The organism is Helicobacter vulpis (assembly GCF_003660395.1).
Lineage (GTDB): Bacteria > Campylobacterota > Campylobacteria > Campylobacterales > Helicobacteraceae > Helicobacter > Helicobacter vulpis.
The window spans coordinates 1-56,803 of the sequence record NZ_QXQT01000008.1 but is presented as its reverse complement, the minus strand read 5'-3'; the positions used below and the strand labels follow the sequence as shown (position 1 = coordinate 56,803).

Here is a 56,803-nt window from a genome sequence, read left to right as displayed (position 1 = left end):
TAATGGAAAACTCTTTGGCTCAGACGTTTATAACTTCATTGGGGGTTGGCATGGCTACTTCTTCAACAAGTATTTTGGCCCCGATTATGAAGGGCCTAGTAAATCCGGGGCCTACAACGCGCGCCCCTATGTGCTAGACACAGCTTATCTGCATTACGAGTATAAAAACATCTTTGGGGTGAAGTTGGGGCGTTACGAGGCTAATATTGACTTGATGAGTGGGTCTAATCAGGGGTGGGAACTCTACTATCGACCCATCAGAAACCTCAAATTATGGTGGTGGAGCTCCTTTGGGCGGGGCTTGGCATTTAACTCTTGGATTTATCAATTCTACGCTGTCGTACCCTATTTGAAAAAAAATGGGGAATATATCAACTATGGCTGGCATGGGGTGAGCGCTACCTACGATTACGAAGGCTTGAGCGCGCAATTTTACTACTACTTTGCCCCCAAAACCTATAACGCCCCGGGGATCAAGCTCGTTTACGACACCAATAAGAATTTTCATCAGGTGGGTTTTCGTTCCCAAACTTTACTAATGGTTACCGTTCCTATTTACTATTCTGGCTGGTATAACCCTAAAACCGGTCTGTATAGCATTTGGGATGAAGCCCAGCACGGGTCTCCCATTGGCAAGTATGGGGTGAGTCTGAATATCCGCCAAATTTTCCGCTGGAACAAGTTTACCTACATCTTTGGAATTTACAACACTTTTGGCAATGCTAACGCGCTCATTGGCAGCCACACCATGCCCATGGGGAACAACACCTCCTATGTCAATAACATTTATGGCATGGTGGGCTATGATTTTTGGGATAATATCGGTTATGATGGCCTAGCAGACGCGCTTACCAATGCCAACACTACGACCGTTTATGGCTCCGTGGGGAGTGTGTATAAGAAATTCGCCTGGCATATCTTTGGGCGGGTGAGTAATGCCAACAAAGATGCTCAAGGGCATCGGGGGCGTAGCAATGAATACTCCGCAGCCTTGAGTTTGGATTATGCTTTCACCCCTGCGGTGTTTCTACACTTTAAAATTGAATATTACGGCGTGCAAATGCATCAAGGCTATCGCGTGGCTTACTTTGGCCTGCCCCAATTCAACAACCCCGCCTACCAAGCCAATTACCAAGATAGAAGCCACATCATGACCAATATCACTTTAAAGTTCTAGGCGTAGCAGTATGAGCAGAAAAATCAAAATAATACCCTTAACCGATGGGAAAAAGACAGAAACTAGGGTTTTTTTAAGAAAAAAAACATTAAAATGCACGCACAAGAGCGCGTGCTCTAGGAAGGTCTCTAAACAAGGCAATTTTTTATCCTAAGCTATCTGAAAGGGAGTGTAGTATGGAAAAAACAACAACGATCAAACAAACGGAGCACCACAAGAGCGGGTGGCTCCTAGGTAGGGTGGTTCCCGCCCTCTTGGCTTCTTCGTCTTTAGGAGTGTGTGGCTTAGACGCTCTGAGCTATGAAGTACATGGCGATCTCATCAACTTCTCTAAGGTGGGTTTTAACACTTCTCCTATCAACCCCATCAAGGGGATCTACCCCACGGGTACTTTCGTGGAACTCACCGGCAAGCTAGAGAGCACCTTGCACTTGGGCAAGGGTTGGAGTGTTACAGTGGGCGGGGCATTGGGGGGGATGCCCTATGATGGCACGCGTTACGATCGCTATGCGACAGACGTGAAATCTTCTAACCCCGCGCTATGGAAAGAATGGGAAAAATATGCTAACCAATGTAGCACTGCTGGTGGCCAATTCTGTTCGTCCATTGTTACAGGCGGCCCTTATGCTAACCAATACCAGCCCGGGGGCATTGCCGACCCTAGGGGGATTGGGTATATGTTTATGGGGGAGTGGAATGGCTTGTTTCCTAACTACTATCCGGCCAGCGCTTATACCCCGGGGCAGTCGCGCCGCTATGAAATCTACAAGGCCAATGTGCAATATAAGAGCGATAGAGTATGGATGATCTTAGGACGTTATGACACCACTCAGATCAAAATGGTCGACTGGTTTTACCAGTTGACACAGGGGTTCTATGGGATGTTTAACCTGACTGACAAGCTGACTTTTCAAGTGTTCAGCTCCTGGGGCCGTGGTATCGCTGATGGCCAATGGATGTTCCCCATCTATCGCGAAAAGCCATGGGGCCAGCATAAGATCGGGTTTATCTACCAGGTGAACAAGCATTTCTATGTCCACCCCCATGTGTGGTTCTCCCCGCAGGTCTTTACCGCTCCTGAGGTTAAAATCTACTACGATACCAATCCGGATTTTGATGGGCGTGGGTTTAGGTCGCAGACTACTTTCTATGGCATGTATGTCTACCAGTGGGATAACGCTAACTTTGGGCGTTATGCCCCCGCGCGTTATAACACTTGGGACCCTTTCTTAGATCAAGGCCAGTGGCGCGGGTTGCAAGGGCCCGGGGGGGCAGTCCTGCTCTTCAAACAACGCTTTGACTTCAATAACCACAACGCTTCCTTTGGTATCTATTACGCCCTAGGCAACCCCAACCCAAATATTGGGACCTATGGTAACCCCGTGGCCATCGATGGTGTGGAACAATGGACGGGTGGTATCTACTCGCTAGGGTTTGCCAGCATCAACAATATCACCGCCGCAGATGCCTTAACTCTATACGCAAAAGCCGGTGGTATTTATGGAAAATTTGACTGGGAATTGGCCGAACGTTATACGACCTCTCCGCGCGCTGATGGCCAAGCCTTAGCCTTGTACATGAACTACCAATTTGGCAAGCACATCAAGGCTGGGATCAAGCTAGAATGGTTCTTACAAGTGATCCGTGCGGGTTATAACCCCGGGGTGGGCTACTTGAGCAAATACGGCCAGCCCCTAGATATCAACACCGGGCTTTTTTCTTCTAGTGCTTTTGCACAAGGGCCTGCCAATGTGGGGTATATCAGAAACACCGTCGCTCAAGATCGCAGCCACTTGATGACCCACATCAGCTACAGCTTCTAAAAACACCCACCTCGCTTTTGGAGCGGGGCGGAATTTGCTATAATCGCCTTTTGATCGCAAAAACAGCTTAAGGGTGGATCATTGTGCATAAAACACTCTTTTTTTTGGGGGTTTTACTCGCATTTTTAGGGCGCGTGTCGGCTTTTGACATGAGTTTAACGGGCAAGTTGAGCACCTATACTAAGTTTGGCTTCAATAACCAAAAATACAATCCCGCACGCCTCATTTACCCCACCGGGAGTTACACCTCGCTGTTAGCTGAAATGAATTTGAGTTTGGACCTTTACAAGGGTTTGCGCGCCGAAGTAGGGGGTATGATCTCAGCATTGCCCTATGACTCTACGGCCTATCAGGGCAATAATATTCCCCCAGGCCAGCCTGGGGGCCCAGGGCAGTATTACCAGCACGATGGAGGGATCTTTTGGGAATACATCGGTTGGTTTGCTGGGCATAGCGGTTTGCATGTACAAAAGCCCCGTTATGCAATGGTGCACAACGCCTACTTGAGCTATGATTATAAAGGCATCTTTGGTATCAAGGGGGGGCGTTATGAACTCTCTGATTACGATTGGTTTACCTCCTTTAGTCAGGGCGTGGAAGGCTATGTTAAATACAAGGACACCAAATTACGCGTACTCTACTCGGATGCGCGCGCCTCTGCCTCTAGCGACTGGTTTTGGCCTTTTGGGCGCTACTACACCAGTGGCAAACCTCTGATGATCGCAGAAGTGCGCTACCAAAAAAAAGGCTGGAAAGTCAACCCTTATTTTTACTCCATCTTTGGGCGCATGAACGCCCCTGGGATCAACATCACCTACGACACGAATCCTAACTTTAAAGACAAGGGTTTTAGGTGGGTGGGCACTTTTGTGGGCTTCTTCCCCTTCTTCCCCCCTTCAGGGCGCGGACCAGATATCATTCTCTTCCAACAAGAGAGCATGGGCAAGGACGGGCAGACCCTCTTTTTTCGCTCTCGCTTCTATTACAACAAATGGAGTTTTGGGGGGAGTATTTACAAGAACATCGGTAACGCCAATGGCGACATCGGCATTTATGGCGACCCGCTAGGTTACAATATCTGGACCAACAGTATTTACGATGCAGAGATCAACAACATTGTCGGTAAAGACGCGCTCAATGGCTTTTTATACTTTGGTTCGCGCTACCGGGGATTCACATGGAAAGTGCTAGGGCGGCTGACTGGCTCCCCGCGCGCCAACGAGCAGAGCATCGCCTTATTTTTAAACTACTTTTGGAGCAAATATAACCTAGAATTTGACCTCAAGCTAGAGTATTACAACAATGTTACCAAAAAGGGGTATTGCATTGGGTATTGTAGCTCGTGGGGGGCTTTCCCCCTGCCCCATAATGTGGACTCCGATCGCAGTCATCTGATGTTCACGCTCACCTATGGGTTTCAAATCTTATAAGGTGAAGCACCACGCTTTTATCAGAGAGTAGATTCACTGCCCGCAATCCGCCCGAATTGTCCGCTTTCTAGATCGTAGATAGCCTGTTGGATTTCCTCTTGCGTGTTCATCACAAAGGGGCCATAGCCGACCACACTTTCCTTTAAGGGTACGCCGCTCAAGAAAAGCAATTTGGCTACACTTCTAGCCCTAATCTCCACATCCGCACCCCCCTCTTGAAAACTCACCAAATGCCCTGCTGTAATGGTACGCTCCCCTATGCATACGTTCCCCTCTAGCACTAAGATCACCAAATTATGGCTTTCAGGTACACCAAAGACGTAATTCTTATCTGCATGCATGCGCACATCCCACATGTTGATGGGGCTAAAAGTGTGCGCGACCCCGGCCACCCCCTCTAACTGCCCAGCAATCACGCGTACCACTCCGCTATCTGCTTTGAGTTCCACCACTGGAATATCCTTAGCCTGAATCGCTTGGTACTTGGGGGGCATCATCTTATGTGCCTTGGGCAAATTCACCCACAGCTGCACAGCCTCAAATACCCCGCCCCTCTTGGCAAAAGTCTCTGAGTGGAATTCTTGATGCATCACCCCAGAGCCCGCGCTCATCCATTGCACATCACCCGCCCCAATCACACCCCCACCTCCATGCGAATCTCGATGCGCCACTTCCCCCTGATAAACAATGGTTACTGTTTCAAAGCCCCTATGGGGGTGTTCGCCCACCCCGCGCGCCCTGCCCGCTTCAAAATGGTAGGGTTCGTTGTAATCTAAAAGCAAAAATGGGTCAAACAACGCATGTTGGTGGTTGTAACTAATCATGGTGCTGACATAAAACCCATTGCCCACCCAATGCTTGCGCGAGGCATCGCGCACTCCAGCGATTTGTTTCATAGCAATCCTTTCTTCGCATTATAAAACGCGATGGCTAACTAATATCAAAGGGCTTTAACCTGAATTTTGCTATACTGCGCCCATCTCTCTTAAATCAAATCCCCACACCTTAAGGACGTAAATGGAAAAAATCTTAGACATTGTAGAGCTGATTGCCTATGAAAAGGGCTTGAGTTTAGAAATGGTGAAAGAAGTCGTGAAAAATAGCATTTTGAAAGTGGCTAAAAACACCCTAGACGCGCAAGCAAATTTTATGATTGATGATAGCAATAAGGACTTTACCCTATTGCATGTGGTGGAGGTGTGCGCCGATGACGATCCCAAATTAAAGCAAGACCCTACCAACACGCTCCCCTTGAGCAAAGCCTTGCAAGATGACCCCTCTTTAAAGCCCAATGACTTAGTACATTATGAGATCAGTTTGAAAGACATGAAACGGGGCGCGGTGAACGCGCTCTTTAAGGATTTGGAATACAATATTCAAAGGAGCCTAGAAGATCAGTACTTCCAAAAGTACAAGGGCATGCTCAACACCATTGTACGGGGGGTGGTTTTAGATGTGGACAAGAGCCAAAATACCTTTGTGGAGATCGAGGGTGTACAAGCCGTGTTAGCCCTGCGCAACCGCATCAAGGGCGAGAGTTTCAAAGTGGGCGACACGCTACGCGCGATTTTAAAAAATGTGCGCTTTAGCAAACAGGGCTTGATTTTAGAGCTCTCTAGAACCACGCCCAAATTTTTAGAAGCCTTGTTGCATTTAGAAGTCCCTGAGATCGCTGATAAAGAGATTGAGATCATGGGGATTGCGCGCATTCCAGGCGATCGCGCCAAATTGGCCCTGCGTTCCCACAATGCCCAAATTGACCCCATCGGCGCGACTGTGGGAGTTAGGGGGACGCGTATCAACGCCATCAGTAAAGAGCTCTGTAATGAAAGCATTGACTGCGTGCATTACCACGAAGTCCCAGAAATTTACATTGCCAACGCCCTATCCCCCGCCCAAATCATCAAGATCGAATTGAGTCAAACCCCTTTAGAAGACAAGGTACAAAAAAACGCTTTGGTTACCCTGCATGGGGATCAAAAGAGTAAAGCCATTGGCAAAAGCGGGGTGAATGTGCGCTTGGCGTGCATGCTTACTGGATATGATATTGATTTTGATGTCTTGGCCCCCCAAACTCCCAAGGATACCCCAGTCAAAAGCGGGTTAAGCATGCTCGAATCCCTCTTCAAACCCACGCCCAAATCTCCCTTAAATGAGTAAGGGCGCTAGCCCAAAACCCAACCCCACAGATAAACTCACTACGCATAAACCGGGCAAAAAGAAAGGATGATCAAAGATGTATTTGCCAATACGCGTACTCCCCGTGTCATCCATTTGCACCGCCCCTAGCAAGGTGGGATAAGTGGGCAGCACAAAGAGCGCAGAGACCGCTGCAAAAGAAGCCACCACGATATACACATGTTGGGTGTGTTCAGGGGTGATCCCTAAGGCGATGATCACGCTAGGAATCAGGGCTTTGGTGGTGGCAGCTTGAGAATAAAGCAACATGCTGGTAAAAAATAGCCCCACGGCGAGCAAAAAAGGGTAATGGGTGAGCCAAGTGGATGCGATGGTTTTAATGGGCTCAATATAGCCCTTAACAAAGGTATCTCCCAGCCACGCCACGCCCAGCACACACACGCACGCGCTTAAGCCCGCTTTAAAGGTGCTGGTTTGCACCAATTGGTTGGCGTTGAGTTTGCATGCCATCACGATGAACGCCGCAATGGCGAGCATGAAGCTAATGATCGCCCCATCACGAGGCAAGATCACCGGTTTGATCCAAGCCACATTTTTAGAAATGGCTGTCGCATAAAACACCACCGCCACAATGCCCAACACAAAGATCAACACGGAGAGTTTCGCGTTTTGGCCGATCTCTTCAGAGGTGTGTGGAGTGGGCACGCTTTGCGTTGGGGTGGGGGTTTCTAGTTGGTTGGGTAAGAATGCGCTCACTAAAAAGGCCGTGATCAAGCACGCGCACAGCGTGGTGGGGATGCAGATAGCTAGCAAGGTGGGGTAAGAAACCCCCAAAGGTTCTAAAAACCCACTCATGGCGATCACAGCGGCTGAAACCGGACTAGCTGTAATGGCCACTTGGGAAGCCACCGCAGCTAGAGATAGGGGGCGGGAAGGACGGATATTTTGCCCCTTAGCCACTTCCACAATCACGGGGAAAACAGAAAAGGCAGTGTGTCCTGTGCCCGCTAACAGGGTTAGGGCATAGGTTACTAAGGGGGCTAAATAATTGATATGCTTGGGATTGCGCCGTAAAATCCTCTCAGCGATATGTACCAAATAGTCCAGCCCGCCGGCTAATTGCATGCTTGAAATCGCCCCAATCACGGCCATGATGATGAGAATCACATCCCAAGGGATATTACCCGGGCGCATGCCTAAAAACAGGCTCAACACCACCACCCCTAGCCCGCCTGCAAAGCCAATCCCCATGCCCCCTAAGCGCACGCCTAAGTAAATTGCCCCTAGTAAGGTGATAACTTGTAGAGTGAATAGCATCGCGTCCCTTTCAGTTGAGAAGTTTTTTGCGCCAATCATTGGGGTGAGCGCGCATGAGCGCTTCCAAATGCTGGGCGTGAGTGGCGTTAGAACTAAAGATTTGCAAGTAAGGCCCTAGTGCTTTGAGACTAATATCCACGATATTAGAACTCCCATCACCCATGTTCTTGATAAGCACTTGGTGGGCATTGGTGGGGGTGTTTTCTAAAAAATGGGCTTCCATGTGGCTTAGTTGGATGCCTAACTGGGTACGCAACGCCGCGCTGTCCATGTGCTTTTGGGGGTAGAAAATCAAGGTGCCCATATTATTGATAAAACTCTTAGCGTGTTTTAAGTCGTAGAGTTGGTGGATGTCTTGCAATGCCAACACCACCACTCCATTAGCCTTTCGCCCCTGGGTGATGAGTGTGTTAATGTGATCGTTCAGAGCACTATTTTGGGCGTAACTCTTAAATTCATCCACAAAGAGTAAAAAGCCTTGCTTGGTTTTGAGCGCACGGCGCAACATTTTGTAAAAGAGATAATAAGCTAGTAGCCCCAAATCCTTCGCATTGAGCGTGATCGCGTCCATGTTGATAGTCGTCCATGGGGTCTTAAACTCTAAGCTATCTTGCATGGCGTTAAAAAGAGGGTGTTTACAATAGGGTTCTAAAGCTAGAGAGAGTTTGGGGTTATGTATGAGCGCGTCTTTAAAATCTTGCAAACAAAAGGCTTTGGGGTAGAGGGTAGCATACAAGCTATCTAGGGCTTTGTGGATCGCGTGGCACTCCTGTGTGTCTTGCACGCCCACCCCCAGCATGGCAGTGTAAAAAGAGTGCAAAAAATCGTGATTTTCTTGACTGTGCTCTAAAGAGAGGGGGTTGATCTGGAAGTGCGCTCCGCTATTATACACCCCCCCAAAGTAATGCGTACAAGAGAAAAGCCCGTAGGCGCGATCTAAAGCTAAGATATTGAGATGATCGTATTTGAGCGCGCTCATCATTAAAAAACCCATAAGGGTAGTCTTACCCGCCCCAGTAGCCCCGATGATCATGGTGTGCCCGTTGACTTTAGCAATGCTATGGGCTGCCACCCCCTTATGGCGTACTTCTTGATTATGAAAATTGAACAGATAGGGGGAGTGATCCAAATTTTTAAACACACTCAAGGGCATATCCCCCCAAGAATTGCTCTTAAACCCCCGATTGGCTCGCTCAAAGACGACCAAACACGCTAACGCCTGCGCGCTTTGGCAGCGCAAGCGGGGGTTGAGCTGGATTCGCCCCGGGAAAAGCGAAAAATACGCGGGTTTGAGTCCTAGAGTTTCTACCACCCCTACTAAGTGTTCATTGGCTAACAGGCTCAACACCTCTTGGGTGTGTTGGTTGAGGGTGTCTAAACTGGGGCTTTTAAGAATGATATTGAGGGCGCATTGTTGCAAACAAAGCCGTTTGGATTTGAGGAGTTCGTGGTAGTGTTCTAGCTGGGTACGCACCAGTCTAGTCAGACTCAAGCGAATCTTTTCTTGGATAAAGGCTAGGGCTTCTTGGAGACTTAAGGGTTTGATGGAAAAGACAATGTCTAATTCTTTAGGTTGGTGGAGTAGGGAGGAGAGGGCTACAGAAGTGATCTGTTTGCTCTCATAGGCCTTGATTCCTAGAATGCGCTTATAAATGCGCATGCCATGGCGTTCTTGCAGAAAATAATCCCTATGAAAGAATACATTCGTGGCGATGTAGCTATCGCTTAAGAAACCCAAATGGGGTTGCAAGGGTAATTCTATGCCATTGATGAGAGCGGCGTAAAATTCTAACACTTCGTGCGCGCTTAAGATTTTGGGTTGGAAGTCTTGCAGGGCATGGGTGATTTGGGCAATGGCGTTGTTGAGCGAAGAGATCTTGTGCGCGTAGGGGTCTTTGGAATCTGAAGCGATCAGCGCGCGTTTCTTAGTCTCAAAAAAGCCCTTGAGGGGGGGAGTGCTGGTTTCTAAGATGAGGTAATAGCTGTTCTCATAAATAGATTTGCTCTCAAAACTATGGATAATTTCTTGTGCATGCGGGTTTTGCACAGCGGGGTTTTGCTTGAGCATGATTTCTTGACGTTTGGTATAGATGCGCAAGACAATCTCAGAGAGTTGGCTTAAAGCGTTGTACTTGCATTCGAAGTAATTTTCTAAATCTTTTTGGGACAGGGCACTCAAACTCAGGCCTTCAATTTGCACGGCCCCCACGAGTTGTTCTTGCTTGGTGAGCAAAAAACGCGCGTCATAAAGCCCCAAGATATTATTTTCTTCCACCATAGAATAGACTTTAGGACTCACACCCACGAGCAAATCCCAAGCCTTAGTGCGCAAAAAACTCCCAAATCTCGCCCACATTGGGCTATTATAGTGGCCTTTGCGTTAAGTTAGGATTAACTATAATGGGAGAGATGGATAAAGACCCCTTGCAAGAAGCCTTGTTTTTGGAATTGCTAGAACGCCTCACACGCCAGCAAAAAGCCTTTGAGGCAGAAATGCGCCATCAGATGGAGAGTTTGGCAAGCCAGAAGCTGGACTTGAACAGTGTCTTTAGGCTGGAACGCCAGCGCGTGGCCATTGCCTATAAACTTGTGGGGGTGTTGAGTGTGGTGAGTCTTTCTTTGGCCATCGCTTTGGTGGTGCTTTTGCCCCTAAAACGCACAGAGCACCACTTTATAGACTTTGCCAACCAAGACAAACATTATGCCATTATCCAACGCGCTGATGAGAGCATTTCTAGCAATGAAGCCTTGGTACGATCGCTCATTGGTACTTACATCCTCAATCGCGAAACCATCAACCACATCGACGATCAAGAACGCTATGAAGTGGTACGCCTGCAAAGCGATCACAAGGTTTGGGCAGTGTTTGAAAGTTTGGTTGCCTCCAAAAATAGCATTTACACCGACACACACATGGAACGCGATATTAAGGTCATCAATGTCGCCATTTTGCAACGGGCCAAGGGGGCTAATCTTGCCAATGCCCAAATCAGCGCGAAGTTATTTCGTGCAGGTAAGCTGGTTTATGAAAAACGCTACAACGTAACCCTAAGCTACGCCTTCCTGCCCCCACCCCAGTTTGACTACGCCCCCATGCCCAAAAACCCTACCGGGTTTCAGGTTACGCGTTATAGCATTACGGAAATGTCGCATTTCAAATGATTAGCTGACAAATTCATTGAGCTTTTCTAAGACCACTTCGGGCACGGCGTTTTGGTGGATTTCTGTAAAAAAGACGCGATTCACGCACGCCCCCCCCGCGCACGCCCCCCCTTGACTTTGATCGATCCAAAAATCGCAATCCAAAACGGGGATGGAATCTTTTTCGCCCAAGAAATGCAGGGCTTGTTCCTGTCTAAAGCCCACCAGCCACGCATAACTTTGCGCGGTGTTGACAATGGGTTGATACAGGCTTTCAGAGAGCGCGTGTGTACGCGCATCAAATAATAACCCGCGTACTTTGGAATCCTTATAAGAGCGCAACCAATCAGCGTAGTAAACCCCAGCATTTTCTATGTGTTCTTCTTCAAAGTCTTGACTAGCCCCCACGGCCTTAGCAGTCATTTCTAAGAGCGCTAAGGGGGAGGGGAGCTGTGTTAAGATGTGTACATGCAGAATTTGGGTAGCGGTATTGACAAGCGAAGTAGTGATCGCGCGCAACTCTTCATCGGCTAAAAACACCTTTAGGGCATACCCACTGCGGCGTTTTTCTCCCATTTTAGCCACAAGCGCGGCGTTATTTTGCAATTCCTCTTCCAAGAGTTTGTCAAAGCGCAATACCAGCGCATCGGCTTTCAATAGAGAAGCAACTTGTTTCATGTAATTGCTATACAAGGTGGGGTCATGCCAAGGGTAGGGCTTGTGTTGCATCAACACTTTATGCGCGTAAGCGCGCGCGTCTAGGATCAAACGCTTTTGGGAGTCGTGTAAGATCGCCTGCAGAGGATTCATCACTGGCCTTTCATGGAATTTGAAAAACGATTATACTTTACGATCGCATTAATTTAGGCTTTATTCACCAAATTAGCTCAAGTAGATGGGCTAGGTTTGTGCGTAGGCCAAAATGGCTTGCTTGTAAAGGGGGGCGATTGTTAACTGGAGTTCTAGCACGCTCAAGGGTAAGGGGCAGGCTGAGAGTTTCACCGCATCCTTTGTGGTAACTAGTAAAGAGGTGGCTTGGTGGGCTTGGTAGGCCTGTTCTAAGGTGCGTATGTCAAAACGGGCATGATCTCTAAAATAGAGTTTGTGCACCACCTGCTTGGGCAAGAAGGGGTCTAGACGGCGGGGGTTGGCAATTGCGGTAACTAGGATCATTCTAGGTGTAGGGCTACGCACCCACACTTGGCGCGTGTAATCGCGTCCTTCTTGCAAGAGCATGTCCGCTTGGGAATAATGACAAGGAAATTCTCGGAATGCCCCACTGGGCAAGACGAAATTAAAATAGGGGGGGTGTTCTGGTTGCAACACGATATTGAGTTTCTTAAAATTAAAGCGGAAACCGTCATCGAGCAACACCACCTGCGCTCCTAATTGTTTAGCTTTCAACACCCCCGCTTTGCGATTCGCACTCACCACCACGCTTGCATTGAGATTTAGCGCGTAGAGATAGGCTTCATCACCCGCGTACTCCTGAGACACGCGCAATTGAGCGCGCTCACTCACCACCACCAAACCCTTAGAAGCGCGCTTGTAACCTCGACTCACCACCCCCACATGCAAAGGCTCTAGAGCCTTTGCAATCTCTAAGATAAAGGGCGTTTTGCCACTCCCTCCCACTACCAAATTCCCCACGCTAATAATGGGCACGCCCAAATCTTCATAGGGGGTTAGGGCGCGCTTGAGCGTGGCCACACCCCCATAAACAAGGCTAAAGGGGTAAAGCGCATGGGCTAAAATTTTCTGAGAGAGGCTGGGCGCGTAAAAATAACGCTCGATCCAAGTCATCGCGCTTCCATGATTGAAGTTGACAAGGCAGGGATTCTAACATGTTTTGTGCGTTTAACTTGCATGCCGATGTAGTGGCTATGAGATACCAGAAGATATTTGAAAAGCCGGGCGTGTTCGTGTCCTTTGTGATGTTGGGTGATCCTTCTTATGAGGCTAGTTTTGCGATCGTCAAGACCTTGATCGATGCGGGGGTAGATGCGCTAGAATTGGGGTTTGCCTTCTCAGACCCAATAGCCGATGGGGCGGTGATTCAGGCTAGCCATGTACGCGCGCTTGGTGCCGGGGCAACAATGCATGCCAATTTTGCATGGCTTGCTAAAATCCGCGCCTACAATGCCCACATTCCCATCGGTTTACTGGTGTATGCCAATCTCGTGCATCGCTTTGGGATCGATTGTTTTTATAGGGCCTGTGGTGAGAGTGGGGTAGATAGCGTACTGGTGGCTGATGTACCCCTATTTGAGAGCGCGCCCTTTGTGCAGAGCGCACATAAACACCACATCGCCCCCATTTTCATCGCCGCCCCCCACACCACAGCCACCCATTTAAGACAGATCGCCCAGTACAGCCATGCCTACATTTACGTACTTGCGCGCGCAGGGGTTACAGGGGCTAAAGAAAACTTGCAAAAGGGGGCTAAAGAAGTCCTCACCCAGCTCCAAACCCACACGCGCACCCCCTGCTTGCTAGGTTTTGGCATTTCTAAACCAGAACATGTTCAGGAAGCCTTGCAAATGGGCGCGCAGGGCGTGATCGTGGGCTCGGCACTGGTGCAGATTCTAGAAACGCATTTGGACAATTTGCCAAGCATGTTGGCGTGTTTGCGTGCCTTTGTGCAAGATATGCGCGCGGGCTTATGCTATAATTAGGCTTTAACGCGCAAAGGGGCTGGAGTGCAAAAAAGTGTTTTGAGGGCTATGAGTAAGGGTGTGCGCTTGAGTCTAGGGCTATGTCTGATTGCCTTGTTTTTGAGCGGATGCTTTTTGGTGCGCTTTTTTAGCAAGGATTTCGCCTACAACTCCTACCGCATTGTGCGCGTGGTGATGGATGGGCAGAGTTTCAATACCGATGATTTGGTCTTAGAAGCCATTAATCCCCAACCCAGCACCCCCCCCCCACCTTCTCCCCCCACCTTCTACTGCCACAACCCCTCAAACCCCTACAACCCCTCAAACCCCCGCTCCGCCAAAAGACAAACTCGATTTGCTCAAAGCCGAGCTGGAGACCAAGATCAAAAATCTCAACGCGCAGGGCGTGCCCCCCGATGCTTCCTTGATTAAAAGCGACATCCAACGCTTGCAAGAAGACATCGCACGTAACCGTCAAAACGCCCAAAACCTCCAATATGCTAGCGCGATTGCCAGTAGCCCCATCGGGCGCGTGGAGTTCGATCAAAAACAATTGCGCGCCTATGGAACAGCCTATTGCAACAAGTATTTTATTAGCTATGCCTTTCGCGATGACGATCATCTCCACATTGAGGACAAGGGCATTTCACGCCGCGTGTGTAAGAATGAGAAATTAATGGCGTTTGAATTGGCCTTTTATGGGCATCTACAGGGGCTTTTCACCATCACGCGGGATAAAAAAACCCTAGTGTTAGACAACCAAAAAATGCAAATCTACTTGCAACACTAATGCCATGCACGCTGTGAGCGCCCTTTTACAGTCCCAACACCGCGTGAAAGGCTCGCTTTTTTTGGGTTTTCTCATGCCCAGCGCGGATTTTGAGACCACTTTGGCCACAATCCAACAAGAACACCACAAGGCGCGCCACATTCTCTATGCCTATCGGCGCATGCAAGCCGGGTGCTTAGAAGAAGCTTTGCACGAAGCCAAAGAGCCCAAGAACAGCGCGCGCGCCTTGCTAGAAATCCTACGCCAACAAGAGCTATGCCAGAGCGCGGTGGTGGTGGTGCGCTATTTTGGCGGGGTACTCTTGGGCATGGGGGGGTTGATGCGGGCTTATGCCACCAGTGTGCAACTCTGTATCCAAGAAATGCACGCCACAAACGCCCTAGAAGTCTTTGAAGAACCCTTGTTGCGTTTTATACCCTATATACAACTAGATAGCTTGCGCGCGCGCGCTAAAAAATATGCCGTCATTCTAGAAAAGCAGGCGGTAGAACCTCATGGGGTGTGGGTATGCCTCAAGGGCGCGCAGGCGCATCTCATTTTAGGAGAAAAATAGATGGAAGATTGGTATATTTGGCTTAAAATCGTACATGTGATTGGGATCATTTCGTGGATGGCGGCGTTGTTCTACCTGCCCCGTTTATTGGTCTATCATCGTGAAAACATAGACAAGCAAGAATTTGTCGCCATTGTGCAGGTGCAAGAACAAAAGCTCTATGGCTACATCGCCATGCCCGCGATGATCCTCTCAGTCTTGAGCGGTTTGGCTTTGCTTTACATGCTGGGCGTAGAAGTCTTTCACCATGGATGGTTGCATCTCAAATTGCTCTGTGTGCTCATCTTATTGCATTACCACTTCATGTGTAAAAAGTTCATGCGCGAACTGCAACGCGATCCCCACTACAAAAGCCCCGCATTTTTTAGGTGGATCAACGAAGTACCCACAATTTGCATGGTGGTGATCGTCTTTTGCGTGGTGGGGAAATTCTTTTGAAATCTGGGCGCGATTTCGATCAAAAAAAGATCATTGGCATGTTTGATGCGATCGCGCCCACTTACGACACTACAAACCGCCTCTTGAGCTTTAAACAAGATGAGAAATGGCGTAAAGACGCGATCACGCGCGCGTTGCACTGGGTCTATGCCTTTAAGGGAGATTTGCAAAATCTGCGTATCGCCGATGTGGCCTGTGGCACGGCAGATATGCTCTTGCACCTTGTACGCCATTTAGCGCAAAAGGGAAGTTTGGAGCGCATCTATGGGATCGACCCCTCCTTAGAAATGCTGCGTTTAGCCCAAGAGAAAATCGCTAGGCGCGCCCAAGAACATGCCACCAAAATCTCTTTAGAATGCCTAGAAGCTAGAGAGCTCAAGCCCATTGAAAGCCAGAGTTTGGATCTCATCACCATCGCCTATGGCCTGCGCAATGTACTCGATCGGCGCGCTGCTTTGGGCGAATTTAGCCGCACTCTCAAAAAAGGGGGGGTGTTGGTGGTTTTAGAGTTCATGCGCTGCGATCAACGCGGCATTTTGGGCACTTTGGCGCATTGCTATACTTCTAAAATTCTGCCCATTTTTGGCATGTTGCTCAGCCGTAATTACAAGGCTTATGCCTATTTGCCTGCCTCCATTGAAGGGTTTATCAGTGTAGAAGAATTAGAAGACGAATTGAGCGCGGTGGGCTTAGAGGTCGTAGAAAAAAGGCATTATCTGTACAAAAGCGCTTCTTGTATCCTAGCGGTTAAGAACACACAAGGGCGATCATGCACCTAGCGATTTTCCAGATGGCGCGCTTTGATTTGGACTTTATTAAGCAGAATTTAGCCCAGATCCCTAAGGGCGCGCTCTGTCTCTTCCCAGAATATGTCCTAAGCCCCTTTTTTTTAGAGTTGCTCCATAGCGATCCCCAACATAGCGCTAGCCAAGCCCACACTCGCCAAACCCAGCTAGAATCTCTAGCGCGCCAAAGGGGCGTGCATGTACTGGTGCCCACTTTGGCTTTTTGCGATCACAAACTCTATAAACAAATGGCATGGATTAGCCCCCAGCACACCCATTACTACCTCCAACAACGCCTCATCGCCTTTGATCACTGGGATGAACAAGCCTTTTTTGCCAACCCCAAAGAGGGCTTTCAAACCCCTTTAAACTTCGTGTTGGAGGGCATTAAAATCGCCCCTCTTTTTGGCTTTGAGGTGCATTTTGACGCGCTTTGGCTCAAATTGCAAGAAATCGGGGTGGACATGGTACTCTTGAGCAGCGCGAGCGCCTTTGAATCCTTTGATCGCTGGCGTGCGGTGTGCAGCGCGCGCGCCTTTTGCAACTCCATGTTAGTGCGCGGGCTAATCGCATCGGGATGGTGCGCCAAGAGTATTATCAGGGTGTCAAACACAATTTGCCCTGGCGTTTCTATGGGGATAGTTTCATCGCCCTGCCCAATGGGCAGATTAGCGACAGCTTGCAGGGGCAAGAGGGGGTGTTGCATTTAGAGGTACACAAAGAATATCTAGACGCATGGGCGCGCGAGTGGGGCTTTAGAGAACCTAAGATTCATGCAGGAGAGAGTCATGATTGATAAAAAATTGTTATTGAAGGATTTTGAGGGGGTGGTGGCCAATTTGCAAAAGCGTTTTGTAGACCCCCAAATCTTGCTAGATTTAAAGGCGCTTTTATTAGAGTTTAAAGCCCAACAACTCCAGCTTGAGGAGGCCCAAGCCTTCCAAAATAGGATTTCTAAGGATTTTTTTCAAGCCCAACGCCAAAACGATCCTAACGCGTCTGCCATCAAGACCTCTTTAGAAGAGAACAAGGCCAAAATCGCCCATTTGCAAGCCCAAGCCAACACTCTAGAAGAAAAGCTTGACACCCTTTTAGCCGGGCTTCCTAATTTGCTAGATTCAACCACCCCCTTTGGCAAGGACGAAAACGACAATGTAGAGATCAAGCGCGTTTTAACCCCTAAGGACTTTGATTTCCCCCCCCAAGAACACCACCAACTCGCCCAAAAAAATGGCTGGATCGAATTTGAAAGAGCGGTGAAGATCTCCAAGAGTCGTTTTAATGTCTTGCGCGCGCAAGGGGCGTTAGTACACAGAGCCCTAGCAAATTTTATGCTCGACTCCAATGCCGCGCGCGGGTTTGAGATCGTCAGCCCGCCCGTGATTGTGAACGCGGCTAGTCTCTTTGGTACGGGGCAACTCCCCAAATTCCAAGAAGATCTCTTCAAGATTGAGGGCGAATCCTTGTTTTTGATCCCCACTTCTGAGGTGAGTTTGACCAATTTGTACGCCGATGAAATTTTACGCGCACAGGACCTGCCCATTATGATGACCGCCTACACCCCCTGTTTTCGCAAAGAATCGGGCAGCGCGTCTAAGGACACGCATGGCATTATCCGCCAACACCAATTTGACAAGGTAGAATTGGTCGCAATCACCCACCCAGATGAGAGCGCGCGCATGCAAGAAAAGATGTTAGAGGCGGCCAGCGCGATTTTATGCGCCCTAGAGCTCCCCCATCGCTTTGTGCAACTCTGTAGCGGGGATCTAGGTTTTAGCGCGAGCAACACGGTGGATATTGAAGTGTGGTTGCCCGGGCAGGGGTGTTATCGCGAGATTAGCTCGGTGTCCAACACGCGCGATTTTCAAGCCCGCCGGGCTAAAATCCGCTACAAAGAGGGCAAGAAAAACGCGCTAGTACATACCCTCAATGGCTCATCCTTGGCTGTGGGGCGCACTTTGGTGGCCTTGATGGAAAACCACCAACAACACAATGGGGAGATTGACATCCCCAAGGTCTTAGAACCCTATTTGAAAGCGTGGGTGTGAAATGGTTGACGATCCTCAAAATAACGAAAAAAATTCCAAGAACAAAGCCGGGCTGGCCTCTTCTTTCCAAGCACTAAGATCGGTCTTTAGCCACACCACTTTTGAAAGAATCACCAACACCTTATCGGTGATAAAACAGCACTATAAATTAATTATCGCTGTGGGTGGGGGGTTGCTAGCCCTGATTTTATTGATCGTAGGTACTTCTGTGGCGATCCATTACAAGCACCGTAACGAACGCAAGGAGCTCTTAGAAACTGAAGGGCAACTCCAAAAAGAGCGCGAAAAAAGCAACGCTAATCAGGATGAGGATTTTGCCTACTTGCCCACCTTACAGGAGGGTAATGCGATTCGCTTGAGTAATGAAGAAGCGATCAACGCATTGATCGCCAAAGCCGACATTCTTTACCAACAAGGGCAGCGCCAAGAAGCTTTAAATATTTTTAACGACATTTCGCGCCTCTCTTCTAGTATCGCTAACCACAATTTAGGTGTGATCAAGATGCGCGAACACGACTACACCGGCGCGCTCTCTGCCTTTAACAATGCCATCGAATCGGGGCAAAATACCAGCGTGAACGCGATCAACGCGATGGTGGCTTCTTTTTATCTCAATAACATGGACCTCTACACCCGTTATTTGAAACTCACCATGCAACATCTCCCTGAAATCGCCAACCAACCTGTTTATGCCTACACGTATTCCCTAGGGCTCTACTATGGGGGGCATTACTTTGAAACTCTCTCCACTTTAAACCACTCCGATTCGACCATGTTTAAAAGCGCGCGCCAACGCCTAGCGAGCAAAATATACCTCCTCTTTGGAGACGCACAAAACGCCTTAGATAATTTGGACGCAGTCGCCACGCCCAAAGATCAAAAAGCCCTAGGTTTGCTTGCCGCGCGCTTGGGGCGTTATGATGAAGCCCTAGAACATCTCAAGCACTATAGCGAACAATTCCCAGAAGACATGAGTACTTTCATGGCCATGGAGATCATCTATTTAAAAATGGGGAATCTCATTGAAGCGAGCCGTGTACTGGGCTTCTTGGGCCAACAGAGCGCTAATAATGCCCACAAACTCAAAATTTTAAGCGACACCTACCCCATCGCCCCGGTACTCAACGCGCGTTTTTTTGACATCAACACCGTGCGGCGCGATTTTTGGACCAATAATTTTAAAGGGAGTATCGGGCTGCCTATTTATCGTATTTTCTTTTATTACGCGCCCTTCAATCTCATAGATGTCAAGAGGGGGCTAGCCGTGGTACAAGCAGGGGTTTCGTTTGTGGACACCAATGGAGACAAGGATTTAGAGAGCGCGTTGCAGGTCTTAAACACGGGTAAGGATATGAGCACTTCAGATCAATACACCTTGCGCGCCCTTAAGGATGTGGGCCAATCCCATCTAAGAAGCGCGTTGCGCCAACTCAAGCTAGCCTTGCAGGCCAATCCTAATAATGCAGTGAGTCATTACAATGCCGCACTCATTTATGCCCAACTAGAGGACTTCAACCATGCGAGTTTCCATTTTAAGAAGTCCTATTATCTAGACAGCCGCAACATCTTAGCGGGTATCTTTGCGGTGCTAGCGGGGCGGCTCAATTACGAGGACACAGACATGTTTTTAAAGAAGCTCACCACAGACTTTCAAAACATGAATTTTAACAATAAAGTCCAGCGCGCCTTTTTGCATTCCTTTATCGCCTACCTCAATGACGCGAGCAATGACGATTTGAGCTGGTTAAGCCATGTACACAAACCCCTAAAAATTTACTACGCGCTCAATGTCGCCTACGCGCATAAAGCCCATGACAAGCAACGCCTCGTGAATAGCTTTAAAGCCCTGCAGACCATGCAACCCAATAACATGCTCACCAATCTCTTTTATGAGATGATGCTCAAATACCGCGCGGACATCAAGCAGATGTTAGGGGCTTACGCCTTTTTAACTAATAAAAATATGAACGTAGAAGAGCTCATCCACGGCCCCCTTCTAGCGCGCAAGATGTACATCTATTTGGGCTTTATCACCGGGCTCTTAAACCAACAAGAGCGAGAACTCACCCTACGCCTGAGCGCGACCCAAGACCCAGATTTGAGCACGGATTTAATGCGCATGCTAGGCTTGATCAGTATTTTTCAAAAAAAATATGAAAAGGCCATTAGTTTGTTTAATTTTCTCATTGACGAACGCAAAGAAGTGGATGCAGAACCCTTGATGCTAGGGGCTTTAGCCAATATTGCCATGAAACGCTACAGCGATGCGGCGTTGATCTTAGAATTTGCTAAAACCAAATTGCCCGGGAATTATGATGTACGCTATGGTTTGGGGTTATTGTACCAGCGCAACGGGAATTTAGAAGCCAGCCTGAACCACTTTGGCGTGATCAAGGATAATAAGTTCCAATCCAATTATTTAGATTTTGTGATCAAAGCCCCCACCAATAGGGAAGATTTCCGATGAAAGACAAACTCCTAGCCGGTCTAAGCGCGCCTCAAGTGCGCGCGTGTACGCATGTGCAAGGTCCCCTGCTCATCTTGGCTGGGGCAGGCAGTGGCAAAACTAAAACCCTCACCACCCGTTTAGCCTATTTGTTGGGTTGCGCGCAGGTGCGCCCTGAGCAGACCCTTACGCTCACCTTCACCAACAAGGCTGCGCGCGAGATGAAAGCGCGCGCCGATGCGCTCTTGCGCGCCTGTGGTTACACGCGCGCCACAAGCCCCCTGCTGACCACTTTTCACAAATTTGGGCTCTTTTTTCTCAAGCAGTACGCCCATCTGCTAGATCGCCACAATTTCAAATTGCTCTCCCCCCAAGAGGCCAAGACTCTTAGCAAAGAAGCGATCTTAAAATGCAAACCCCCCCACATGGAGGAGCGCGCCTATTTGGGCAGTGTCCTTAAACAAATCTCCATGATCAAAAACCAGCAAATCCTTTTGCAGGATTGCTACCCCGATGTCCAAAAAAGCTATCAAATCTATCAAGAACTCCTCTTAACGCACAATTTGATCGATCTAGACGACTTATTAGCCCTCCCCTATGCCTTGCTAGAAACCTATCAAGACCTAGCCATTGAGACCAGCCAACGCTACCAATTCATCATGGTAGATGAATACCAAGACACCAACCCCCTCCAATTCAAGCTCTTGCAAAAGCTCTGTACCACGCATCAAAATCTCTGTGTGGTGGGCGATGACGATCAGAGTATCTATGGCTTTAGGGGCGCAGACATTAGCAATATCCTAGATTTTGACGATCAATTCCCCCAGGCCAAGGTGATCAAGTTGGAGCAAAACTATCGATCCTCTCAAGACATTGTCCAATGCGCCAACACCCTCATCCAGCACAACACCCGCCGCCACCCTAAAATCCTCTTTAGCCATAACCCTATCCATGCCAACCAACACCTCGTTTTTAAGCATTCCACCACCCCCCAAGAAGAAAACGCCTTCCTCATTTCCACGATCTTAGAATGCGCCAAACGGGGCGTGCCCTATGGGCAGATGGCCATTTTATACCGCTTTAACACGCTGTGTAAGGGCGTTGAAGAGGGGTTACGCGGGGCTAAAATCCCCTATAGGGTGGTGGGGGGGACGGGTTTTTTTGAGCGCGCCATTATCAAGGACTTGCTCGCTTATTTGAGGGTCATTGTCAATCCTAATGACGACACCCATTTGTACAGAATTATCAACACCCCCCCTAGGGGGGTTGGTGCAAGCAGTTTAAAAAAACTCCAAGAACTCTGTAAAGCGCGCGCGCTCTCAATTTACCAGCTCCACCAACAAGGCCTTTTAAAAGGGGTGTTGTCCAAACGGATAGGCAAAGCCTTAGAGCAGTTCTACGCGCTCTTACAATCCCTAGCCTCCTATAAAAATGCCGCAGTGTTGGGCGCGCTTTTGCAGGCTGTGCCCTTAGAGGCGCGTTGTTCTGAAGAAGAATTAGAGTGCATACAAGCCCTCTATAGCATGCTAGAAGAACATTTTGAGGACCCAGAGGCTAGCCTAGTAGAGTTTTTAGAACAGAGTGTGTTAGAAGAACCTAACCCCCGCAACGATCAAGCCCTCTCTTGCATGAGTGTACACGCGGCTAAGGGGCTAGAATTTCGGGTGGTTTTCGTGGTGGGGTTTGAAGAAGATTTCTTCCCCTACTATAAAGCAGACCTAGAAGAAGAACGCCGCCTGTGCTATGTGGCCATCACGCGCGCCAAAGAAGAACTCTATTTGTGCAGCGCGCAGGAGCGGGTGTATTTCAACACCTTGCAGAAGGGTTTATCCCCCTCTAGCTTCTTGCAAGAGGCCAAATTATTTCTCAAAGGCCACTAATGCGCGCGCTTTTTTTGGGATTGTTGTGTTGGCAATGGTTGCTAGGCGATCCCCTAGCGCGCATCGCCTTGCAAATTCAAGAGGCCTACCAACACTTTTACCACGCCTACCGCTTTGACATCGCCTCCGTGCAAGCCCAAATAATCAGCGGCGATCCAGCGCGTTTAGAAGCCTTTTTGGCCAAACCCCACCCCCCCCTCAACCTACGCTCCCAGCAATTCTTAAAAAAAGAGGGCTTGGTGCGTGTGGGAGAGGCGTTAGTCAAATACCAAGTGATCGCCCAAATTGAGGTTTTTAAAACTAAGAACATGCTCAAAAAAGATGTCAATTTGGACTCTAGCAACACCTACGCCCAAAGCGTGCCCTTTGAGCAATTCAACACCATGCCCCTAGATCGCTCCTATATCAACAATAGCAGTACCAAGAGTTTTTTAGGGGCAAACACCCTTTTAAGCATAGACAAAGTCGCGCCCAAGATTTTAGTTTACAAGAATGAAATCTTTAGCGCCACCTTAGTCAGCGGATCGATCTCCTTAGAAACTTCTTTGCAGGCCTTGCAAAATGGGAGTTTGAATCAGATCATTGAAGCCTTGAATGTGGAGAGTAAAAAGCGCGTACAGGTGAGAATCACCGGGTTGCTCAAAGGAGAGGTGTTATGAAATTAGTCGTGGGCATTAGCGGGGCGAGTGGTACACAGCTCGCGCTTAGATTCTTAGAACATGTACCCCAAGAGTACGCACTCTTTGTGGTGATGAGCCAGAGTGCTAAACGCGTGGCGCGCACAGAAGCTAGGCTTGATCTCAAAAGCACGCTTAAAGCGTGGCCTCGCCCCCTAGAACTCTTTGAAGAATCCCAAATTGACGCGCCCATCGCCTCAGGGAGTTTTGGCATAGACGCGATGGCCATCATCCCAGCTAGTTTGAACATCATCGCCAAGATCGCCCATGGGATCTGCGATGAATTGATGAGCCGCTGCGCGGCCGTAATCCTCAAAGAGCAAAAAAAACTCCTCATCGCCCCTAGGGAGTTGCCTCTGCACAGCATCGCCCTAGAAAACCTGCTCACCCTTGCGCGCGCCCAAGCGCTCATCGCCCCGCCCATGCTCACCTATTACACCAACCCTCAGAATTTGGAGAGTATGGAGCTCTTTTTGGTGGGCAAATGGCTGGACGCTTTGGGGATTGTGAATAATCTTTACGCGCGTTGGGGGCAACCATGTTAGAGCATTGCGCCATTTATCCGGGCACTTTTGATCCCATCACAAACGGGCATTTGGACATTATCCAACGCGCTAGCGCGCTTTTTGGGGGGCTGGTGGTGGCGATCGCGCGCTCTAAGGCCAAATCGCCCATGTTTAGCCTAGAAGAACGCCTAGAGATGATGCGCTTGAGTGTTGGCTCTTTGGGGCGCGTGGAGTGCGTGGGCTTTGAGGGGCTATTGGTGGATTTGGCTAAAGAGCGCGGGGCGCGTTATATCATTAGAGGGCTTAGGGCGGTGAGCGATTTTGAATTTGAGTTTCAGATGGGCTATGCCAACAAGTCTTTAAACCCGCAATTAGAAACAATCTATTTCATGCCCGCCTTGCAAAACGCCTTTATTAGCGCCTCTGTGGTGCGCAGCATTCTAGCCCACAAGGGGCAAATCACCCACCTAGTGCCTGAAAGCGTGGTGGATTTTATTGAGCGGAGATGGCATGTGGATCGCGCTTGAGGGGGTGGACACCAGTGGCAAGAGTACCCAAATTAATTTGCTCAAGCCCCTCTTTACAGAGGCAATTTTCACTTGTGAGCCCGGGGGCACGCCCTTAGGGGTACAGCTGCGCCATGCCGCCCTGCACTCCGCCCTTTGTGCGCAAACCCAATTTCTCTTATTTTTAGCCGATCGCGCCCTGCATTTAGAAGAGGTGATCAAACCCAACGCCCACAAGCTGATTTTTAGCGATCGTTCTCTGATTTCCGGTTTGGCTTATGCGCCTTATTCTCTAAAGCAAGCATGGGAGTTACACCGCAACACCGGCATAGATTGTTTGCCCGACATGGTCTTGTTGTTAAGCTTGGATTTGCACACGCTAAAAGCGCGCTTGCATGCCAAAAACCCCGATGGCATTGAGCTTAAGGGGGTGGATTTTCTCATGCAGGTGCAAACACGCCTTGAGCAAGCCACCACTCTACTAGGGGTACCCACCCACACCATAGACGCCTCCAAAAGCGTAGAACAAGTACATAAAATGGTGTTAGAGAAAGTCCACGCGCATGCGCTGTGTGCTGTGTGAGAGGTGGATACGCCCCCTTGCTTTGGTGTGCGCGCGCTGTGATCCCCTCCTAGAACCCCAAATTTTAACGCGTGAAGTGGAGGGGGTTGTTATCTATGGGTTTTATCTCTATGAAGAAATGGAGATGCTCTTGAAGAGCAAGTATTATGACATCGGGAGTCGCCTCTTAGCCCTCTTAGCCCACAAGGCGTATTTAGCCTTTTTAGCCCAAGTATACCCCACTCTTCATTTGCCTAAGCCTCTTTATGGGATCGCCTTAGACGATCGCCTCAAGCGCGCCTACGCGCCTACTGCGGTCATCTTAAGGCAATTTTGCCAAGAGAGGGTGTTTTACCCCCTTTATAACACCCTGCATGCCAGCAACCAGGTCACCTATGCCGGACAAAGCCTAGCCTTTCGCCAAAGCCATAGTAAGGGCTTTGTGTACAAGGGGCAAAGCGGGTTGGAGGGCTTTATGGTTGATGACATTCTCACCACAGGGACCACCATGTGCCAAGCCTTGCAGGCTGTAAGACGCGCTAAGGTGCGCGTGCACTTTGGGGTGGTGCTAGCGCATGTTTTTAAATATTAGAGCGGCGGGGCAGATTGTAGCGGCGGCGCTTCTCCCATAGAGATTTGCGGCTAATGCCTAGATGTTTTGCCAATTGGGTGTCTGTGTAAAAGGGGCCAAATTGTACGATGGCGTGTTTTTCATAGTCCTGGATGGAAAGTAATTCTAGGGGAGCGCCTTGGGGTTGCTTGGTGTCTAAAGCGATCACCCTTTCAAATTCTACAGGCCCCGCGCCCACAAAGGACATAATGGCCTCTTGTTTGCTGAGGGCTTTGAGGCACTTGTCGCGCTCTGCGCTTTTGAGAGTCTCTAAATGGGTGGCATAGAACATGCCACGCATGGATTCTAGGGGGGCATCTTGGAGTGAGAAAAATTCTAAATCTAGGTGGTTGGCGCGCGCGTAGTGCAGGACAAAAAGATCCGCATGGCTTTGGGTGTGGCTGCGTACGATGAAGGGGGGGTCTTGATCTAGATAGGGTTTGAAGTCATGGGGGGCGTGCATGAAATCTAAATACTTATCATAGAGCCGCGCGCGCTGCATGGTTTCTTGATAGGATTTGTGGTAGGTGATCTTGCGGATCAAATCGTCCATCTTGAAAGGCTTGAGAATATAGTCGCGCGCGCCTGCCTGAATGGGGCGATTCACGCTATCTTCACTGATGAAAGAAGCCATCATGATGGTGATCGCCTTAGAGTTTTTGCGCACAAAATGCTCGCAACGATCCACGCAAACCTTAGAAGAAACCAAGACCACATCGTAATCTTCTTTAAAATTGTGGAAAATACTAGACACGCTCTGGCATCGATAGCCCAAACTGGCTAAGGCGTTGGAGATACTTTGGGCTAAATGTACTTCATCTTCAATAATCAAGACTTTCTCAACTTTTTTCATGCGGGTTTTAGGGGGCAGGTTTTGGTTTGCACAAGCGCCTGCGCGCCCATTCCTTCCTTTCTTCCAATAAATCCTAAATGTTCTGTGGTGCTGGCTTTGAGATTGACATGATGGGTGGGGATGTGCAATAAACGCGCGATATTCTCACAAATGCGCGCTCTATAGGGCGCGATCTTGGGGATTTGGGCTAATAAGTTCAAGTCCACATCCACGATCGCATGCCCCATGTTTTGGGCTAGAGTGCGGATTTCTTGCACGATGATAGCAGAATCCAAGCCGGCCAATGTGCTGTCTTGATCGCTAAAATACATCCCAATGTCTCCCCCCTTGATCGCCCCCAAGAGCGCATCGCTTAAGGCGTGCAAGAGCACATCTCCATCGCTGTGGGCCTTAAGCCCTAAATGCGCGCAATCGGCTGGCTCAATGGCGACCCCCCCTAGCTTTAAAGGCTTGTTGGGTTCAAAGGCATGCACATCAAAGCCCATGCCCACATGCTGGCTAGGAGGGTCCAGCAGCCCAGAGAGCATGGCCAAATCCGCTGCCGTGGTGAGTTTGTGCAGATGGGGGCTACCCTGAATGAATTCCACGCGCCCGCCCGCGTGTAAAAGCGCGCTGCTCTCATCGCTAAAATTGCCCAATGCGTAGGCTTTCTTGAGCGCGCTGGTCAAACAAACTTGAGGGGTTTGCACGCAAAGGGCGCGATCCCTCTCTAGCGCGCGGTGTTCGTATACAAAGGTGTCTGTGGGAGGCAATGCAGGGGCCATGCCCTCTAACTGATGGGTACGCATGCCCTCTAAGAGCTCAGAGAGCACGCGCAAATCCAGCCCAAAACGCGCCACATCGCTCACCACCACAAAGCGGCTTTGTACATGCTCTAGGGCGTTTTGTACGCTCTCTTGGCGGGTATTGCCCCCCAGCACCACGCACGCGCTAGGGAGGCGGTGTTGCACAAACACCTGCTCAACTTGGCTACCCACCACCAACACAATGCGCTCAAAACACCCCAAGCGTTCGAATTGCTCATAAACCCTTTGCCATAGAGGCATCCCACGCACCAGCAACCATTGTTTTTTAAGTTCTATGGGACTTTGCAAACCCTCTAAAAAGCGCGTGCCCTTTCCCGCTGCAGCCAAGACAAGCGTAAGACCCATGGGCTTAAACACCTGAAAATTCACATCCAAAACAAGGCCCCTTCTTAAGATTTGCGCAGAAAAGAAAACTTTTGATTCTAGCGTTTTTAAACTTAATAAGAATTAAGATAAGAGTTTTTATGTTAAGATTTCTAAATTAATGCCACTAAAAGGAAAGTTTATGGCCTTACCCCTTGTGATCTTGGGTATCCCTGCCGCCTTGAATTTAGCCGAGTCTTTTGTGGATAATGTGTTCTATGACAAAGTTATCCCAAAATTAGGTAGCATTTTGTATTGTCGCTTGTATGGGCCCACCACCCATACTGGCATTTATGTAGGAGAAAACCAAATCGTGGAGTTGTTGGGTTCAGGAGAGGTGCGCCTTTCAACGCCCAAGCAATTTATTAGCGGGACTTTGGCGGTGAGTATTTACGTCTCTTGTAAGGGGACGCAGGCGGTGGGCTTCCCTGAAGCAGCCCAACGCGCGCGCGCAATGGTGGGAGAAACACTGCACTACAGCGGCATCCCCACAGAGAGCTATGAACGCAATTGCCACGCTTTTGTCTACGAGTGTTTGACCGGCACTCATGACAGTGATAAATGGACATTGCTAGATATTGAAAGCAAATTTCGGGGCGCGTTTTTTGACAATTGGCGGGTGTGGGACTTGGATAGCAGCACGCTTTTTTAAGGGGTTGTCTCATGGCTTGTTTCTTATATTAAACTTCCATCCCCTGGGCTACGCGATCGCTAGCGGCCTTGATTTGCTCCATTAAAACCTTTGTTTCACAGGAGAGCGCGACTGTCTTTTCTGATTCTGCGGCGCAGGCGGTGATATTGACCACTGCTTGCGCGGTGATTTCTCGAATGGAGGCGATGATGGCGGCAATTTCTGCGACCGATTTGCCCGTTCTCTCGGCTAGTTTGCGCACTTCATCGGCCACCACTGCAAAGCCCCGTCCATGTTCGCCCGCGCGCGCGGCCTCTATAGCGGCGTTTAAGGCTAATAAATTGGTTTGATCGGCGATGTCTTTAATGGTCTGGGTGATGCTAGAGATGGAATCAGATTGCGCGCTGAGGGTATTGACCACCGTCGTGTTGTCTTTCATGACATCGGCAACATTTTGCATATTGGACGTGGTTTTTTCGATCATGTTGCTCCCATTGCTTGTGAGCTGCTGGTTTTCCTTGATCAATTCTAAAGTCATGCGGATTTTCCCCTCCTTATTAGTAACATCTAGGGCGAACTTGATGATTTTGTAAATCCTGCCATCGCTATCAAAGACGGGGTTGTAACTGGCTTCTAAATACACCTCTTTACCCGACTTGGTGAATCGCTTAAAAGTCCCCCTAGTGAATTGCCCGGATCTAAGATGATCCCAAAAGGCAGTGTACTCAGCAGTCTTAACAAATGTAGCATCGCAAAAGATGGAATGGTGCTTGCCCTTGATCTCCTCTAAAGAGTAGCCCATGCACTTGAGAAAATTTTCATTTGCCGTAATTACTTTGCCCTCTGTGTCAAATTCGATCAAGGCCATAGAAGCTAGGGCGGCTTCATAGATGGCGCGTAGCTCGTTGAGCTCTAGAGTCTTGGCAGTAACATCTGTGGCAAATTTGATAATTTGCACTACCTTGCCTTGTGTGTCTAGCACGGGGTTGTAGGTGGCTTCTAAAAAGACCTCTTGCCCGGTTTTGCTGATGCGCTTAAAAGTGCCTTGCTTAAACTGCCCAGATTTGAGATGATCCCAAAAGGTAACATATTGAGGAGTCCTAACAAACACGGCATCGCAAAAGATGGAATGGTGCTTGCCCTTGATCTCCTCTAAAGAGTAGCCCATGCACCTTAGGAAGTTCTCGTTCGCGTTTATCACTCTACCTTCTATGTCAAATGTGATCAACGCCATAGAGCGGTTGATGGCGTTGTAAATCGCCTCGAGTTCGTTATTTTTTTGGGTGAGATCAGTGATAATCTGGGCATATTGAGACTCAAGCTTGTTGCTTCTTTTGGTGGCGGTGGCAAAAAATGTCATGAAAACCTCCTATATTTAGGAATGGGCACCGTAGCCACCAAAGAGACTAAAGCAATCTCCCCCCCCCCCCCCCCAGTTTCAAGCACCTGCGCATGTCTAACCTTTCTTATTTTTATGATTAGATAATCATAATACAAAAGACCCAATAGATCAAGATGAAGAGCCTTTTTTAAGAGAGGGCATATAAAAGTGTGCTAGTCTTAGAAACTTTACTAATAAAGGAGTCCTATGAGCCGTGAGTACTGCGCCAAGCGCGCCAACGACCCCATTAAAACCCAGTTGCACTACGCCAAAAAGGGCGTGATCACAGAGGAGATGGCTTATATCGCCAATGTAGAAGAGGTGAGCCCTGAGCTTGTGCGCTCTGAAGTGGCGCGGGGGCGTTTGATCATCCCAGCCAATATCCAGCACCAAAATTTAGAACCCATGGGCATTGGGATCGCGCTCAAAACTAAGATCAACGCCAATATCGGTAGCTCTGCCATCATCCACTCTGTAGAAGAAGAGGTAGAAAAATTGCGGGTTGCTATGAAATACGGAGCGGACACGGTGATGGATCTCTCCACTGGGGGGGATTTGGACGCGATTCGCCAAGAGATTATTAACGCCTCTAGTGTACCCATTGGCACCGTGCCGATGTATCAAATTTTGCACGATGTCAATAACGATGTGATGCAACTAGACATTGAGACGATGCTAGGGGTGTTAGAAAAACAAGCTAAACAGGGGGTGAGTTATTTTACGATTCACTGCGGGTTTTTGCTCGAACACATGCCCTATGTGAGCCAACGCAAAATGGGCATTGTGAGTCGGGGGGGGAGTTTGATGGCAGCTTGGATGATGCATTACCACAAGCAAAACCCTTTTTATAGCGCTTTTGATGAGATTCTAGCCATCTGCCAACAATACGATGTGAGCTTGAGTTTGGGCGATTCTTTGCGCCCGGGATGTCTAGCCGATGCGAGCGACACCGCCCAATTTGCCGAATTGAAAGTGCTAGGCGAGTTAGCCCAAAGAGCGTATGAAAAAGATGTGCAGGTGATGATTGAGGGCCCCGGGCATGTGCCCTTGAATCAAATTGAGCGCAATGTCAAACTCCAACAAGAGTTTTGTAACCAAGCCCCCTTTTATGTGCTAGGACCTTTGGTAACCGATATTGCGGCCGGATACGATCACATCGCTAGCGCGATTGGGGCGTGTGTAGCCGCCTGGAAGGGAGTGGCGATGCTTTGCTATGTAACCCCTAAAGAACATCTAGGCTTGCCCAATGCTAAAGATGTCAGAGAGGGGATTTTAGCCTACAAGATCGCCGCCCATGCCGCTGACATCGCACGCGGTCGGGTGAATGCACGGGTACGCGATGACTTGATGAGCGATGCTAGGTATGCCTTTGAGTGGAACAAACAATTTGAGCTCGCCTTGGATCCCGATCGCGCTAGAGAGTATCACGATGAGGCTTTACCCCAAGAAGTCTTCAAAGAGGCGGAGTTTTGCTCCATGTGCGGCCCCAAGTTTTGCAGTTACAAGGTGAGTCAAGAGGTGTTTAAGCGTTATAACAACGCGCAAGGGGCCTAGTTTTTACGCGTGGAGGTGATGTAGTAATAGATCGCCTTGATCTCATCGGGGGTTAGGTTGTATTTGGGCATGATGGATCGCCCCCGCTCTAGAGCGTTTTTAAAACGCTCAAAGCTCAAGTTATAAATGGGGGGGGCACTAAAAACGCGTTCTTTATTATGCTGGGTGTAGCGGGTGATCACTTTAGCTTCTCCTAGCAGGCCATGGCATTTCACACAGCTAATGTCTCTAGGGTTTTTATACAGTTCCTTGCCATATTCTAAGATGGTGATGAAGCTATTGTCTTTGTTCTTAGGCGCGTTCTGTGCGCCCAAGCCAAGCCCGCCCAAACACAGCCACGCAACGATCGCTTTGCGCATCCTAGCCCTTTTCAAAGAATTTTCACTATAATAGCGCAAAAAGTTCTTAGGATGGATATGGTCTTATTGGACGGGCAGGCCTTAGCCAAGCACAAAGAGAGCATCTTGCAAGAAGAAGTGGCGCGCTTAGATGTCGTGCCCGTTTTAGCGGTGATCTTGGTGGGCGATAACCCGGCTAGTCGGGTGTATGTTAACATGAAAGCCAAAGCCTGCGCGCGCGTGGGGATCACCTGCCAACTACAGCATTTAGAAGATTCAACCCCACAAAGCAAACTTTTAGAAATTTTACACGCGCTCAATGCCAATTCAAGCGTGCACGGGATTTTAGTCCAACTCCCCCTGCCCGCACACATGGACACGCGCGAGATTTTAGAAGCCATCGCCCCCCATAAAGATGTGGATGGTTTTCACCCGCTCAATGTGGGACGGGTTTATTCTAATAGCTTGCTCAAGGGGTTTTTGCCCGCCACAGCCATGGGGGTGATGCAACTTTTAGAGCATTACAAAATTGCAGTGAAAGGTAAAGATGTGGTCATTGTGGGGGCGAGTAATATTATTGGCAAGCCCTTAGCCTCCTTAATGCTCAATGCGGGGGCGAGTGTGAGTCTGTGCCATATTCTCACCAAAGATTTACAGGCTTATAGCACGCACGCAGATATTTTATGCGTGGGAGTTGGCAAGGTAGGGCTTATTGGTCCGAATTTGATTAAAGAGGGGGCAGTGGTGGTAGACATTGGAATTAACAAACAAGGAAATAAGGTCGTGGGCGATGTGGATTTTGAGGCGGTGCGCCACAAGGTGAGCTATATCACCCCTGTACCCGGGGGAGTGGGGCCTATGACCATTAGCGCGCTCTTGCAAAACACGCTTTTGGCCACCCAAACTGCTTTATTGGAGCATTCATGTTAAAAGCTTTATCGCGTTTTGTCTCTAGCTGGGTGGGCACGATTGTTTTAGTGCTCTTGGCGATCTTTTTTGTCGCCCAAACCTTCATTATCCCCACGCGCTCGATGGTGGGTACGCTCTATGAGGGGGATATGCTCTTTGTAAAAAAGTTTGTCTATGGTATTCCCATCCCCAGACTCCCCTGGATAGATTTGCCCCTATTGCCAGACTTTAGGGGCAATGGGCATTTGATTGAAGGGAAACGCCCTAATCGGGGTGAGGTGGTGGTGTTTATCCCGCTTACCAATAAAGGTTACTTTGTCAAACGGCTCTTTGCGGTGGGGGGAGATGAGGTGATCTTCAATGCCACGGGTTTTTACCTACGCCCTTTTGAAGCCCAAAGCGATCCGGGCTATATTGCCAAACACTTCCCCAAGCACAAGATCAAGCGTTTTATGGGGAAGGATTTTGTCTTTGCCCCCTATGAATCTAACCACAAGGGCATCTTTTATGCCCACCACAACCAGACTTTTGAGGTCATGCGCGCAATCTACCACCACCAATTCCCAATTAAAGATCTCAAGGTGAGCATGCAAGAAGTAGACATGGGTGATGAGGTGGTATTTTATACTAAAGTTGATCCCGATCATTTTTTTATGATTGGGGATAATCGGGACGATAGTAGCGATTCGCGCTTTTGGGGGAGTGTGTCTTATAGCCACATTGTGGGTACACCGTGGTTTACATACTTCAGTCTTAACCTGACTAATAGCGAGGGAGTACGCAATTCTAGAGATATTTTTAAAGTCCGTTGGAAGCGTATGTTTAAGAGCTTGCAAGGTTTAGAAACATTAGCAGCTGAGGGAAAATGATGGAAGTTGTGCTAGGTTGCGATCATGCCGGGCTGGATTTGGCTGCGTTTTTAGAGGGGTGTTTGAGAGAACAGGGGGTTGCTTTGCGAGTCTACAAGCCTTCAAGAGGGCAGAGGGTGGATTATCCAGACATGGCTAAACAAGTAACTCAAGAAATCAAAGAGGGGGTTAGGGGGGTACTGGTGTGTGGGAGTGGGATTGGCATGAGCATGGCATGCAATAGAGTGCCCCATGTGCGTGGGGCGTTGTGCACGGACACTTACATGGCGCAAATGGCGCGCTTGCACAATGACGCTAATGTGCTCTGCTTGGGGCAGAATGTGGTCGGCTTTGGGGTGGCTCGAAGCATTTTACAGGCCTTTTTACATACGGAGTTTGAGGGGGGGCGGCATGTACGCCGCATTGCCAAGTTAGAGGACATGCCATGTTAGCCCAATGGATGATCATCACCCTCATCGTGCTCTTTGTGGTTTATATGGCAATTCGAGCGTTCTTTTATCGTTCAGTGGCTAAAAGGCAGGAAAAGTACGCTGCGTCCATGAAACTTACCTTGCAAGAGGCAGAAGTGTTGATCCAAAAACACCAATTACAATTGCAACGATCCTTAGGCAATATTGATATTCTTACCCACGAGATGAATATGCTCAAGGATGAAGTAAAAGTCTTAAAACAGCGCAACGCCCAATACCGCTTAGAAACCGATCAGTACAAGGCGCGCATTCGCGAGCTAGAACAAAAGATCGAAGCGTTGTTATAAGGAAATCTATGTTCAGCCAAAAACTCAAAACCCAACTTCGTGAAGCCATTAGAGAAGTTCCAGATTACCCCAAATCTGGAATCCTATTTAAAGACATCACCCCGCTTGTCAACCACCCCACTTTATTCTCTAGATTGATCGACACCCTCAAATTGCGCTACCAACACCATAGTCTTGATTTTGTGGTGGGCATTGAAGCGCGCGGGTTTATTTTAGGGGCGGCTTTGGCTTACGCTCTAGGGGCGGGCTTTGTACCCGTGCGCAAAAAAGGCAAATTGCCCTTTAGGACGATCAGCGCGTCCTACCAACTAGAATACGGCGCAGATAGTGTGGAGATACACACGGACGCGCTAAGAGAGATCAAAGACGCGCATGTCTTGCTCGTAGACGATCTAATCGCCACGGGGGGCACAGCCTTAGCCAGTTTGGAGCTCTTGGATAGATTACAGGCCAAGTGTTTGGAGGCCTGTTTTTTGATCAGTTTGGCAGAATTGGGGGGGCTAGAGAAGGTGGGCGAAAAAGTCAACACCTTCAGTGTTTTGGAGTATCCATGTTAAACCCCAAAAGCAGGTGTGGATGGAAGCCTACATTATAGGGCTATGGGATCAATACGCCGCCAATTGGGGCTATCTTATTTTATTTTTTTGGAGCATTTTAGAGGGCGAAATTGGATTAATTCTAGCGGGCATGGCATGCTATGCTGGACACATGCACTTGTTATGGGCAATCGTGGTGGCCGCCTTGGGGGGCTTTAGCGGGGATCAAATCTACTTTTACATCGGGCGTACTAGCAAGAGTTACATCAATAAAAAGTTGGAGAAACAACGGCGTAAACTTGCCCTAGCGCATTTGCTTTTGCAAAAATACGGCTGGTTTGTGATCTTTATCCAACGCTACATGTATGGCATGCGCACCATCATTCCCATTAGTATCGGCCTGACGCGCTATAACGCGCTTAAATTTGCCATCATTAACTTGTTGAGTGCCTTTGTGTGGGCTTCTATCACGATCATTTTGGCGTGGTTTTTTGGGGAGCAAATCTTCAAGGTGCTGGGTATGCTTAAGCATTATCCTTATCTTGTTATACTACTATTGGTCTGTGTGTTGGGGCTTGTGTTTTGGTATTTCCAAACCCACACAAAAAAGATTGACAAAAAAATCCAAAAAGTCCAAAAGGACTTAAAACTCAAGAAAGGATAGTGATGTTGCAAATCCGATTAGATCATGCGCCTTTTGAAGAGGCTCAAGCCGATGTGTCCATTGTCTTTGTGGTAGAAAAGGACCTCAACCACCCATGGGTGCACCATAAGGAGGTCTTAGAAACCTTCCACTACGAGGGCGAGGGGGTTTTCTTAGATCAGGCGCACAAGAGATTATATGTCGGGGTGGCGCATAATGATGTACACCTCTTTAGAGAAGCGGCGTGTTTGGCGGTGAAAACCCTCAAAAAATGCCATTTTAAGCGCGCCAAAGTCGGGCTTTATGCGGCTAAACACACTGATGAGGGCGAATGCCCCTTAGGCCAAACCATGCTAGCTATTTTGACAGGTCTGCAATTTGGACTCTATAGCTATGAGGTCTATAAGAGCAAAAAAGAGCCCGTACGCCTGCAAGAAGTGGTGATCGCCTTGGGCGAGGCAAAGGATTTTAACCATGAGGTTAAAACCCTAGAGCGCAACCTAGAAAAGTTTGCTCACAAAGCCCATGTTATCGTTGAACATGTCAACTTGGCTCGTGATTTGGTCAACACCCCTCCGGATGTCGCGAGTGCCCCCTATGTTGCTAAAAAGGCTCAAGATTTGGCCGAGAAGAATGGGCTAGAGTGTTTTGTACATGGGGAGGACTACCTCAAAGAAAAGGGCATGAACGCGTATCTAGCGGTGAATCGCGCTTCAGCTAACCCCCCCCAACTCGTGCATGTGGTCTACAAACCCAAGAACGCTAAGAAAAAAATTGTCCTAGTGGGCAAGGGTTTAACTTATGATTGCGGGGGGCTTAGCATTAAAACGGCTGAATACATGATTACCATGAAGGCAGATAAGGGCGGGGCATGTGCGGTTTTGGCCACGGTGAACGCGCTCGCACATCTGAAGGCAGAGGCCGAAGTGCACGCCGTGCTAGGCTTGGCAGAGAACATGATTGCTGGGGACGCTTACCGCCCCGATGATATTCTCATCTCCAAAGAGGGTAAGACTATCGAGGTGCGCAACACCGATGCAGAGGGGCGTTTGGTGCTAGCAGATTGTTTAAGTTTTGCGCAGGATTTAGAGCCAGATATTTTGGTGGATTTTGCCACCTTAACGGGGGCATGCGTGGTGGGCTTAGGGCAGTATACCAGCGGGATCATGGGCAATAATGAAACACTCAAAAACGCGTTTGAACACGCCGCACTTAAAAGCGGGGAATTGGTCGCTAAATTGCCCTTTAACCGCCATCTGCGCAAACTTCTAGACTCTAACATGGCAGATATTGCCAATATCACCCCTGTGCGTTACGGAGGCGCGGTAACCGCTGGGCTCTTCTTAAACGAGTTTATCCGCGAAGAATACAAGGACAAATGGTTACACATTGACATCGCCGGGCCCGCTTATGTGGAAAAGGATTGGGATGTGAACACGCCCGGAGCCAGCGGGGCGGGCGTGCGCGCGTGCGTAGAATTTGTGCTAGAAAGTCTTAAATAGTGGGGCTCTCTATTGGGATTGTGGGCTTGCCCAATGTGGGTAAGTCCAGTACCTTTAACGCGCTCACGCGCAGTGCTTCAGCCCAAAGCGCTAACTACCCCTTTTGTACCATCGATCCTAATAAAGCCTTAGTGAATGTACCCGATGCCCGCCTAGAAGCTTTGGCTAAAATTGTCAAACCTGAAAAAATTCAATACTCTAGCGTGGAGTTTATTGACATCGCTGGGCTCATCAAGGGGGCTTCTGCTGGCGAGGGCTTGGGCAATCAATTCTTAGCCCATATTCGCGAGTGTGCGGTCATCTTGCATGTCGTGCGCTGTTTTGAAGATAGCAATGTCGTGCATGTCAACTCTGCGATCAACCCTTTGGCTGACATTGAAACCATTGAATTAGAACTCATCTTAGCCGATGTGCAAAGTCTGCAAAAACGCCTAGAACGCCTAGAAAAACTCGCCAAAAGCCAAAAGGACGCGCAAGTACAACTCCAACTCGCGCGCGCCCTTTTAGCGCATTTAGAAGAGATGCAACCGGTGAGCACCTTTGCGCACAAAGATCACCCCTATTTTGAGACCTTAAATCACGAATTGCGTTTTTTAAGCGCTAAAAAAGTGATCTATGCGGCCAATGTGGATGAGGAACATGTCCGCGTTTTAAATGATTATGCTCTGCAGGTGCAGGCCTTAGCCAAAGAACGCGGGGCGCGTTTTGTGAGCCTGTGCGCCAAATTGGAGGAGGAGATGGTAGACATGTCCGCTCAAGAGGCTCAAGAGTTTTTAGAGAGTTTGGGGGTCGCACAGAGTGGCTTAGAACAGATTATCCAATTAGGCTTTCAAGAACTAGGCTTGATTAGCTATTTTACCGCAGGGGTGAAAGAAGTGCGCGCGTGGACCATTGCCAAGGGTTCTAGCGCGCCTGTGGCCGCCGGGGTGATTCATAAGGATTTTGAAAAGGGCTTTATCCGCGCAGAGACCATTGCCTATGGGGATTTTATCGCCTATGGGGGCGAGCAGGGGGCTAAGGAAAAGGGGGCGTTGCGCATTGAGGGCAAGGATTACATCGTACAAGATGGCGATGTGATGCATTTTAGGTTCAATGTCTAGTGTGCTATAATAGGCTTTTATCTTACCCTTAAGGAAAGCGCATGGCCAATAATCTTGCCCACATTGATCAGGTTACCAACCTACACCGCAATAACGAATTACAACTCTTGTGTTTTAGATTAGGCAAGAACAAAGACCTTTATGCCGTGAATGTCTTCAAAATCCGCGAAGTGGTGAAGTATGATGGGACTCTCACCATGATTAGCCATGAACCCAACTCCTTAGTGGAGGGACTCATCATCATTCGCGAACTCACCATTCCGCTCATTGACATGAAAAAGTGGTTTTACTACGACAGCAATAACAAGCAAAAGGATCTGCGCCCCTTTAGGATTGAAAAAGAACCCAATGAGGACGACATCATTATGATTTGCGAGTTTTCGCGTTGGACCATTGGGGTGCGCATTTATGAGGCTGATCGCATTTTAAACAAGAAATGGACGGAAATCGAGCAGAGCGCGGGCGTGGGGGGTAATACGGGCAATTCTAAATTAGTGAGCCGCACGCGCTATTTTGATGGGCGGCTGGTGCAGGTGGTGGACATTGAAAAAATGCTCACTGATGTCTTCCCTTGGATTGAAGAGGAGAGCCATGAGGAATTGAGCCGACTCTCCAAGCTCTATAGCGATAAGATCGTCTTGTTTGCCGATGATTCGCCTAGCGTGCTCAAAACCATGCAGGTGATCTTGGACAAATTGGGCATCAAACATCTAGATTTTATCAATGGACAACAACTCTTGAATTATCTCTTTGATAAGGAGACCGTTGTGGAGGACATCGGGCTCATCATCACGGACCTAGAAATGCCGGAGGCTAGCGGGTTTGAGGTGATCAAGCGCGTGAAATTAGATGCAATCACCTCCAAGATTCCCATCGTGGTCAATTCATCTATGAGTGGGAGCAGCAATGAGGAGATGGCGCGATCTTTGCATGCCGATGATTTTATCTCTAAATCCAACCCTCTAGATGTGGAGCGTATCATCAAGCAGTTCTTACCCGTCAAAAGTGCCTGATGTTAGACTACCGCGCCATCCCTTCGCCCTGCTATGTGTTGGAGCTCTCTAAATTACAACACAATCTTGCCATTTTGGAGAGAGCGCAAAAAGAAGCCGGGGTTAAGATCGTGCTCGCGCTCAAGGGGTTTGCCTTTTGGCGCAGTTTTGAATGGGTGCGTGCGAGTTTGCATGGCTGTTGTGCAAGCGGGGTGCATGAGGCTTTGTTGGCCTATGAAGAATTTGGCTCTCGAGAGAGCGGTAAGGAAATCTGCGTCTTTAGCCCGGCTTTTAAACCCAGCGACATCGCCCAAATTTTGCCCATCGCCACGCATATTATCTTCAATTCTTTTGCCCAATACCATACCTATAGAGACAGGGTGTTTGAGAAGAATCAAAAATTGCGCAAATTGGGGCTTTCGCCCATTAAGATCGGCTTGCGTGTCAACCCCCTTTATAGCCAAGTGCAACCCCTAATTTACAACCCCTGCGCCCCGCATAGCCGTTTGGGTATCACGCCTCAAGCCTTTAAAGAGGGCGTGGCGCGCTATGGTTTGGAGGGGGTGAGTGGCTTGCATTTTCATACCCATTGCGAGCAGGACGCGCCCGCGCTCCAAGAAACCCTAGCGCATGTCAGCGCGCATTTTGGGAGCACTCTAGCCCAAATGGAATGGCTGAACATGGGCGGGGGGCAGCATATCAGCAAGGAGGGTTACGCCTTGAATATTTTAGTGGAGGCAGTGCAGGGCTTGAGAAAGACCTATCCGGATCTACAAGACATCTTTTGTGAGCCCGGAGAGGCAGTGGGTTGGCAAGCCGGGTTCTTGCTTTCTAGTGTGGTGGACATTGTAGAAAATGAGGGGCAAATTGCCATCTTAGATGTGAGTATCACCAACCACATGCCCGATTGTTTGGAAATGCCCTATAAGCCGGAAATTTTTAAAGTGGCTGGGGATGGGAATGTCTTTGAGGGCAAGCAGACGGGGGAATTTAGCTATTTTCTAGGGGGGGCGAGCTGTTTGGCTGGGGATTTTATCGGGCCCTATTGCTTTGATACCCCCTTGCAAGTGGGCGATCAAATTGTCTTCAAAGACATGCTACATTACACAATCGTCAAAAACAATACCTTCAATGGCATCGCTCTGCCCGCTTTGGGTATGCTAGCCCATGACAAATTCACTTTGCTCAAAAGCTTTGACTACACACATTACAAGGGACGCAATTAATTTCTAAGGGTGGCCACAAAGCCGCGGTCTAATTTGGCGTAATCGGTGTAGAACACTCCTCGATACCCCCTTAATTCCAAATGCTCACTTAAAGAAGCCCTTTGGTCTGCGCCCATTTCGCAGATGAGGTATTTTACGCGTTTTTCAGAAGCCTCATCAATCAAAACCTTGATGATCTCATCGCCCTGCTCACCCCCATAGAGCGCGATTTCAGGCTCATAGCGCACCGAGTCCTCAAGGGGATAATCTAGGGGGATATAAGGAGGGTTGCTCACCACCAAAGTGCGCGCAGGAATATCCACGCCCTGTATGAGTGAGGTGTGCATCAAAGAGACGCGCGATTGCAGGCTAAAAGTGGTGATGTTGATACTAGCCACTTCTAGAGCGTCCATAGAAATATCCGTCCCCATAACGTGAATCTTAGGGTGTTGCAAGGCTAAACTCACCCCCACGACCCCGCTTCCTATCCCTACATCAATCACATTTCTAATTCCATATTCTTGAATGATTTCAGAAGCTTGGTGTACTAGGAGTTCGGTCTCTGGCCTGGGGATCAACACCCGTTCGTCCACGAAAAATAGACGGCTGTAAAAACTCACTTCGCGAGTGATGTATTCAATGGGTTTGCCCTTAGCGCGCGCCTTAACCATGCGCATGAAACGATCCACAGCAAAATCATCTAATTCTTCTTGGGCATGCATGTGCAGGTACACGCGATCCACACCCAGCAAATGGGCTAAGAGTACTTCAGATTCAAGCGCAGTGCGCACGCCCTTATCTTTGAGAAATTTCTTTGCTTCATAAAGTGCTTTGGAGATATTGGTTTGCATTTCATAACTTAAAATGGAGTTTGCAAAGGGGCATTCTATCCTAAAAAACCTTTAAAATGCTAGCGCGCTTGCAGGCAATCTTAACAGGGTTTTGGCTATAATGCGCGCATTGTTTTAAGTAGGTAAAAGGATGAGAGTGGTCTATGGGGTCTTATTTGGGGGACAGAGCTACGAACATGAAATCAGTATTGTGAGCGCCATCGCCCTCAAGGAAGTCTTGGGCACACAGATCGGGCATTTTATCTTCTTAGATGGGGCGCGCCATTTTTATCTCATTCCCACAAAGGACATGCGCTCTAATTTCTTTGCCAATAACCAGTACAAGAAGTGTCCTAAACTTATTTTAAAGCCCCGCGGTTTTTACACACAAGGGCTCCTAGGGGGGGGCAAGCAGGTGGCCTTTTCCACGCTTATCAATCTCGTGCATGGAGGCGATGGAGAGGATGGTTTATTAGCGTCCCTACTGGACTTCTTTGAAGTGCCCTTTATTGGCCCTAGGGTGGAGGCATGTGTGTTGAGTTATAGCAAGTATCTCACTAAGGCCTTTGCCCAAGAGAGGGGGATTCAAGTCTTGCCCTATGTGTTTTTAGACAGGCATGAGAGTGCCCCACTTGGCGCGCTAGACTTTCCTCTCATCGCTAAACCCAACCGTTTGGGGAGTTCTATTGGCATTAGGATCGTCAAAGAGACTAAGGATGTGGATTACGCCCTAGATGAAACCTTTGAATTCGATAGCCAAGTGATCGTGGAGCCCTTCAAAGCAGGGGTTAAGGAGTATAATCTAGCAGGTTGCATGGTCGAGAATGGGGATTATCTCTTTTCCATTGTAGAAGAACCCAAGAAAAAAGAACTCTTGGGTTTTGAAGAGAAGTATTTAGATTTTGGGCGCACGCAAAAGGTCGCCAGGGCACAAATTAGCGCGGTGTTAGAAGAACAAATGCGCGCGCTTTTCAAGCGGATATACGCGCCCTTTTTCATTGGGGCGATTATCCGTTGTGATTTCTTTGTACTCGAAGACACAATCTTTTTAAATGAAATCAACCCCATCCCCGGGAGCCTAGCGCATTATCTCTTTGAGGATTTTACAAATGTACTTGAGAATATCCTCCTGCCCAAGCGCGCGCCCATCCCCATCACCTACCACTACATTAACCAAATCCAAAAACATAAGTGATGGCTAGACGTAGAGTGGTGTATCAAGGGCGCGCATTTGAGATTGCCTACGATCGACTCCATGCTGGTGCGCCCAAAAGCGTGGCGTTTTTGCATGGTTGGGGGAGTTGCAAAGAGTTGATGCAACAGGCCTTCAAGGCGTGTTTTACGCACTACCAACACTTCTATCTAGACTTGCCTGGTTTTGGTAAGAGTCCCAATGAAACCTTTTTAACCCCCCAAGATTATGCCCAAGTCGTAGACGCGTTTTTCCACTCCCTAGAGATCATTCCTGATTTAGTGATTGGGCATAGTTTTGGAGGTAAGGTCGCCACTTTAGCCAAAAGCCCCAATTTGGTGCTGTTGAGCAGCGCGGGGATTGTCCTACCCAAGTCTTTTAAAACGCGTTTGAAAATCCAAATTGCTAAGGGTTTAAGGGCACTGGGGGTGAGCAATCGCGCGCTCAGGAGTGCGGACGCGCAGGGTTTAAACCCGGCGATGTATGAGACTTTCAAATACACAGTTCAAGAGGATTTTAGCGCGCATTTTCGAGCATGCACTAAGAACACCTTGATTTTATGGGGGGAACAGGACAGCACCACCCCCCTAAGAGCGGGACAACAAATCGCAAGCTTGATCCCCAAGAACCGCTTCATAGTCTTGCAAGGGGATCATTACTTCTTTTTAAAGCAGGGCGCGCGAGTACAAGCGTATTGTGCGGAACACTTTGGCAACGGCCAGCAGGAATGAGCATGGGGATTTTAGAATTAAGCGCGGTATGGATCTTTATGCTGGGGCTGAATTACTACTTGATGACCTTGTTACAATGGTATCATTACAGCTTTGCGCGCGTGTTCACCAAGCACCACAAAAAGCGATGGCATGTTTACCATGTGATCTTGCCTTTGGGAATCTTTGCCTTCACCCATGCCAAGCACCTAGAGATTCTCTTTTATGTCTTTGTGGGTGGGGTACAAATCCCTTGGCTGGTGTTATGGGCGGGGCATTTGGATAAAAAGTTAGTCTTCACTCCGCGCGTGGTGCGCTTCTTTCTGCTCTTGTGGCTGTTTTTACTGGTGGATGCGTGGCTGGTACGCGCGCTAGGGGAGATTTCCTTTTGGCGTTATCTCTTGCTCATTGCCCTAACCCATGGTGCTTCTTGGGGCTTTGAAAAGAGTTGCGCACAAGGTTATGTACGCTTGGCTAAGGATAAGCTGGCGCGCTTGCCTCATTTAAAGATCATCGCCATTACCGGGAGTTTTGGCAAGACGAGCATTAAGAACTATCTCTATCAAATCTTGCAAGGTAAATACATTGCCTATAGCGCCTCTGGGAGTGTGAACACCTTATTGGGCTTGAGTCGAGACATCAATCAAAATTTAGGGGAAAACGCCACGCTCTACATCGCTGAGGCGGGCGCGCGCCAACCCGGGGATATTAAGGCCATTAGCGCGCTTTTAAAACACCATTATGCCGTGATCACCGAAGTGGGCAAACAACACATTGAGTATTTCAAAACCTTGGAAAATGTCGCCAAAACTAAGGCAGAATTGCTTGACTCGCCGCGTTTGGAGCGCGCTTTTTGCTACAAAAGCGAAGTGTTAGAGCCCCTTTGTCAGGGCGTTCAAGATAAGATCACCTTTTATCCGGAGAAAACCAGAAATGTACAAGCCACTTTGGAGGGCACGCGTTTTGAACTCTGGCTAGAGGATCAATGGGTGCGTTTTGAAACCAAGATTCTAGGGGCGTTCAATGTGGAAAATCTCGCTCTAGCGATCATGGTGGGCTTTCATTTTGGAATCCCCATCGCGCAGTTGCAACGCCTAGTGGCCAAACTCAACCCCGTCCCCCATCGCCTGCATGTCCTGCATTTGAATGACAAAATCATCATTGACGATGGCTTTAATGGCAATTTAAAGGGCATGTTAGAGGGGGTGCGGCTGTGTAGTTTGTATGCCGGGCGCAAGATCATCGTAACCCCGGGCTTGGTGGAGAGCGATGTAGAATCCAACACCACCCTAGCCCAAGCCATTGACAGGGTTTTTGACATCGCCATTATCACGGGCGAACTCAACGCCACCACCCTAGCCCAAGCGATCCACAAACCCCAGCGGATTTTTCTTAAAGATAAGAGTCAATTAGAAGCGGTGTTGCAAAGCACCACACAGGCCAAAGATTTGATTTTATTTGCCAATGACGCGCCCAACTACATCTAAAGGAATGCCATGCACCGACTTTATGCGCCATGGAGAAGCCCTTACCTACAAGGCGAGGACATGCAAGGCTGTGTGTTCTGTGCCATTAGCCAAGCTGCCCATTTAGATGCGAGCAACCATGTTTTATATCGCGATGCGCGGGTTTTCGTGGTGATGAATCGCTACCCTTACAATCCCGGGCATTTCATGGTGATCCCCCACCAGCATGTAGACAGCCCAGAGCTTTTGAGTTTGCAGGATTGGCAACACCTGCAAAAACGCATCTATGAGGGCGTGCAACTTCTCTATGCCTTTGGAGCCGATGGGATCAATGTGGGCTTTAATCTCAAGGACGCGGGCGGGGCGGGGGTGAGCGCGCATTTGCACGGGCATTTAGTACCCCGCTTTTACAAGGACACGAATTTTATCAGTGTGATCGGGGACACGCGCGTTTATGGCGTGGATTTTGAAGCCATTTATCAAGAACTCAAAGAAAAGGGGGGGTCTTATTTCACTCCAGATGAGGAACGGGCATGAAGACGCGGAGCTTTAAAATTTTTAGCGGGAGCGCGCACCCTAGCTTTGGCAAAGAAGTGGCCAAACATCTCAATGTGGGGCTCTCTAAAGTGGTCTTGGGGCGTTTTAGCGATGGGGAGATCAATGTACAAATCAGCGAATCGGTGCGCGGGCGCGATGTGTACATTGTACAACCCACTTGCGCGCCGGTCAATGACAATTTGATGGAGTTGTTGGTGATGGTGGATGCTCTGCGCCGCTCTTCGGCCAATTCGATCACCGCTGTAGTGCCCTATTTTGGCTACGCTAGACAGGATCGCAAGGCCGCCCCCAGAGTGCCCATTAGCGCGAAATTAGTCGCCGATCTCATGCAGAGTGTGTGCATCGATCGCGTGATCACTATGGATTTGCACGCCGGGCAAATCCAGGGTTTTTTTAATATCCCTGTGGACAATCTTTACGGATCGATTGTTTTTAGAGATTATATTTGTTTCAAGGATTTTAAAAACCCGGTGGTGGCCAGCCCGGACATTGGGGGAGTGGCGCGGGCGCGTTATTTTGCTAGCCAGATTGGCATGGACTTGGTCATTGTAGACAAACGGCGCGAACGGGCCAACGAGTCCGAAGTGATGAATATCATCGGGGAGGTGCGCGGGCGCGATGTAATCTTGGTGGACGACATGGTGGACACGGCCGGGACCATCTGCAAGGCCGCTGCCATGCTCAAGGCTAAGGGGGCGCATTCGGTGATGGCGCTAGGTACGCATGCGGTCTTGAGCGGGAATGCCATCAAGCGCATTAAAGAGAGTGAATTAGATGAGGTGGTGGTGAGCAATTCGATCCCGCTCAAAGGCCCCCACCCCAAGATCACTATCTTGAGTGTGGCGCCTTTGTTTGCAGAGGTGATTCGCCGGGTGTACCATAATGAAAGCGTGCAATCGCTATTTGTGTAGGGGAAGTGTATGGCAGATGTAGTTGTGGGGGTGCAATGGGGAGATGAGGGCAAGGGGAAGATCGTGGATCGCTTGGCGCAAGATTACGATTTTGTGGTGCGCTTTCAAGGCGGGCACAATGCCGGGCACACCATTGTGGCTTCTGATCGCACCTATGCCTTGCACCTCATCCCCTCAGGGGTGCTCTACCCTCAGTGTCAAAACATTATCGCCAATGGCATGGTGGTCGCGCTGGACGCGCTCGCCCAAGAGATCGCGCTTTTTGGCGATCTCAAGGGGAGGCTTTTTGTGAGCGAACGCGCCCATTTGATCTTGCCCTACCACCAAATTTTAGAAAGCGATCAAGAAGCCAAAAGCGCGATTGGCACAACTCGTAAGGGGATTGGGCCGGCTTATCAAGACAAGATCGGGCGGGTGGGTCTGCGCGTGGGGGATCTGCGCCACCCCCATTTGCTCAAAGAAAAAATCGCGCAGAATTTAGCCCACATGCGTATAAAAATGCAAATGCGCACGCTTACTGACTATTTAGACACCTATGCCCCCCAAATTCTCCCCTATGTCGCTGACACAACTAGCATGCTTTGGGAGGAGACCCAAAAGGGCAAGCGCATTTTGCTAGAGGGCGCACAGGGGAGTATGTTAGATGTGGATTTTGGTACCTATCCCTTTGTAACCAGTTCCAACACGATTAGCGCGGGAGCGTGTAGCGGGAGTGGGCTCAGTGTGAAGGACATTAAAGAAGTGATTGGCGTGGCTAAGGCGTATTGCACGCGCGTGGGCAATGGCCCCTTTCCTAGTGAAGAAAAGGGGGTTATTGGGGAGTGGTTGCGCCAAAGAGGGCATGAATTTGGCACAACCACCCAGCGCGCGCGCCGTTGTGGGTATTTTGATGCGATTGCGGTGCGCTATGCCTGCCGTTTGAATGGGTGTACACAATTGGCCTTGATGAAATTAGATGTGTTGGACGGCCTAGAAGAGATCTTGGTGTGCGTGGGCTATAGCAGAGGGGGAGAGGTGTTAAAGCACATGCCCGATTCTTTGCAGGATATTCAACCCATTTACAAAAGTTTTGAGGGTTGGAAATGCAGCGCGCATGCGCGCGCCTTTGCCAATCTCCCCAAAACCGCCCAAATCTACATCAACGCGCTAGAGGAGTTGGTAGGGGTGAATATCCGCGCCATCTCCACCAGCCCCAAGCGCGAAGAAATGATTTTGCGATGAGTCAGTTTAAAGCCCTGCGTCAAATCAAGTACCAAGCCGTGCAACGCGCTGAAATAGCCCTTGCGACCAATCGAGCCCAAATCGCCTATCAAGAGCAGGAGTTGCACGCCCTTAGCGCGCAATTATACGATTTGAGCGTGCCCTCACAGGGGGGTATGAGCGGCTTTGCCCAACTCAACGCGCTCAAGCACAACTACCGCTACGCGCTCGCCCAGACGCAGGCCCAAATCGCCCAGCTAGAACAAGAGGAGGCGCGTTTGCAGGAGGCCTACAAACAAGCCAGTATTGAATACGAAAAAATCGCCTATTTAGAAACTTTAGAGACGCAAAAAGCGCTAGAAGCGCTCAAAAAGCGCGAACATCAAGAAATGGACGCAATTGGTACAAGCGTTTTTATCCAAAAACAAAGAAATGCGCATGGTTAGGTTTTATGTGTGGGCGTTGTGTGCCCTTCTCTTGCATGCCAAAGAAACCCCCTCAGAGCAATTCTTGCAATGCAACGCCATTTTTGAATCCCGCAAGGCTGAGATAGACGCGCAATTACAGAGATTGCAAGAGCGCGCGCTCACTTTGCAATCCTTGCAGAATCAAACCCAAAGCCTGCTCGATCAACGCAGCGCTAAGGTGGTGGAGCGCGAAAAGGCGTTAGGAGTCAAGCTCAAAGAGCTAGAAGACAAGCAAGCCCATTTCAAACAAGCCCAAGAAGAGAGCGAAAAAAAGCTCAAAGCTTTGATCGCCAAGAATGAGGAGTTATTAAAGGAGATCAAAACCGCCAGCCAAAGCAAGCTTTCTAGCACCTATGCCAAGATGAAGGACTCCAAAGCCGCCCCCATTTTGCAAGACCTCCGCCCCAGCCAAGCCGCTCAAATCCTCTCCACCCTAGAGGCCAAAGACATGGGCAAGATTCTAGCCAAGATGGACCCCGCTAAGGCCGCGATGCTCACAGAGATGTTGCAAAAAGGCCCGCCCTTTAAAGACCCCCCCAAGCCCCCACCCCCCCCGCCTAAAAAATCTGAAGATGAGGAATAGCTACTTTAGCCCCAATTCTCTAGCTAGGAATTTGCCCGTATAGCTGCCTGTTTGGGTGTGCGTTTTAGCCACTTCTAGGGGTGTGCCCTGTGCGATAACACGCCCCCCCCCGCCCCCTCCCTCTGGACCCATGTCAATGACATGATCGGCGTTCTTGATGATGTCTAGATTGTGTTCGATCACCAGCATAGAATTGCCCAACTCTACCAGAGAATGCAAGACATTGAGCAATAATTGCACATCTTCAAAATGCAACCCGGTGGTGGGTTCATCTAAGATATAAAGTGTCTTGCCCGTGTCTTTGCGACTCAATTCTTTAGCCAGCTTGATGCGCTGGGCTTCGCCCCCGCTCAAAGTGGTCGCGCTCTGCCCTAAGGTGATATAGCCCAAACCCACCGCCGCTAGGGTTTGCAGTTTAGAGGCGATTTTAGGGATTTTGGCAAAGAACTCTAGGGCTTCTTCTACGCTCATGTTGAGCACATCGGCGATCGATTTGCCCTTAATGGTGATGGCTAGAGTTTGGGCGTTGTATTTACTCCCCTTACAGCTATCGCAACGCACCATCACATCGGGCAGAAAATGCATTTCAATCTTAATATCCCCCTCCCCATGGCATTTTTCACAACGCCCCCCCTTCACATTGAAGCTAAAGCGACTCGCGCTATAGCCCAAAACCTGTGCCTCCTTGCTTTGGGCAAAGAGGAGGCGAATTTCATCCATCACGCCCGTATAGGTGGCCGGATTGGATCGCGGGGTCTTGCCAATGGGGGCTTGATCGAGATAAATCACCTTGTCCAAATGCTCTAAGCCCCGGATAACACCTTGAGCTGGGCTAGATAGCCTAGCGTGGTTGAGTGCGCTCTGTGCCATAGGCAATAGGGTTTGCAAAATGAGCGAGCTCTTGCCACTCCCACTCACCCCGCTGACACACACAAAACACCCCAAGGGGATTTGTACGCTCAAATTATGAATATTGTGGATATGCACTTGCTGGAGTTCTAAAAACCGGGTAGGAGGGGTGCTAATGGGGGGGCGTTGGATCATTTTGCGCCCACTCAAATAAAGCGCGGTGGAGTGCGCGCTTTTTAAGAGGGCTGAAACACTGCCACTAAAGATCACCTCCCCGCCGTATTTGCCCGCCTTAGGTCCGATGTCTACGATGAAATCGGCTTGTTTGATGGTTTCTCTGTCATGCTCGACCACAATGAGGGTATTGCCCTTTTGTTGCAGATGTTGCAGAGTTTCTATCAATTTGAGCGTGTCGCGCTCATGCAAGCCGATACTAGGCTCATCTAGCACATAGAGTACCCCGGTTAGCCCGCTCCCTATCTGGCTAGCGATGCGGATTCGTTGACTCTCCCCCCCGCTAATGCTTCTAGCATCGCGCCCTAAAGTCAGATACCCCAACCCCACAGACACCAAGAAAGAGAGTCGTTGTGCAATCTCTTTTAAAATGGGCGCGGCAATGCGGGCGTGTTGGGGGCTTAGGTGGGCAAAGTGATCGGGGTTGTTAAAAAAGGCGTGCACGGCATCAATGGGCATCTCTAAAAGCTGGGCGATCCCCAAATTAGCCACTTTCACCCCCAAAGACGCGCCCTTAAGGCGATGCCCCTGACATGTAGGGCATGGCTTTTCGTGCATATAATTTTGCAAATCGCGCGCGTCCTTGATCGCCTCATAAGCCATCTGCACCACGCCCCTCCATGGACGCTGCAAACTCTCTTGTTTCCATGTGAAGCACACTTCTTTGGCATTGCCATACAAAAGGGCTTTTTGCTGGGCAGAACTGAGCGCGTTAAAACTCAAGCGCATGTCAATCCCATTGCTTTGGCAAAAGCCCTCAAAGAACGCCCGATAATAGCTATGCGGGTAGCTGAAAATAGCTTTGGCTTGGGCTAGGGGGGCGTTGGGCTCTAAAATTTTATGGATGTCCAAACTCAGCTTGCTCCCCAACCCCGCGCACGCCTCACACGCCCCCTTAGGGGAGTTGAAAGAAAAGCTCAAGGGTTCTAGGGGCTCAAAACTCACCTTGCAGGCAAAGCATGCCAAGTGTTCGCTGTAATGCGCGCTTTTTTGACTCTGCACATCCACAATCTCCACTTCGCCATAGCTCTCCGCCAAGGCTTTTTCAACACCGCTTGCCAAGCGCGCATGGTTGTCTGCTTGGGCTAATAGGCGATCGAGCACAAGTTTTAGGGTGTGTTTTTTGGTTTTAGACAAGGCAATTTGTTCATCTAGGCGCACCAACACCCCATCAATTTGGGCGCGCACAAAGCCCTTTAAACGCAGGGCTTGGAGTTTTTCTTTAAAGCTCCCCTTTTTGTCGCGCACAAGGGGGGCTAGGATTAAGATTGTGCGCCCCTGAAAATCGCGCATCACTTGGGCGATGATGTCGCTCGCGCTCATAGAGGCGATGGACGCGCCGCATAAATGGCAATGTTGCGTCCCCACACGCGCGTACAAAAGGCGCAAATAATCATAAATTTCGGTGATAGTGCCCACGGTGGAGCGCGGGTTTTTGCTGGTGGTCTTTTGATCGATGGCGATGGCGGGGGTTAAGCCCTCGATCTTGTCCACGGCAGGCTTGCCCACGCGGTCTAAAAACTGGCGCGCGTAACTAGAGAGGGATTCTAAATAACGCCGTTGCCCTTCGGCATAAAGGGTGTCAAAGGCTAGAGAGGACTTCCCCGAACCGCTCAAACCCGTAAACACAATGAAGCGGTTTTTAGGCAGAGTGAGGGTGATATTTTTTAGATTGTGTTCTCTAGCCCCGTAGATAGTAATATGGTTTGGCAAGGTGCGCTCTTATGGTGAATTTTGCGGGGGTATTATACTAGATTTGCACAGGTGGGAGGTTAAGCATAAAAAAAAAGATGAAAATCTTGTTTTCTGAGTTTAAACATGCTATTATTGCTTTCACATTGAATTTTTTTTATAGTTAAAGGATGGTAATGAAGCGGCTTTGCTTGGGTATCTCTCTAGTTTTAGGATCGGTGAGTGGGCTTTTAGCCGAAGAAAATGGCGTTTACCTGGGGGCAGATTACCAAATCGGTCAAGCGAGGGCGTATACCGATGTTTATAGCCAGTGGAAGGATGGGGCACTTTACCCGCCCGGCACGGGCCCTAACTACAACAACTGGCAGGGCACGAATGTGAGTTGGCATGCCAAGTACGACAATGGCGCGCTCAATGGCTTTGGAATCCAAGTCGGACAGAAGTTTTTCTTCAAACCCCACAATGCCAAGACCAAATGGGCGGGCTTGCGCTATTATGGCTTTTTTAATTTCGGGCATGCCAATTTAGGGCCCCAGATCGCTTCACAATTTGTCAATGGCTACGCCCAAGATATCCGCCTCAACATGACCGCTTGGGGGGTGGGTGTCGATGCGCTGGGCAACTTCATTGATAAGACGAATGCGAGTGTGGGGCTTTTTGCGGGGGTGGCTATCGGGGGGAATAGCTGGACGAGCTCGGCGACTAACTATTGGAAACAGACGCTCAAGAATCTATCAGGCTCTAACCCCACATTCTCGCCTGTGAGCTTTCAAGTATGGTTGGATTTGGGCTTGCGCACCAATCTTTATAAACACAATGGGGTGGAGCTAGGGGTTAAGGTCCCCTTGTTGGTGAACAAGTTCTTGCACGCACAACGATGGCGTTACGATCTCAAACGCGACTACTCTGTGTATGTCGCCTATCTCTATAGCTTCTAGTACTTAAAAGGAGGGGGGTTTAATTTTGGCGTTTTTGTGCGGTGCGCATGAAGAACTTGATCGTACTGGTGAAAAGCATGCCCTCAAAAATCGCCGCAATCACAAGAGAATAATAGGTGTTTTGATCGATTGCCCCCACTCTTAAGCCCACACTGGCCGCAGTGATCAAAAAGGTTAGGGGCATGGATGCGCTCAGGGCAAATAGCCCGGTGTGCAAAGAACTGCGGAAATATCTCCCAAATAATGTGAAGCTCGCGCTCAAATGCAACGCCAACATCGCGCACACGGTCGCGCAGGCATGAGAGATGAGCATGGGATTGCTGATGACCAATTTTAAATCTAAAGTTGATCCCACATGCACAAAGAAGAGGGGTACAAAGAAGCCAAAACCCACATCGTTTAGCTTGTTGAACAATTCGTGTTTATGGGGGAAAAAGGTAGAAACAATGGTGCCTGCCAAGAACGCCCCCAACACAAGCTCTAGCTTGAGCCAGCCCACAATGACCACCAGCCCGAAAAAAAGCATGATCGTGAAGCGAATGTCCTGATTGGATTCGTTGGTGGGGGGCATGATGAAGAGTTTCAAGCGCGGAAACCACCAGAATAAGATCTTAAATAATTGCACCAAACTCACAATGGCCACCATAAAGGCCAGTAAAATCCCCAGGGTTTTGCTCAATTCTAAGCTGATCCCATGCAAATAGATCCCATCTACAATCACCAACAAGACAATGCTAGTGAGTTCGCCTAGTACCCCCACTTTGAGCGCTAGGTCCAACCAGGGCACCTCTTTGCCATAGTCGCGCACCAAGGTCATGATCATCCCCAAACTCACAATGGGCAGGACAATGATGTAGAGTGCGGGGAGTTTAGCGCTCAAGGTGATCGTCGAAGAAAGGGCGTAGAGAACCCCAAAATAGAGTAAAATGCGTTTGAGTAGGGCGTGGTTGAGGTGTTTGAACATGTAAAGGTCCACCTCCATGCCGCATAGAAACATCAAGAACAAAAAGCCCACTTCTGCCATCAAATCAAACCCGGGACCAGGGGCAAATAGCCCCACATACACCCCCAACGCTCCAAAGAGAATCTCTAACACGGCTACGGGCATTTTAGTGATCTTGCTCACATAGGGAGCTAGCACCACCAGGGGGGTGATAATGGCTAAAATGAGAAAATCACTCAAGAGAAACTCTTGAGCCCTAGTACTTGCAAAAGGGCCTTGGGGTAGAGCTGGTGTTCTAGGGCGTGGATGCGCTGGGTGAAACTCTGCAGACTCTCTTGGGGTTGGACTTCTAGGGCTTGTTGGGCGATGAGCGGGCCGCTATCTAGCTGGGCAGTCACGACATGCACACTCACCCCCGTGTGTTGCTTGGCTTCAAAACTGGCGCGCAACGCGTCCTTGCCCTTGAAGTGGGGGAGCATGGAGGGGTGGATATTCAAAGTGGGAAAATGCTCTAAAAACAAAGGAGTTACCAAGCGCATGTAGCCTGCTAGCAAGACAAGATGGCAACGCGCCAAGCTCAAATATTCGATCAAGGCGCGATCAAAGTCTAGGGGTGTGGGGTAATTGGCAGGTTCTACCACTTGACAGGGCACGCCCAACTTGGCACAGCGCGCAATCCCGGGAGCTTCAGTCCTATTGCTCAAGCACAAGGCCACTTCTATGAGGATGGGCTTTGTGCCCAAGAAAGTGCGCTGGTGCAAACTCTCTATGAGAGCCTGCATGTTAGAACCCTGAGCGCTGAATAAAATCCCCAAGCGCAGTATAGAGGAAGGCAAGCTCTCTAAAAAACTCTCTAACATCACCATTCCTTGATAAAGGGGTATTTTAGCATGTTTTTTAGATGGGTTTTATGTTATAATCGCGCGCTACACTATTAAATCTTTGGAGTTTTTCAATGGGACAAAAACACACTTTCCAAACAGAGATCACCCAACTCTTAGATCTGATGATCCACTCTTTGTATTCCAACCCCGAAATTTTCCTACGCGAACTAGTCTCTAACGCCTCTGACGCGTTGGACAAACTCAATTACCTAGTCATCAGCAATGACGCGTACAAGCAGCTAGACTTCACCCCACAAATTCACCTGAGCTTTGATTCCACCCAAAAGACCATCACCATTGCAGACAATGGCATTGGCATGAATGAAGAGGAGCTCATCGCCAATCTGGGTACAATCGCCCAATCGGGTACAAAAAGCTTCTTAGCCCAATTGAGTGGGGATCAGAAAAAGGATAGCGCGCTCATTGGGCAATTTGGAGTGGGATTCTATTCTAGCTTTATGGCTGCGCACAAAGTGGTCGTGCAAAGTAAAAAGCCCCTAGAGACACAGGCTTATGCGTGGATGAGCGATGGGAAGGGGGAATATGAAATTAGCCCCTGTGTCAAGGAGAGTTTTGGAACAACTATCACGCTCTATCTCAAAGAGGAAGCGCAAAGATTTGCCAACCGCTGGGAAATTGAAAACATCATCAAAAAATATTCTGAACACATCCCCTTCCCCATTTTTCTAACTTATACGGAAAGCAAGAGCGAGGGAGAGGGTGAGGAGAAAAAAGAGGTCCAAGAGGAGAAATGCACCCAAATTAACAGCGCGCGCGCGATTTGGCGCATGAATAAGGCAGAACTCAAGAAGGAGGACTATGAGGAGTTTTATAAGAGTTTTGCCCATGACAATAGCGCGCCCCTGACATGGATACACAACAAAGCAGAGGGCACTTTAGAATACAGCACCTTATTTTATATCCCCAGCAACGCGCCCTTTGATTTGTTCCGCGTGGATTACCAATCCGGGCTAAAACTCTATGTCAAGCGCGTTTTCATCACTGACAATGATAAGGAGCTCCTGCCTCAGTATTTGCGCTTTGTGCGCGGAATTATTGATAGCGAAGATTTGCCCTTGAATGTGAGTCGCGAAATTTTACAGCAAACCAAAATCCTAGCCACCATCAAGAGCGCGTCCACCAAGAAGATTTTGAGCGAAATCGCCACTCTGAGTCAGGACACGCAGACCTATAAGAAATTTTATGCCCAATTTGGCAAGGTGCTCAAAGAGGGCTTACATAGTGATTTTGAAAATAAAGAAAAACTCTTAGAGCTATTGCGTTTTGAGAGCTCTAAGGGCGCGGATTTTCTCTCCCTCAAAGAGTATAAAGCCAATATGCCCGCAACCCAAAAGAGTATTTACTACATGATGGGTGAAAACCTCGATTTACTCAAGGGCGCGCCCTTGCTAGAAAAATACGCCCAAAAGGGGTTTGAGGTACTTTTAATGGGCGATGAAGTGGATGCTTTTGTGATCCCGGGTGTGCAAGAATACGACAAAACCCCCCTCAAGGATGCCAGCGCGCTAGAGACCCTCAAAGAATTGGATTTGCAGGAAGTGAGTGAAACGGAAAAACAAGAGTTTAGCGCGCTGATAGAAGCCTTCAAAGAAGCCCTTAAAGACGAGATCAAGGATGTTGCCCTTTCTAAAGACCTAAGCTCTGTGGTGGCGTTAGTGGGCGATGCCCAAGATGTCATGATGGCAAATTTGATGCGCCAAATGGGTCAGGAAGTGCCTAATAAGCCTAAGACTTTAGAACTCAATATCAACCACGCGATCGTGCAAAAACTCAAAAGCATAGAGGATAAAGCCGTGCTTTCTGATGTGGCGCACTTACTCTTTGAGAGCGCACATCTGCTAGAAAAGGGCGCGCTCAAAAACGCCAAAGACTTCAACCAACGACTCCACAACACGATTTTACGCGCCTTTTAACCGCTGGAGGTTTTAAAGAACAGGCCTTAAAACTTGTTTGTGTTGGTATTTTTGCGCTAAAGTCCCTAGAGAGGTGTTTGTGAAGATGAGGGGTTTTGTGGGGTTTTTCTTGGCCTGTCTTTTTTTGTTGAGCGTGGCAAATTGCGCGCCAAAAGAAAGCCTCAGCGATGGGTCTTATCGCATTCTGCCTCAAGTACCCGGAGAGGCGACTTTTGTGATCACTCAAGGGGATATTTCTGACTCTAGAGTGTTAAAAGTCAATACGGACTTAAAGGACTCTAAGGGGCGTTCTTTTTGGGATAAGGTTTTTGTCTACAACCCTAAGAATTGCCAGAAGCTTTTGGAGTTAAGCCCTAACTACAGTCAGGAAATGGAGTATCCAGAGTATTTCCTCTATTACAAACCCACTCTATTGAGAGGTATACAAGGAGCTGATAACAAAGAGGCTACAGAGCTTGACCGCGTGATTGATGTGAAACTCAAGAATGATGTCTTTACCATAGTGCTTGCCACTCTCTTTGAGGATTTGAGTGATTTAAAGGGCGATTTACAACAATCGCAACGCTTGCGTATTTGGTATGGTGATTATGATGATGAAAAGCATCCTAGTTATAGTGGTTGGATCGAACGGCTCAAGTTCTTAGATGACAACACAGCCACTTATGCCGTGGATGCTAATGGCAAATATGCAGATGCATACAAATCTCTTGAGTATTTTAATAGCAAAACCACCCCCAACCTCCACATCTGCCCTTACAGCGCAAAAACGCTTTTAGAAACCCTCCAAAAGCGGCATCCGGAGTGGAAGAGCGATTGAGGTAAAAGCAACTACTCCTCATCCCCCTCACAAGCACTGTCTGATCCCATATCACACAAAATGGCATTCCCATGGTTGGCGTATGCCCGTGCTTTTTTACGATCTTTTTGCACCCCTAAGCCTTTTTTGTACATGTCTGATAAAGATAGATAACAATAGCCATTCCCCATGTCTGCGCATTTTTTGTAGTAATGTGCTGCTCTTTTATAATCGCGTGGGATATGGGCAGCACTAGGGTCATTTTCATCCTTTCCCCAACCGCCATAAAAATAAATATCGCCAAGCATGCTATAACCATCCTCATCTCCCAAATCTCCCGCCGCTTTTAAATACTCTATGCTCTTGCTAAGCAGTGTCCCCTCCATTTGTGCCAACTTGATATACCCCTGTGCGTCCCCTAACTCCCCTGCCTTTTTAAAATACTCTTCAGGCGCGCACTCAGACTCGCAATACTTTCCCATATTAACATAGGCATTGGCATTCCCCACAGCTGCCGCCTTTTTAAAATACTCCATCGCTTTATCCCTATTTTCTTGGGTTGCCTTACAGGTTGCCTTACAGCAACCAATATCATTTAGGATAGTCCCCGTGCTAAGATTGCTGCTCTCATCTTGATAAATCAATCCCAGCTCATTATAGGCTTGGCTATCCCCCTTTGCCCCCGCTTTTTCTAG

Annotated in this window: 56 protein-coding genes and 2 pseudogenes (1 of these 58 cut by a window edge); 43 read left to right on the top strand and 15 right to left on the bottom strand. The window is 48.9% G+C overall.

The window, feature by feature from the left end; all coding sequences use genetic code 11:
• The 3 genes from EAO38_RS04045 to EAO38_RS04035 form a co-directional block, all read left to right on the top strand.
• Window positions 1-1,177 carry the 3' portion of an outer membrane family protein gene (locus EAO38_RS04045; RefSeq protein WP_121021356.1) on the top strand. The gene continues 329 nt to the left of window position 1, outside the view, so the window shows 1,177 of its 1,506 coding nt (coding positions 330-1,506); its start codon lies off the left edge, out of view; the stop codon is at window positions 1,175-1,177.
• A 194-nt stretch (window positions 1,178-1,371) separates the two neighbouring features.
• On the top strand, window positions 1,372-3,000 hold the full coding sequence (locus EAO38_RS04040; RefSeq protein WP_407927417.1) for an outer membrane family protein: 1,629 nt from the start codon (window positions 1,372-1,374) through the stop codon (window positions 2,998-3,000).
• Between the two features lie 83 nt (window positions 3,001-3,083).
• Window positions 3,084-4,430, top strand: coding sequence for an outer membrane family protein (locus EAO38_RS04035; RefSeq protein WP_235852509.1), 1,347 nt, complete (start codon window positions 3,084-3,086; stop codon window positions 4,428-4,430).
• A gap of 20 nt (window positions 4,431-4,450) precedes the next feature.
• Here EAO38_RS04035 and EAO38_RS04030 read toward each other — a convergent pair whose 3' ends face one another.
• A complete protein-coding gene (locus EAO38_RS04030; protein ID WP_121021352.1) occupies window positions 4,451-5,326 on the bottom strand; it encodes a pirin family protein in 876 nt (291 codons plus the stop codon).
• A gap of 121 nt (window positions 5,327-5,447) precedes the next feature.
• Here EAO38_RS04030 and nusA point away from each other — a divergent pair, with 121 nt between their 5' ends.
• Window positions 5,448-6,590 (top strand): transcription termination factor NusA, encoded by a 1,143-nt coding sequence (gene nusA, locus EAO38_RS04025; protein ID WP_121021350.1) that lies wholly within the window; start codon window positions 5,448-5,450, stop codon window positions 6,588-6,590.
• On the opposite strand, the gene EAO38_RS04020 is transcribed toward nusA, so the two are convergent.
• Window positions 6,579-7,886, bottom strand: a complete 1,308-nt coding sequence (locus tag EAO38_RS04020; RefSeq protein WP_121021348.1) for an anaerobic C4-dicarboxylate transporter — start codon at window positions 7,884-7,886, stop codon at window positions 6,579-6,581. The two genes, nusA and EAO38_RS04020, sit on opposite strands and share 12 nt — an antisense overlap.
• 10 nt (window positions 7,887-7,896) lie before the next feature.
• Window positions 7,897-10,242: a VirB4 family type IV secretion/conjugal transfer ATPase gene (locus EAO38_RS04015; protein ID WP_121021346.1), complete on the bottom strand. Its 2,346-nt coding sequence runs from the start codon at window positions 10,240-10,242 to the stop codon at window positions 7,897-7,899.
• A 53-nt stretch (window positions 10,243-10,295) separates the two neighbouring features.
• On the opposite strand from EAO38_RS04015, the gene EAO38_RS04010 reads away from it, so the two are divergent.
• Window positions 10,296-11,048: a type IV secretion system protein gene (locus EAO38_RS04010; protein ID WP_121021384.1), complete on the top strand. Its 753-nt coding sequence runs from the start codon at window positions 10,296-10,298 to the stop codon at window positions 11,046-11,048.
• Here EAO38_RS04010 and EAO38_RS04005 read toward each other — a convergent pair whose 3' ends face one another.
• Both EAO38_RS04005 and EAO38_RS04000 read right to left on the bottom strand, forming a co-directional pair.
• Window positions 11,049-11,837, bottom strand: a complete 789-nt coding sequence (locus EAO38_RS04005; RefSeq protein WP_235852508.1) for a hypothetical protein — start codon at window positions 11,835-11,837, stop codon at window positions 11,049-11,051. It abuts the gene before it with no gap.
• A 90-nt stretch (window positions 11,838-11,927) separates the two neighbouring features.
• Complete coding sequence (locus EAO38_RS04000; protein ID WP_121021342.1) at window positions 11,928-12,830, bottom strand: tetraacyldisaccharide 4'-kinase; 903 nt, start codon at window positions 12,828-12,830, stop codon at window positions 11,928-11,930.
• A gap of 80 nt (window positions 12,831-12,910) precedes the next feature.
• Here EAO38_RS04000 and trpA point away from each other — a divergent pair, with 80 nt between their 5' ends.
• The 15 genes and pseudogenes from trpA to EAO38_RS03925 all read left to right on the top strand — a co-directional run bounded on the left by trpA (window position 12,911) and on the right by EAO38_RS03925 (window position 25,464).
• Window positions 12,911-13,702: a tryptophan synthase subunit alpha gene (gene trpA / locus EAO38_RS03995; protein WP_121021382.1), complete on the top strand. Its 792-nt coding sequence runs from the start codon at window positions 12,911-12,913 to the stop codon at window positions 13,700-13,702.
• A gap of 24 nt (window positions 13,703-13,726) precedes the next feature.
• A complete protein-coding gene (locus tag EAO38_RS09175) occupies window positions 13,727-14,113 on the top strand; it encodes a hypothetical protein (protein ID WP_121021340.1) in 387 nt (128 codons plus the stop codon).
• Window positions 14,114-14,213: 100 nt separating this feature from the next.
• Window positions 14,214-14,471 (top strand): annotated as a pseudogene (locus tag EAO38_RS09170) (META domain-containing protein); the annotation flags it as partial.
• A 4-nt stretch (window positions 14,472-14,475) separates the two neighbouring features.
• Complete coding sequence (locus EAO38_RS03980) at window positions 14,476-15,024, top strand: YigZ family protein (protein WP_121021338.1); 549 nt, start codon at window positions 14,476-14,478, stop codon at window positions 15,022-15,024.
• Window positions 15,025-15,462, top strand: coding sequence for a protoporphyrinogen oxidase HemJ (gene hemJ, locus EAO38_RS03975; protein ID WP_121021336.1), 438 nt, complete (start codon window positions 15,025-15,027; stop codon window positions 15,460-15,462).
• Window positions 15,459-16,241 carry a bifunctional demethylmenaquinone methyltransferase/2-methoxy-6-polyprenyl-1,4-benzoquinol methylase UbiE gene (gene ubiE, locus EAO38_RS03970; RefSeq protein WP_121021334.1) on the top strand — a complete coding sequence of 261 codons (783 nt, stop codon included), beginning with the start codon at window positions 15,459-15,461 and terminating at the stop codon, window positions 16,239-16,241. Before hemJ ends, ubiE begins: the two co-directional genes overlap by 4 nt.
• Window positions 16,232-16,957 carry a carbon-nitrogen hydrolase family protein gene (locus EAO38_RS03965; RefSeq protein WP_235852507.1) on the top strand — a complete coding sequence of 242 codons (726 nt, stop codon included), beginning with the start codon at window positions 16,232-16,234 and terminating at the stop codon, window positions 16,955-16,957. Before ubiE ends, EAO38_RS03965 begins: the two co-directional genes overlap by 10 nt.
• Before the next feature lie 78 nt (window positions 16,958-17,035).
• On the top strand, window positions 17,036-18,295 hold the full coding sequence (gene serS, locus EAO38_RS03960; RefSeq protein WP_121021332.1) for a serine--tRNA ligase: 1,260 nt from the start codon (window positions 17,036-17,038) through the stop codon (window positions 18,293-18,295).
• A gap of 1 nt (window position 18,296) precedes the next feature.
• Window positions 18,297-20,762 (top strand): tetratricopeptide repeat protein, encoded by a 2,466-nt coding sequence (locus EAO38_RS03955; RefSeq protein ID WP_121021330.1) that lies wholly within the window; start codon window positions 18,297-18,299, stop codon window positions 20,760-20,762.
• Window positions 20,759-22,621, top strand: a complete 1,863-nt coding sequence (locus EAO38_RS03950; RefSeq protein WP_121021328.1) for an ATP-dependent helicase — start codon at window positions 20,759-20,761, stop codon at window positions 22,619-22,621. Before EAO38_RS03955 ends, EAO38_RS03950 begins: the two co-directional genes overlap by 4 nt.
• The gene (gene flgA / locus EAO38_RS03945) at window positions 22,621-23,280 is read left to right on the top strand and encodes a flagellar basal body P-ring formation chaperone FlgA (RefSeq protein WP_121021326.1); all 660 of its coding nucleotides are present in this window, start codon (window positions 22,621-22,623) and stop codon (window positions 23,278-23,280) included. The genes EAO38_RS03950 and flgA overlap by 1 nt, the downstream gene beginning before the upstream one ends.
• Window positions 23,277-23,843 carry a UbiX family flavin prenyltransferase gene (locus EAO38_RS03940; protein ID WP_121021324.1) on the top strand — a complete coding sequence of 189 codons (567 nt, stop codon included), beginning with the start codon at window positions 23,277-23,279 and terminating at the stop codon, window positions 23,841-23,843. The genes flgA and EAO38_RS03940 overlap by 4 nt, the downstream gene beginning before the upstream one ends.
• The gene (coaD, locus tag EAO38_RS03935; protein WP_121021322.1) at window positions 23,837-24,331 is read left to right on the top strand and encodes a pantetheine-phosphate adenylyltransferase; all 495 of its coding nucleotides are present in this window, start codon (window positions 23,837-23,839) and stop codon (window positions 24,329-24,331) included. Before EAO38_RS03940 ends, coaD begins: the two co-directional genes overlap by 7 nt.
• A complete protein-coding gene (tmk, locus tag EAO38_RS03930; protein ID WP_121021320.1) occupies window positions 24,315-24,893 on the top strand; it encodes a dTMP kinase in 579 nt (192 codons plus the stop codon). The genes coaD and tmk overlap by 17 nt, the downstream gene beginning before the upstream one ends.
• Complete coding sequence (locus EAO38_RS03925) at window positions 24,874-25,464, top strand: ComF family protein (protein ID WP_121021318.1); 591 nt, start codon at window positions 24,874-24,876, stop codon at window positions 25,462-25,464. Before tmk ends, EAO38_RS03925 begins: the two co-directional genes overlap by 20 nt.
• Here the strand turns inward: EAO38_RS03925 and EAO38_RS03920 are convergent.
• Together EAO38_RS03920 and ispF are read right to left on the bottom strand one after the other, a co-directional pair.
• Complete coding sequence (locus EAO38_RS03920; protein ID WP_121021316.1) at window positions 25,454-26,335, bottom strand: response regulator; 882 nt, start codon at window positions 26,333-26,335, stop codon at window positions 25,454-25,456. The genes EAO38_RS03925 and EAO38_RS03920 overlap by 11 nt on opposite strands.
• Window positions 26,332-27,510 (bottom strand): 2-C-methyl-D-erythritol 2,4-cyclodiphosphate synthase, encoded by a 1,179-nt coding sequence (gene ispF, locus EAO38_RS03915; RefSeq protein ID WP_235852512.1) that lies wholly within the window; start codon window positions 27,508-27,510, stop codon window positions 26,332-26,334. Before ispF ends, EAO38_RS03920 begins: the two co-directional genes overlap by 4 nt.
• Window positions 27,511-27,646: 136 nt before the next feature.
• On the opposite strand from ispF, the gene EAO38_RS03910 reads away from it, so the two are divergent.
• A complete protein-coding gene (locus tag EAO38_RS03910) occupies window positions 27,647-28,156 on the top strand; it encodes a C40 family peptidase (protein ID WP_121021314.1) in 510 nt (169 codons plus the stop codon).
• Between the two features lie 28 nt (window positions 28,157-28,184).
• Here EAO38_RS03910 and EAO38_RS09460 read toward each other — a convergent pair whose 3' ends face one another.
• Together EAO38_RS09460 and EAO38_RS09455 are read right to left on the bottom strand one after the other, a co-directional pair.
• Window positions 28,185-28,574: a methyl-accepting chemotaxis protein gene (locus tag EAO38_RS09460; RefSeq protein WP_407927416.1), complete on the bottom strand. Its 390-nt coding sequence runs from the start codon at window positions 28,572-28,574 to the stop codon at window positions 28,185-28,187.
• 126 nt (window positions 28,575-28,700) lie between these two features.
• Window positions 28,701-29,495 (bottom strand): annotated as a pseudogene (locus tag EAO38_RS09455) (PAS domain-containing protein); the annotation flags it as partial.
• Between the two features lie 228 nt (window positions 29,496-29,723).
• Between EAO38_RS09455 and thiC the strand changes: the two are divergent.
• Window positions 29,724-31,070: a phosphomethylpyrimidine synthase ThiC gene (thiC, locus tag EAO38_RS03900; protein ID WP_121021310.1), complete on the top strand. Its 1,347-nt coding sequence runs from the start codon at window positions 29,724-29,726 to the stop codon at window positions 31,068-31,070.
• Here the strand turns inward: thiC and EAO38_RS03895 are convergent.
• Window positions 31,067-31,429, bottom strand: coding sequence for a c-type cytochrome (locus tag EAO38_RS03895; protein WP_121021308.1), 363 nt, complete (start codon window positions 31,427-31,429; stop codon window positions 31,067-31,069). The two genes, thiC and EAO38_RS03895, sit on opposite strands and share 4 nt — an antisense overlap.
• A 57-nt stretch (window positions 31,430-31,486) precedes the next feature.
• On the opposite strand from EAO38_RS03895, the gene EAO38_RS03890 reads away from it, so the two are divergent.
• From EAO38_RS03890 to nspC, 10 genes are read left to right on the top strand one after another with little or no spacing between them, the layout of a single operon-like run.
• The gene (locus EAO38_RS03890) at window positions 31,487-32,338 is read left to right on the top strand and encodes a bifunctional 5,10-methylenetetrahydrofolate dehydrogenase/5,10-methenyltetrahydrofolate cyclohydrolase (protein ID WP_121021306.1); all 852 of its coding nucleotides are present in this window, start codon (window positions 31,487-31,489) and stop codon (window positions 32,336-32,338) included.
• The gene (gene lepB / locus EAO38_RS03885; protein ID WP_121021304.1) at window positions 32,332-33,186 is read left to right on the top strand and encodes a signal peptidase I; all 855 of its coding nucleotides are present in this window, start codon (window positions 32,332-32,334) and stop codon (window positions 33,184-33,186) included. Before EAO38_RS03890 ends, lepB begins: the two co-directional genes overlap by 7 nt.
• Window positions 33,186-33,617, top strand: coding sequence for a ribose 5-phosphate isomerase B (rpiB, locus tag EAO38_RS03880; RefSeq protein WP_407927415.1), 432 nt, complete (start codon window positions 33,186-33,188; stop codon window positions 33,615-33,617). The genes lepB and rpiB overlap by 1 nt, the downstream gene beginning before the upstream one ends.
• On the top strand, window positions 33,611-33,943 hold the full coding sequence (locus EAO38_RS03875) for a hypothetical protein (protein WP_121021299.1): 333 nt from the start codon (window positions 33,611-33,613) through the stop codon (window positions 33,941-33,943). Before rpiB ends, EAO38_RS03875 begins: the two co-directional genes overlap by 7 nt.
• An 8-nt stretch (window positions 33,944-33,951) precedes the next feature.
• The gene (apt, locus tag EAO38_RS03870; protein ID WP_121021297.1) at window positions 33,952-34,500 is read left to right on the top strand and encodes an adenine phosphoribosyltransferase; all 549 of its coding nucleotides are present in this window, start codon (window positions 33,952-33,954) and stop codon (window positions 34,498-34,500) included.
• A 19-nt stretch (window positions 34,501-34,519) separates the two neighbouring features.
• On the top strand, window positions 34,520-35,143 hold the full coding sequence (locus EAO38_RS03865) for a DedA family protein (protein WP_121021295.1): 624 nt from the start codon (window positions 34,520-34,522) through the stop codon (window positions 35,141-35,143).
• A 2-nt stretch (window positions 35,144-35,145) separates the two neighbouring features.
• A complete protein-coding gene (locus tag EAO38_RS03860) occupies window positions 35,146-36,624 on the top strand; it encodes a leucyl aminopeptidase (protein WP_162982671.1) in 1,479 nt (492 codons plus the stop codon).
• Entirely contained in the window at window positions 36,624-37,724 is a 1,101-nt protein-coding gene (gene ychF, locus EAO38_RS03855) for a redox-regulated ATPase YchF (protein ID WP_121021291.1), read from the top strand. The genes EAO38_RS03860 and ychF overlap by 1 nt, the downstream gene beginning before the upstream one ends.
• A 41-nt stretch (window positions 37,725-37,765) precedes the next feature.
• A complete protein-coding gene (locus EAO38_RS03850) occupies window positions 37,766-38,737 on the top strand; it encodes a chemotaxis protein (protein ID WP_121021289.1) in 972 nt (323 codons plus the stop codon).
• Entirely contained in the window at window positions 38,737-39,942 is a 1,206-nt protein-coding gene (gene nspC / locus EAO38_RS03845) for a carboxynorspermidine decarboxylase (protein ID WP_121021287.1), read from the top strand. The genes EAO38_RS03850 and nspC overlap by 1 nt, the downstream gene beginning before the upstream one ends.
• On the opposite strand, the gene prmC is transcribed toward nspC, so the two are convergent.
• Window positions 39,939-40,772: a peptide chain release factor N(5)-glutamine methyltransferase gene (gene prmC, locus EAO38_RS03840; RefSeq protein WP_121021286.1), complete on the bottom strand. Its 834-nt coding sequence runs from the start codon at window positions 40,770-40,772 to the stop codon at window positions 39,939-39,941. The two genes, nspC and prmC, sit on opposite strands and share 4 nt — an antisense overlap.
• A gap of 136 nt (window positions 40,773-40,908) precedes the next feature.
• Between prmC and EAO38_RS03835 the strand changes: the two genes are divergently transcribed.
• From EAO38_RS03835 to EAO38_RS03800, 8 genes are read left to right on the top strand one after another with little or no spacing between them, the layout of a single operon-like run.
• Window positions 40,909-41,946 carry a D-alanine--D-alanine ligase gene (locus EAO38_RS03835; RefSeq protein ID WP_121021284.1) on the top strand — a complete coding sequence of 346 codons (1,038 nt, stop codon included), beginning with the start codon at window positions 40,909-40,911 and terminating at the stop codon, window positions 41,944-41,946.
• The gene (locus EAO38_RS03830; RefSeq protein WP_121021282.1) at window positions 41,946-42,674 is read left to right on the top strand and encodes an alpha/beta fold hydrolase; all 729 of its coding nucleotides are present in this window, start codon (window positions 41,946-41,948) and stop codon (window positions 42,672-42,674) included. Before EAO38_RS03835 ends, EAO38_RS03830 begins: the two co-directional genes overlap by 1 nt.
• Before the next feature lie 2 nt (window positions 42,675-42,676).
• Window positions 42,677-44,140 (top strand): Mur ligase family protein, encoded by a 1,464-nt coding sequence (locus EAO38_RS03825; RefSeq protein WP_121021280.1) that lies wholly within the window; start codon window positions 42,677-42,679, stop codon window positions 44,138-44,140.
• A gap of 9 nt (window positions 44,141-44,149) precedes the next feature.
• Complete coding sequence (locus tag EAO38_RS03820) at window positions 44,150-44,656, top strand: HIT family protein (RefSeq protein WP_121021278.1); 507 nt, start codon at window positions 44,150-44,152, stop codon at window positions 44,654-44,656.
• On the top strand, window positions 44,653-45,588 hold the full coding sequence (locus EAO38_RS03815) for a ribose-phosphate pyrophosphokinase (RefSeq protein ID WP_121021276.1): 936 nt from the start codon (window positions 44,653-44,655) through the stop codon (window positions 45,586-45,588). Before EAO38_RS03820 ends, EAO38_RS03815 begins: the two co-directional genes overlap by 4 nt.
• A 9-nt stretch (window positions 45,589-45,597) precedes the next feature.
• A complete protein-coding gene (locus EAO38_RS03810) occupies window positions 45,598-46,809 on the top strand; it encodes an adenylosuccinate synthase (protein WP_121021274.1) in 1,212 nt (403 codons plus the stop codon).
• The gene (locus EAO38_RS03805) at window positions 46,806-47,234 is read left to right on the top strand and encodes a flagellar export protein FliJ (RefSeq protein ID WP_121021272.1); all 429 of its coding nucleotides are present in this window, start codon (window positions 46,806-46,808) and stop codon (window positions 47,232-47,234) included. Before EAO38_RS03810 ends, EAO38_RS03805 begins: the two co-directional genes overlap by 4 nt.
• Window positions 47,227-47,838: a MotE family protein gene (locus tag EAO38_RS03800; protein WP_121021270.1), complete on the top strand. Its 612-nt coding sequence runs from the start codon at window positions 47,227-47,229 to the stop codon at window positions 47,836-47,838. The genes EAO38_RS03805 and EAO38_RS03800 overlap by 8 nt, the downstream gene beginning before the upstream one ends.
• Here EAO38_RS03800 and uvrA read toward each other — a convergent pair whose 3' ends face one another.
• On the bottom strand, window positions 47,839-50,634 hold the full coding sequence (gene uvrA, locus EAO38_RS03795; protein ID WP_121021268.1) for an excinuclease ABC subunit UvrA: 2,796 nt from the start codon (window positions 50,632-50,634) through the stop codon (window positions 47,839-47,841). It lies immediately after the preceding gene.
• A 155-nt stretch (window positions 50,635-50,789) separates the two neighbouring features.
• Between uvrA and EAO38_RS03790 the strand changes: the two genes are divergently transcribed.
• On the top strand, window positions 50,790-51,551 hold the full coding sequence (locus tag EAO38_RS03790) for an outer membrane protein (protein WP_121021266.1): 762 nt from the start codon (window positions 50,790-50,792) through the stop codon (window positions 51,549-51,551).
• Window positions 51,552-51,570: 19 nt separating this feature from the next.
• Here EAO38_RS03790 and EAO38_RS03785 read toward each other — a convergent pair whose 3' ends face one another.
• The gene (locus EAO38_RS03785) at window positions 51,571-52,734 is read right to left on the bottom strand and encodes a cation:proton antiporter (protein WP_121021264.1); all 1,164 of its coding nucleotides are present in this window, start codon (window positions 52,732-52,734) and stop codon (window positions 51,571-51,573) included.
• The gene (purN, locus tag EAO38_RS03780; RefSeq protein WP_235852506.1) at window positions 52,731-53,354 is read right to left on the bottom strand and encodes a phosphoribosylglycinamide formyltransferase; all 624 of its coding nucleotides are present in this window, start codon (window positions 53,352-53,354) and stop codon (window positions 52,731-52,733) included. The genes EAO38_RS03785 and purN overlap by 4 nt, the downstream gene beginning before the upstream one ends.
• A gap of 95 nt (window positions 53,355-53,449) precedes the next feature.
• On the opposite strand from purN, the gene htpG reads away from it, so the two are divergent.
• Both htpG and EAO38_RS03770 read left to right on the top strand, forming a co-directional pair.
• Window positions 53,450-55,312, top strand: a complete 1,863-nt coding sequence (gene htpG / locus EAO38_RS03775; protein ID WP_121021260.1) for a molecular chaperone HtpG — start codon at window positions 53,450-53,452, stop codon at window positions 55,310-55,312.
• 79 nt (window positions 55,313-55,391) lie between these two features.
• Window positions 55,392-56,129 carry a hypothetical protein gene (locus EAO38_RS03770; protein ID WP_162982670.1) on the top strand — a complete coding sequence of 246 codons (738 nt, stop codon included), beginning with the start codon at window positions 55,392-55,394 and terminating at the stop codon, window positions 56,127-56,129.
• 11 nt (window positions 56,130-56,140) lie between these two features.
• On the opposite strand, the gene EAO38_RS03765 is transcribed toward EAO38_RS03770, so the two are convergent.
• Window positions 56,141-56,803: tetratricopeptide repeat protein (locus tag EAO38_RS03765; protein ID WP_162982669.1), on the bottom strand; the 663-nt coding region annotated here is incomplete at its 5' end.

What these genes read in the sequence shown, in the direction of transcription:
- EAO38_RS04010 (WP_121021384.1), top strand. Translation starts at nt 10,296, where the DNA reads ATGGATAAAGACCCCTTGCAAGAAGCCTTGTTTTTGGAATTGCTAGAA.
- EAO38_RS03955 (WP_121021330.1), top strand. Translation starts at nt 18,297, where the DNA reads ATGGTTGACGATCCTCAAAATAACGAAAAAAATTCCAAGAACAAAGCC.
- trpA (WP_121021382.1), top strand. Translation starts at nt 12,911, where the DNA reads ATGAGATACCAGAAGATATTTGAAAAGCCGGGCGTGTTCGTGTCCTTT.
- EAO38_RS03850 (WP_121021289.1), top strand. Translation starts at nt 37,766, where the DNA reads ATGGCCAATAATCTTGCCCACATTGATCAGGTTACCAACCTACACCGC.
- EAO38_RS09460 (WP_407927416.1), bottom strand. Translation starts at nt 28,574, where the DNA reads ATGAAAGACAACACGACGGTGGTCAATACCCTCAGCGCGCAATCTGAT.
- EAO38_RS03910 (WP_121021314.1), top strand. Translation starts at nt 27,647, where the DNA reads ATGGCCTTACCCCTTGTGATCTTGGGTATCCCTGCCGCCTTGAATTTA.
- EAO38_RS03895 (WP_121021308.1), bottom strand. Translation starts at nt 31,429, where the DNA reads ATGCGCAAAGCGATCGTTGCGTGGCTGTGTTTGGGCGGGCTTGGCTTG.
- rpiB (WP_407927415.1), top strand. Translation starts at nt 33,186, where the DNA reads ATGGAAGTTGTGCTAGGTTGCGATCATGCCGGGCTGGATTTGGCTGCG.
- EAO38_RS03950 (WP_121021328.1), top strand. Translation starts at nt 20,759, where the DNA reads ATGAAAGACAAACTCCTAGCCGGTCTAAGCGCGCCTCAAGTGCGCGCG.
- htpG (WP_121021260.1), top strand. Translation starts at nt 53,450, where the DNA reads ATGGGACAAAAACACACTTTCCAAACAGAGATCACCCAACTCTTAGAT.
- tmk (WP_121021320.1), top strand. Translation starts at nt 24,315, where the DNA reads ATGTGGATCGCGCTTGAGGGGGTGGACACCAGTGGCAAGAGTACCCAA.
- thiC (WP_121021310.1), top strand. Translation starts at nt 29,724, where the DNA reads ATGAGCCGTGAGTACTGCGCCAAGCGCGCCAACGACCCCATTAAAACC.
- EAO38_RS03820 (WP_121021278.1), top strand. Translation starts at nt 44,150, where the DNA reads ATGCACCGACTTTATGCGCCATGGAGAAGCCCTTACCTACAAGGCGAG.
- EAO38_RS03790 (WP_121021266.1), top strand. Translation starts at nt 50,790, where the DNA reads ATGAAGCGGCTTTGCTTGGGTATCTCTCTAGTTTTAGGATCGGTGAGT.
- flgA (WP_121021326.1), top strand. Translation starts at nt 22,621, where the DNA reads ATGCGCGCGCTTTTTTTGGGATTGTTGTGTTGGCAATGGTTGCTAGGC.
- lepB (WP_121021304.1), top strand. Translation starts at nt 32,332, where the DNA reads ATGTTAAAAGCTTTATCGCGTTTTGTCTCTAGCTGGGTGGGCACGATT.
- EAO38_RS03830 (WP_121021282.1), top strand. Translation starts at nt 41,946, where the DNA reads ATGGCTAGACGTAGAGTGGTGTATCAAGGGCGCGCATTTGAGATTGCC.
- EAO38_RS03980 (WP_121021338.1), top strand. Translation starts at nt 14,476, where the DNA reads ATGCACGCTGTGAGCGCCCTTTTACAGTCCCAACACCGCGTGAAAGGC.
- nspC (WP_121021287.1), top strand. Translation starts at nt 38,737, where the DNA reads ATGTTAGACTACCGCGCCATCCCTTCGCCCTGCTATGTGTTGGAGCTC.
- EAO38_RS04005 (WP_235852508.1), bottom strand. Translation starts at nt 11,837, where the DNA reads ATGAATCCTCTGCAGGCGATCTTACACGACTCCCAAAAGCGTTTGATC.
- apt (WP_121021297.1), top strand. Translation starts at nt 33,952, where the DNA reads ATGTTCAGCCAAAAACTCAAAACCCAACTTCGTGAAGCCATTAGAGAA.
- hemJ (WP_121021336.1), top strand. Translation starts at nt 15,025, where the DNA reads ATGGAAGATTGGTATATTTGGCTTAAAATCGTACATGTGATTGGGATC.
- EAO38_RS03865 (WP_121021295.1), top strand. Translation starts at nt 34,520, where the DNA reads ATGGAAGCCTACATTATAGGGCTATGGGATCAATACGCCGCCAATTGG.
- EAO38_RS03940 (WP_121021324.1), top strand. Translation starts at nt 23,277, where the DNA reads ATGAAATTAGTCGTGGGCATTAGCGGGGCGAGTGGTACACAGCTCGCG.
- EAO38_RS04015 (WP_121021346.1), bottom strand. Translation starts at nt 10,242, where the DNA reads ATGTGGGCGAGATTTGGGAGTTTTTTGCGCACTAAGGCTTGGGATTTG.
- serS (WP_121021332.1), top strand. Translation starts at nt 17,036, where the DNA reads ATGATTGATAAAAAATTGTTATTGAAGGATTTTGAGGGGGTGGTGGCC.
- EAO38_RS04000 (WP_121021342.1), bottom strand. Translation starts at nt 12,830, where the DNA reads ATGACTTGGATCGAGCGTTATTTTTACGCGCCCAGCCTCTCTCAGAAA.
- EAO38_RS03810 (WP_121021274.1), top strand. Translation starts at nt 45,598, where the DNA reads ATGGCAGATGTAGTTGTGGGGGTGCAATGGGGAGATGAGGGCAAGGGG.
- EAO38_RS03920 (WP_121021316.1), bottom strand. Translation starts at nt 26,335, where the DNA reads ATGAAAAAAGTTGAGAAAGTCTTGATTATTGAAGATGAAGTACATTTA.
- EAO38_RS03890 (WP_121021306.1), top strand. Translation starts at nt 31,487, where the DNA reads ATGGTCTTATTGGACGGGCAGGCCTTAGCCAAGCACAAAGAGAGCATC.
- EAO38_RS03875 (WP_121021299.1), top strand. Translation starts at nt 33,611, where the DNA reads ATGTTAGCCCAATGGATGATCATCACCCTCATCGTGCTCTTTGTGGTT.
- EAO38_RS03825 (WP_121021280.1), top strand. Translation starts at nt 42,677, where the DNA reads ATGGGGATTTTAGAATTAAGCGCGGTATGGATCTTTATGCTGGGGCTG.
- EAO38_RS03860 (WP_162982671.1), top strand. Translation starts at nt 35,146, where the DNA reads ATGTTGCAAATCCGATTAGATCATGCGCCTTTTGAAGAGGCTCAAGCC.
- prmC (WP_121021286.1), bottom strand. Translation starts at nt 40,772, where the DNA reads ATGCAAACCAATATCTCCAAAGCACTTTATGAAGCAAAGAAATTTCTC.
- EAO38_RS04020 (WP_121021348.1), bottom strand. Translation starts at nt 7,886, where the DNA reads ATGCTATTCACTCTACAAGTTATCACCTTACTAGGGGCAATTTACTTA.
- nusA (WP_121021350.1), top strand. Translation starts at nt 5,448, where the DNA reads ATGGAAAAAATCTTAGACATTGTAGAGCTGATTGCCTATGAAAAGGGC.
- EAO38_RS03925 (WP_121021318.1), top strand. Translation starts at nt 24,874, where the DNA reads ATGCGCTGTGTGCTGTGTGAGAGGTGGATACGCCCCCTTGCTTTGGTG.
- EAO38_RS03800 (WP_121021270.1), top strand. Translation starts at nt 47,227, where the DNA reads ATGGTTAGGTTTTATGTGTGGGCGTTGTGTGCCCTTCTCTTGCATGCC.
- EAO38_RS03805 (WP_121021272.1), top strand. Translation starts at nt 46,806, where the DNA reads ATGAGTCAGTTTAAAGCCCTGCGTCAAATCAAGTACCAAGCCGTGCAA.
- EAO38_RS04030 (WP_121021352.1), bottom strand. Translation starts at nt 5,326, where the DNA reads ATGAAACAAATCGCTGGAGTGCGCGATGCCTCGCGCAAGCATTGGGTG.
- EAO38_RS03965 (WP_235852507.1), top strand. Translation starts at nt 16,232, where the DNA reads ATGCACCTAGCGATTTTCCAGATGGCGCGCTTTGATTTGGACTTTATT.
- purN (WP_235852506.1), bottom strand. Translation starts at nt 53,354, where the DNA reads ATGTTAGAGAGTTTTTTAGAGAGCTTGCCTTCCTCTATACTGCGCTTG.
- coaD (WP_121021322.1), top strand. Translation starts at nt 23,837, where the DNA reads ATGTTAGAGCATTGCGCCATTTATCCGGGCACTTTTGATCCCATCACA.
- EAO38_RS03815 (WP_121021276.1), top strand. Translation starts at nt 44,653, where the DNA reads ATGAAGACGCGGAGCTTTAAAATTTTTAGCGGGAGCGCGCACCCTAGC.